The following is a 45,910-nucleotide window of genomic DNA, read 5'->3' as shown; positions in this document are numbered from 1 at the left end:
GTATTCAGTTTTGAAGGAACAAGAAGAAAAGCTGTATTCCCGATTACTTTTGCGAGTAATGGAGAATGCAGCTTTTTTTGTATGAGAAAACAGGTTACTCGTCATCGTTATCAAACGCACTGCCTTGCCAGAATGAAGAGTTATTTTGCCTAATCTGTTTCATAATAAATGTGGGATAAGCCGACTGATGATGTTCCAGAAAAAACTCAATGAGAAAACGTTCTGCCAGACCGTGTGACAAGACAAGCTCTCCCCACCACTCTGTTTCATATCTGCAAAGCATGCTCAACAAATACAGAAGCAGGTAATGGCTGGCCCAGTCAGGAAGAGGCAAAGAATCCGGAGAGCTATTCCAGAAGAAAAGACGGTGTTTATGCAAACGGAATAAAGGGTGTCGGTCCAGTTGCAGGAAGCTGGATCGAGGAAGGAGCAGCTGCTTGGAGTTCCCGTCTTGCCAGCGGAGTTCCAGTTGGAGATCGCCAGGTGAGACCCTGTTTATGTATTGGATAAAAGTCTGAGGAGAGTATGCCAAAGAGCCGTCTGTGATTTCGGGAAAAGCCACATGGAGCCACTGCTGCCTGTTAGAAGATTGGTTGGAAGCTTGTTTAGAAGGTGGCTCACATTCATGCCATTCCAGTTGCAGCCAGTGTTTTGGCTGTTCGGACAGTGTCGAGTAAGCATCACTGACCACGGGCATGGAAGAAAACAAGTCGTGCACCGAATAGCGATCCTGCATAGGGGAAAGATGAAACAGTTGCGCCAGCAAAGCGAAAAACCCTTCCTTTTGTGGGCGAAGCTCATCTTCCAGTAGCAGGTACGTGTTTCTTTTCAGCTTTCGCGTAGTGACACCGTGCTGGAGCACTCGGCTGTTTTGCGGATACGATGGGTCGCGAGTCAAAAGCATTCCCTTTAACAGATGGGAGCATCCATAAAAGAGCAGCAACGGCTGGATGGACAGGTCTGCTTTTGCAGCAGTCGTATAATATTGCCTGGCTTGTTTCCACAAAAAGAGGAAGCGGGAGCTTTGGTGAAAGGCCAGACGCTCAGCATGCTCGAAGCCCATACCGTCGTAGCAGGCAGTCAAATATTTTCGGGCTGTTGGTTCTGTTTCAAAATAGCGGAACAGGTTCCATTCAGGGTTCATTGCAACCACCTTTCATTAACTTTCGTGATCTGATTATCTGCACTCGTTATTTTTTTGATTTATCTGTCTAATACACTCTATACCCGAACGTTTTACACATTCCTTGACAGTAAATTATGCCGTTTGTTACACTGTCTTAAAATATTTGCCGAGAGGGGCTTTCTACTGTGCGGGAAGATAAATTTGTCAAAGAAGGACTAACATTTGATGACGTGCTGCTTATCCCAGCAAAATCCGAGGTTTTGCCAAGAGATGTCGATCTTCGGGTAAAGCTCAGCGAGACAGTTAGTCTGAACATTCCTTTGATCAGTGCCGGGATGGACACGGTAACAGAATCAGCACTCGCGATCGCGATGGCCCGCCAAGGCGGCATTGGCATCATCCATAAAAACATGACGATTGAGCAGCAGGCGAGCGAGGTAGATCGCGTAAAGCGCTCGGAAAGTGGCGTCATTACCAACCCGTTTTCTTTGAGCCAGGATCATACAGTAGCAGAAGCGGACGCTCTGATGGGCAAATACCGCATTTCCGGCGTGCCGATTGTCGATGAAGAAAAGCATCTTATCGGGATTTTGACCAACCGTGATCTGCGCTTTGTTCATGACTACTCGACACCAATCAAAGAAGTGATGACAAAAGACAATCTCGTGACTGCTTCTGTAGGAACAACGCTCCAGCAAGCAGAAGCGATTCTTCAAAAGCACAAGATTGAAAAGCTGCCACTGGTTGATGAGAACAATATTTTGCGCGGACTTATCACCATTAAAGATATCGAGAAGGCGATTCAATATCCGCAGGCAGCCAAGGACCCACAGGGACGCTTGCTGTGTGGCGCGGCGGTCGGTGTATCTGCTGATACGTTCGAGCGTGCAGCGGCGCTTGTACAGGCAGGTGTGGATGTCCTGGTGGTCGATACAGCACATGGACACTCCAAAGGTGTAATCGAAACCGTAAAAGCCATTCGCAAAGAGTATCCAAACTTGACGATCGTAGCGGGAAATGTTGCGACAGGACAAGCTACCCGCGATCTGATCGAAGCTGGCGCATCTGTTGTAAAAGTCGGTATCGGTCCGGGTTCCATTTGTACTACTCGCGTCGTAGCAGGTATCGGTGTACCGCAAATTACCGCGATTCACGATTGTGCCCAGGTAGCTCGCGAGTACAATATTCCAATTATTGCCGACGGCGGTATTAAATACTCCGGCGATTTGCCAAAAGCGATCGGTGCTGGCGCTTCTGCGATCATGATCGGCAGTCTGTTTGCCGGAACGGAAGAAAGTCCAGGCGAATTTGAGATTTTCCAAGGCCGCCGTTTCAAGGTATACCGCGGCATGGGCTCGATTGGCGCTATGAAAGCAGGAAGTAAAGACCGTTACTTCCAGGAGAACGAACAAAAGCTTGTTCCAGAAGGAATCGAGGGCCGCGTTCCTTACAAAGGGCCGTTGGCAGATGTGACCTACCAACTGATTGGCGGTTTGCGTGCAGGGATGGGTTACTGCGGAGCGAAGACGATCGAGGACTTGATCCAGAACTCCCAGTTTGTCCGGATCACGGGAGCCGGCTTGCGTGAAAGCCATCCACATGACGTGCAAATTACCAAGGAGTCACCGAACTACTCGATTTCTTAGTTTATAAGAAAATCCCCCCTTCTAGAAAGAAAGGGGGGTTATTTAATTTGTAGGCAAAAATTTAAAAACTGGTCGCAGTTAACGTACAGCTATCTTCTATAAATAGCGATTTCTCCGTCAGAGGCAATATTTCCTACTATCTTGAGGCGATAGTTCCCTGGGACGACAGATACTGGGTCGGTATAATCAGTATTGCCTTTTGGCGCAGTTAATCTTCCTAATTTAATTGTTTTCTCTACTTTTCCATTCTCGCTTAATTTTTCGATGTAAACTGTTACATCGCAGTTACTATTTGAAGCATCTAATCCAGCGTTAGCCTTTCCAAAGAGATGGAATGTGTCACGGCCAATATATGTACCTCCCTGTGTTACGCTGAAAGACCTCCAGTCAAGTTCAATGCCCATGGTACTAATATCCTTTTTAGTTTGCTGTTCCACTAGGGAATCGGTGTTCCTTTTTTCGACTGCGGCATGAGCAGAAACTGGATTCATAACAACCAAACCAAGAGCGAGTGAAGCAAAAGTGTATAAAACCTTATTCACGAGATAAGCCTCCTTAAATATTGAATATATTACCATATATACCGTAATATAATTTAATTTCAATTATATTTTATATATCCAATCAATTACCTACTAATGAGTCTATCTGGACTTCAATGAGATCGTAATGGTATGTTAAACTTACACTTGGTGCTCAATTACCGTATGAATTTATGACAGAATTGGAGAGTGAGAAGAAACTATGAAGCGAACAACATGGAAAAAGCGACTGACAGGTCTGATCCTTTCTCTCGCAGTGTTTGCAACCGCAATGGGAGGAGCGGCGACGAAGGCCGATGCAGCACCTGCAGCCGATCTACAACTGGCAGCGAAATCTGCCATTCTATTAGAGGCATCAACAGGAAAAATATTGTACAGTATGAATCCAGATGCCTCACTGCCACCTGCCAGCATGAGTAAGATGATGGCGGAATACCTGGTGCAAGAAGCAATCAAGGAGAAGAAAATCAGCTGGGATGAGAAGGTGCCCGTAAGTGAGTATGCCTTCTATGTGGCAAGAATCTCCGATACGTCTGGCGTATACCTAAATCTAGGTGAGTCCTTCACAGTCAGAGAGCTGTACAATGCGATGGCTGTCGTTTCTGCTAATGACGCAACTGTACTGCTTGCTGAAAAGATTGCGGGCAGTGAAGCAAACTTCGTGCAGATGATGAACAAGAAGGCTGCAGAGTTTGGTATGAAAAACACGTCTTTCGTAACATCTAGCGGTTTGCCAGCCAACGAGTTGGGACCATATTCCGTTAAGACAGATCAAGTGGAAAACCTGATGTCTGCTCGTGATTCGGCCATCCTCGCTAGAAACCTGATTCGTGATTTCCCAGAAGCTTTGGAAGTATCCAAGATCCCACGGTTTACGTTCCGTCCCGGTTCTAAAAATGAGCTGAAAATGGCGAATAACAACTGGATGCTGCCTGATCTCCCGAATTACTATCAAGGTGTAGACGGATTAAAGACTGGTTATACCCAAGCAGCAGGCAATTGTTTTACTGGTACGGCCGTTCGTGATAACATGCGCTTGATTTCTGTTGTCATGGGAACAGACAGCAAAACAAAGCGCTTCGTAGAAACCAAAAAGCTTTACGACTACGGTTTCAGCAATTTCAAATTAACCAAGCAGTTGGACAAGAATGCTTCTGTAAAAGGCTTTGAAACTGCACCTGTAAAGAACGGGGTAGAACTGACAGTACCAGCAGTAACAGGCAGCGAAGTAAACGTACTGACCAAAATTGGCGGGGAAGCAAAATTCACCCCAACAGTTACCTTCCAAGACTTGAACGCGCCAATCAAGCAAGGCCAAGTAATCGGTAAGCTCGTACTGAAAGAAGAAGGGGCAAAAGACACCGATTACCTCCAGCCGGAAGACGCGGCAAAAGCAGGCGTGGATGTAGTGGCAAGCCAAGAGGTGGAAGAGGCGAGCTGGATTCGTTTGTTCTTCCGCAGCATCATTCAATTTTTCAGCAACTTGTTCAGTAGTGGAACAGGAAATTAAATAATAGTTGTTTTCCCCCTCATCTATCGTTTACAATGACGGTAACAAGGAACCATAACAGAGCATAACAGTTACGGTTCTGACTTCATGATGTAGGGGGAATTTTCATATGGTACAAGTAGGAACGTCCCGCGTAAAAAAAGGTATGGCTGAGATGCAAAAAGGCGGCGTTATCATGGACGTCGTAAATGCTGAGCAAGCAAAGATTGCTGAAGCTGCTGGCGCCGTAGCTGTTATGGCGCTGGAACGCGTACCTTCTGATATCCGTGCTGCTGGCGGAGTAGCCCGTATGGCTGATCTGGGCATTGTGGAGGAAGTTCTGAACGCTGTTTCTATCCCTGTTATGGCAAAAGCTCGTATCGGACATTTTGTCGAAGCCCGCGTACTGGAATCAATGGGTGTAGATTACCTGGATGAAAGTGAAGTTTTGACCCCAGCCGATGATTTGTACCACATCAACAAAAAAGACTTCACTGTGCCGTTCGTATGTGGTGCGCGTGATCTGGGCGAAGCGCTTCGCCGCATCGGAGAAGGAGCTTCCATGATCCGCACAAAAGGTGAGCCAGGGACCGGGAACATCGTAGAGGCAGTTCGCCATATGCGCACGATGATGGCTCAAATCCGCAAAGTGCAGGCGATGTCTTACGATGAGCTGATGGCAGAAGCGAAAAATCTCGGTGCTCCATACGAACTGCTGGAACAAGTACATCAAACTGGCAAACTGCCTGTCGTGAACTTCGCGGCTGGTGGCGTAGCTACCCCGGCAGATGCGGCACTGATGATGCAATTGGGCTCTGACGGCGTATTCGTCGGCTCAGGTATTTTCAAATCGGAAAATCCGGAAAAATTCGCGCGGGCAATTGTCGAGGCAACTACCCACTACACAGATTACGAGCTGATCGCACGCGTATCAAAAGGCTTGGGCAGTGCGATGACGGGAATCGAGATTTCCAAAATCCGCGAAGCTGATCGCATGCAAGAGCGCGGCTGGTAAGGTGAGTCAAATGAAAATCGGTGTACTCGCGCTGCAAGGGGCTGTGGCAGAACACTTGCGCATGCTGGAGGAAGCAGGGGCGACAGCCGTTCCTGTCAAAAAAGCAGAGGAACTCGCAGACCTCGACGGATTGGTTCTCCCAGGCGGAGAGAGCACGACGATCAGCAAGCTGATGCATAAGTACGGATTCATGGATGCGCTTCGTGAGTTCGGAAGCGCCGGAAAGCCAATCTTCGGCACTTGCGCGGGAGCGATTCTCTTGGCTAAGCAGATTCAGGGGCAGGATGAATGCCATCTGGGGCTGATGGATATCAAGGTGGAGCGGAACGCGTTTGGTCGGCAAAAGGAAAGCTTCGAGGTGACAATGCCTGTAGCTGGTGTCGGTGCAGATTACCCGGCAGTGTTTATCCGCGCTCCTTACATCGTAGAAGTCGGAGAAAATGCTGAGGTGCTTGCCAAGTACGATGAAAAGATCGTCGTTGCCCGAAACGGTCACTACCTGGCGGCTGCTTTTCACCCGGAATTGACCGAAGATGCACGGCTGCACAAATATTTCCTCGAAATGGTCAAAGAGTACAGAAGCTAAAGCCCACCAATAAACATCCTCGAAAGAAGATCGGCATGAACAAGATGCCGGTCTTTTTTTGTATGAAGATCATCGCGGAGTAGCCTTTACATACGTATAGAACCTGTAGTACAGTTAACAATAGAAGTATGCATGAATGAGAATGCGATGATGAGAACAAGTACCTCATGAAGAATCTGGTGCAGAGAGTCGGTGGTGGGTGCAAACCGATCCGGTCTGTGGGGGAATCCATCTCGGAGTGGCAAAGGAATGAACTTTGTCCGGAACCGTCCCGTTACGACGGATTGAGTGGATACATGTGCAGTCTTGGCGTGTATCAACGAGGGTGGCAACGCGGGTATACAACACTCGTCCCTTATGGGGACGGGTGTTTTTTGCATTTTATTATCGATTCGGAGGGATTCGAACATGTTGGACGTAAAAGTATTGCGTCAGGATTTGGAAGAAGTAAAACGCCGTTTGGCGCATCGCAACGAAGATATTTCCGCTCTGGATCAGTTTGCAGAAGTGGACGAAAAACGCCGTCAAGTCATTCAGGAAGCGGAAGCTCTGAAAAATAAACGCAACACGGTATCTGAGCAAGTAGCCGTCATGAAACGGAACAAAGAGAACGCCGACCATTTGATCGCGGAAATGAAAGAAGTAAACGAGCGCATCAAAGCGTTGGATGAGGAACTGCGTGGGCTGGATGAACAGCAAGAACTGATTTTGCTGAGCTTGCCTAACCTGCCACATGAAAGCACACCAATTGGTACTTCGGAAGATGACAACGTGGTGGCTTGGACGTGGGGCGAGCCTCGCAACTTTGGTTTTGAGGCGAAACCACACTGGGAAGTAGCCAGCAAGGCAGGGATTCTCGATTTTGAAACGGCAGCGAAGGTAACCGGAAGCCGCTTTGTCTTTTACAAAGGACTGGGAGCGCGTCTGGAGCGGGCGTTGATGAACTTCATGATGGATCTCCATTCCAATGAACACGGATATGAAGAAGTCATCCCGCCATTCATCGTGAACCGCGCGAGCATGACCGGAACCGGACAATTGCCTAAGTTTGAAGAAGATGCTTTTAAACTGGAAGGTCCGGATTACTTCCTGATTCCTACCGCAGAGGTGCCAGTGACGAACATGCACCGCGACGAAATCATGGATGGAGCAGACTTGCCGAAATACTATACGGCGTTCAGTGCTTGTTTCCGTTCGGAAGCAGGTTCGGCAGGGCGCGACACGCGCGGTCTGATTCGTCAGCACCAATTCAACAAAGTCGAGCTGGTGAAGTTCGTCAAACCGGAAGATTCCTACGATGAGCTGGATAAACTGGTGAAAAATGCGGAGAAGGTGTTGCAGCTGCTTGGACTGCCATACCGCGTGCTGAGCATGTGTACCGGAGATCTCGGATTTACTGCGGCGAAGAAATTCGACTTGGAAGTTTGGATTCCAAGCTACAATACGTACCGGGAAATCTCGTCGTGCTCGAACTTCGAGGACTTCCAGGCTCGCCGTGCCAATATCCGTTTCCGCCGCGATACAAAATCGAAGCCGGAATTTGTGCACACTTTGAACGGATCGGGTCTTGCGATCGGCCGTACAGTAGCAGCCATTTTGGAGAACTACCAGGAACAAGACGGTTCCATCACCATTCCGGAAGTTTTGCGTCCGTATATGGGTGGAGTAGAAAAAATCTCCCCGAAATAAGCGAGCAAAGAAACGCATAAAAGCATATGGAAAAGCAAAGCAGCCTTCTGATTCTGACGGGTCAGGGGCTGCTTTGTTTTTGCCAAAAAGAGCTGTAAATCAAGGACAAGGGCATGTTTTGATAAAATGTGTTCTAATACAGTGTGATTTTTTTGAAAATTGTGTTGCGCTGTATTAGTGTCTGTTATATAATAAAAACAAATTTAAAGAATATTGTTTTAATACAGATATGGAGGGAAAGAAAATGGACTGCTATCGGTGTGAAGGAAACGGCGAACAAAATTGCCCAAGATGTGGAGGCGTTGGTCACGATGACAACGGAGCGGCTTGCCATCATTGTTTGGGAGATGGGCATGTGAGTTGCAGTCATTGCAGCGGCAGCGGATATCAGGATTAGATCATTTTTTTTGCACCCACTGTACTATAATAACTTTTCGAAAACGAATCTGTACCATAATAATTCGGACGTTATCAAGGATGGTGACCAGTTTTGACTACGATTCCAACTAATCCATATCCGCTGGAGATTCAGATCACTGGCGAGATGCATTCCGGCTATCAGGAAATCCTCACGCCAGAGGCGGTTCAATTTGTGATCAAGCTGGAACAAAAGTTTGGCGACAGACGGCAGCAACTGCTTGCCGATCGCAAGGAACGTCAGCTGAAAATTGATGCGGGACAACTGCCTGACTTTTTGCCGGAAACAGCCGAGATTCGCAACGGAGATTGGACGGTTGCTCCACTGCCGCATGATCTTTTGGATCGAAGAGTGGAGATCACCGGGCCATCTGGCGACCGCAAAATGGTGATCAATGCGCTGAACTCAGGCGCTCGCATGTTCATGGCCGATTTTGAAGATGCCAATTCGCCTACATGGGAAAACTCGATCCAGGGACAGATCAACATGAAGGACGCGGTTCGCCGCAACATATCATACACCAGCCCGGAAGGAAAACAGTACACCCTGAATGAGAAGACGGCTGTATTGATCGTACGGCCGCGTGGCTGGCACCTCGATGAAAAACACATACTCCTTGACCAACAGCCGATTTCCGGCAGCCTGCTCGACTTTGGGCTTTATTTTTACCACAACGTCGATGCTTTGATCGCGAACAAGACGGCCCCGTATTTTTACTTGCCGAAGCTGGAAAGCCATCTGGAAGCGCGCCTCTGGAACGATGTGTTTGTTTTCGCCCAGGAAGAACTGAATATTCCGCGGGGGACGATTCGTGCGACGGTGCTGATCGAAACGATTCTCGCTGCTTTTGAAATGGATGAAATTTTGTATGAGCTGCGCGAGCACAGTGCGGGATTGAACTGCGGGCGTTGGGATTACATTTTCAGCTACATTAAAAAGCTGCGCAATAGCCCGGATGTCATTACGCCTGACCGGGCACAAGTGACGATGACGGTTCCGTTCATGAAAGCCTACACCACTTTGGCGGTGAAGACTTGCCACAAACGCCAGGCACCTTGCATTGGCGGAATGGCAGCGCAAATTCCGGTGAAAAACGACCCGGTCAAAAATGAAGAAGCGATTGCCAAAGTACGTGCCGACAAAGAGCGGGAAGCATACGACGGGCACGATGGTACATGGGTAGCTCATCCGGCATTGGTGCCAGTTGCCATGGAGGTTTTCAATCGTTTGATGAGAGAACCGAACCAGATCTGGTATAAGCGCGAGGACGTGCAGGTGCAGGCAAGCGACCTTCTGGCTGTACCCGAAGGCACGATCACAGAGGAAGGCGTTCGTACCAACATCAGTGTCGGGTTGCAATATATCGAGGCATGGCTTCGTGGCTTTGGGGCTGTTCCGATCCACAATCTGATGGAGGATGCGGCGACGGCAGAAATCTCCCGTGCACAAGTATGGCACTGGATTCGTCATCGACATGGCGTTCTTCAGGATGGCAGAAAGATCACGGAAGGCTTGGTGAAACAGTGGCTGAGCGAAGAATTGCAAGCGTTGAAACAAGCGATTGGCCAGGAGCGTTATGAAAACAGCAAATTCCAGGTCGCGGGCGAGCTTTTCTTGCGGCTGGTGACGGAAGACGATTTTGAAGATTTTCTGACTGTGCCGGGCTATCGCTATCTCTAAATAAAACAATAAAAATGGGTGGGGGAAACGAAAATGAGCAAACAAACAAAACAGGAAGCTATTCAACAGATCGAGCAAAGCTGGCAGGGCGAGCGTTTTCAAGGGATTACCCGGACGTACACGGCGGAAGACGTTTTCCGGCTGCGTGGTTCGGTTCAAATCGAGCACACACTGGCTCGTCTCGGAGCGGAGCGGCTGTGGAACTTGCTGAATACAGAGCATCATATCAAGGCGCTGGGGGCATTGACCGGGAATCAGGCGATTCAACAGGTAAAGGCCGGCTTGAAAGCCATTTACCTGAGCGGCTGGCAAGTAGCGGCTGACGCGAACCTTTCCGGACAAATGTATCCTGACCAAAGCCTTTACCCGGCGAATAGCGTTCCTCATGTTGTGAAAAGAATTAACCAGGCATTGCAGCGTGCTGACCAGATTGATCAGTCCGAAGGCGGCACAGATACGTATTGGTTTGCTCCGATTGTCGCTGACGCCGAAGCGGGCTTTGGTGGACCGCTGAACGTGTTTGAATTGATGAAAAGCATGATTGAAGCGGGGGCAGCAGGTGTGCATTTTGAAGATCAGCTGGCTTCCGAGAAAAAATGCGGACATATGGGCGGAAAAGTTTTGATCCCGACGCAGGCTGCTGTCCGCAATCTGATTTCGGCCCGTTTGGCAGCAGATGTCATGGGAGTGCCGACTATCATTGTAGCTCGTACAGACGCTAACGGCGCATTCCTGATCACGAGCGACGTTGACCAGCAAGACCAGCCGTTTTTGACAGGCGAACGGACGCCAGAAGGATTTTTCCGTCTGCGTGGCGGGTTGGATGCAGCGATTGCCCGTGGACTCGCCTATGCACCTTATGCCGATCTGATCTGGTGCGAAACGTCCGAACCAAATCTGGACGAAGCACGCCGATTTGCCGAAGCGATTCATGCCCAGTACCCAGGCAAGCTGCTCGCTTACAACTGCTCGCCTTCGTTCAACTGGAAGAAAAAACTCGACGAGGAATCGATTGCACGCTTCCAGGAAGAGCTGGGCGAGATGGGCTACAAGTTCCAATTCGTGACGCTTGCGGGCTTCCATGCGTTGAACTACGGCATGTTCGAGCTGGCACGCGGCTACCGCGATCGTGGAATGGCTGCTTACTCCGAATTGCAGCAAGCTGAATTTGCCACAGAGGTGAACGGTTATACAGCTACTCGTCATCAGCGTGAAGTTGGTACCGGCTATTTCGATGAGATTGCACAAGTGATTGCCGGCGGAACTTCCTCGACCACAGCACTGACTGGTTCGACAGAAGAAGAGCAGTTTGCGCACCAGTAATCAATGAAACAAAAACGGACTAGGGGGCATGCCTCCTAGTCCTTCATTTTTTGCCGATAGGTTTGTGTGCCTCCCCATTTTATTTTAGGGTAAGCTCGATTTGCTGGCTGTCTTGGCCGCTACGCGACGAACTGCTTTGCCGCACGGACATTCCCCCTCCAGAGGATGGATTGGAGACTTCCAGTGCGATCCGGCTAGTTGTTTCGTTGAGGTCGATTTGCAGTGCTTCTACGCTACCCGCTGGAATGAGCACTGTCTGATCGATGGGAATGCCGTTTGTGTATGCGATGAGTGGTTCTTTTGTATCTGCGTCTTCCACCCTCAGGTTAAGGCTGCGATCGTTAGCGCCCCGGTTGTTAATCATGATGGTCAAAGAGGAATCGGTCCCTCTTCGCGACAGAACGAAGCGCGTTGTCGAGTAGTTGGAGGAATGGTTCGTCGATGCCATGTTTTGTCCCTCTCCTTCCTTATACGGCTTCAATTGTTGGAATGATTGTTTTGCTGCAAAAGATTGAGGATGGTTTCGCGATTTTGCGTTTCTTTCTCCAGCAATTTCTGAAGCAAAGATTCGAATGAGCTGCCCCCTTCGATACAACCACAAGGAGAAGCGCTGCTTCCGCCTCCCTGGTTGGGTGGGCAAAAGCATTTGACTAACTGTAGCAATAACAGGAGCAGAACGGTGTTGTCGCTGAAGTTAATCAAAGTGCTGTTTCCTACCGTGAAGGAATTTCCGTTCGATATCGTATTGGCGGAGTTGTTGGCAGAGCTGGCGATCCCGTTTGCTGTGCTGGTCAGAGCGCTGTCGTGATTAAAAGTATTATTGGAAGTGCTCAGGTTCGCCGAATCATTGCGGGCGCAGCTGGTAGAATCAAGGGTACTGTTGGCGTTGCTGTTGTTGTCATTTGTGGAAGAGTTATCTGCCGAACTGGTATTGGTCGTTGTGTTGTCGCCTGTAGTGGCTGTGGCGTCGGTATCGGATGTATTGTCCGAGTCACTGGTGCTTGTAGATGAATTGTCGCCCGTAGTGGAAGTGCTTGGCCCGGCGGAAGAGGTTGCATCGGTATCGGAAGAGTTGGTGGCATCGCTGTTGCTGGTGGACGAATTGTCGCCCGTAGTGGAGGTGCTTGGCCCGGCAGACGAGGTCGCATCGGTATCGGAAGAGTTGGTAGCGTCGCTGTTGCTGGTGGACGAATTGTCACCCGTAGTGGAGGTGCTTGGCCCGGAGGATGAGGTCGCATCTGTATCCGAGTTGTTGGCGGAGTTGCTGTTGCTGGTTGAAGTTTCGTTGGCAGTAGAGCCGCTGTCGGTGTCGGAATTGTTGGTAGAGTTGCTGTTGCTGGTCGAAGTTTCGTTGGCAGTAGAGCCGCTGTCGGTGTCGGAGTTGTTGGTAGAGTTGCTGTTGCTGGTTGAAGTTTCGTTGGCAGTAGAGCCACTGTCGGTGTCGGAGTTGTTGGTAGAGTTGCTGTTGCTGGTGGAGGTTTCGGTAGCAGTAGAGCCGCTGTCGGTATCGGAGTTGTTGGTAGAGTTGCTGTTGCTGGTTGAAGTCTCATTTGCTGTGGCTTCGCTGTCCGTATCAGAGTTGACAGTGGCATCACTGGAGCTGACCGATTTGTCGATGGATTTGGCAATGATACAGCGGAAACGCCGCCTCCTGGAACGACATTTACGCCGCCGTCGCCTTTTGCAGCGATATCGCGATTTCAAACATTTAACCCTTCTTTTATGACACTTGCACTTCCTGCGACATCGTCTTCTTCGTTTGATTCGGCACCGTTTGGAAAGCTTTCTTTTCGCCAATGGTTGTCTCACCTCACATGGCAAAAGTATGGTTATACGAGTAGTATAGGTTGGCAAGGCAAAATGGGAACGGCGTTTGTCCTACTAGAAACGCACACATTTGATGGACATCAAAAATGTGGGTACGGATTGTAGCGCGTTGCCGAGAACACAAAGCAAAACGCATGGCACTGATCAAGCTGAAAAAAGTCAGCGACTGTTTTGCGAAAGAGTACGACCTAATTACAACTCTTGTTTTTATGCGGTTCTCTAGCAGTCAGAGAGCCGCTTTTTGCGTTCCCTTCGCTTTTTCACACAGTCTTAATAGCTTCTTAACAACCCATTTATATCAGTTTCATTTTGGTTGTTTACGATTAAAAGCGAAAAAACCAAAAGATCAAACACAAATAAAAACGAAAAGGGGCCTTAAAGATGAGAGGGAACCAGTTGAGCTGGAAACGAACCGTTGTTGTCATGACATCCTTTTTTCTGCTTGCCGGATGCGCCGCCGAGACGAAATCAGACACTGCTCTGGATGCGTCGCAATTGACCCTGGATCAAATCGTAGAAAAAGCGAAGAAGGAGGGCGAAGTCAACTCTGTAGGGATGCCGGACACGTGGGCAAACTGGGGGGAGACTTGGGGCAATCTCCAGAAGGAATACGGCTTGAAGCATATGGATACCGACATGTCGAGCGCAGAAGAATTGGCCAAGTTTGAAGCAGAAAAAGATAATGCCACAGCAGACATCGGCGATGTGGGCATCGCTTTTGGACCGTTAGCCAAGCAAAAAGGGCTGACGCTGCCTTACAAAACCTCTTACTGGAACGACATTCCCGCCTGGGCAAAAGATGACGAAGGGCATTGGGTGCTAGGCTATACCGGAACGCTGGCTTTTCTCACCGACAAGACAAAAGTGCAAAATCCTCCGAAATCCTGGGCTGATTTGAAAAGTGGAAACTACAAGATCGCGATCGGCGATGTCATGAAGGCGAATCAAGCGCAGTTTGCCGTGCTGGCTGCTGCTTATGCCAACGGGGGAGACGAGAAAAATATCCAACCAGGCGTCGACTTTTTCGCTGAACTTGCCAAAAACAAGCGACTCAGCACGAGCGACCCTAGCCTGGCCAACCTGGAGAAGGGCGAAGTCGAAGTCGCTATCTTGTGGGACTTCAACGCACTCGGGTATCGGGACAAAATCGACAAAAACCGTTTTGATGTCCTCATTCCGGAAGAAGCATCGGTCAGCAGCGGGTACGCTACTTTGATCAATAAATACTCCAAGCATCCGCACGCTGCCATGCTTGCTCGTGAATACATCCTCTCCGACGCAGGCCAGTCCAATTTGGCTCGTGGCTACGCTCGACCTATCCGCGCGAACGCCAAGCTCGATGAATCTGCCAAAGCGAAACTGCTCCCGGAAGATATGTACAAAAATGCCCGTCCTGTGGGCGATCTGACTGCGTGGGAAGCGACGGCCAAAAAACTGCCGCAGCTTTGGCAAGAGCAGGTGTTGATCCATGTCCGCTAACAACAAGCTGGCCATGATTGTGCTGGACGGACTGAGATTCGACACAGCTGTCTCGCACATGGGGTATATGCATCATCTGGTCGAGTACGGCATCGCGGCCCGCTTTCAGGTACGCTCGGAATTGCCGAGTCTCTCTCGTCCTTTGTACGAAGTTCTGTTGACGGGAACCCCTGCGTGGAAAAACGGAATTTCCAGCAATCAGGCGGCGCGGCTTTCGCACCAGGAGAGCCTTTTTCACCTGACGCGGAAAAACGGGATGTCCAACGCGGCTGCCGCTTATGGCTGGGTAAGCGAGCTGTACAACAAAGCGCCGTTCAGTCCGTTTCACGACCGAATCCAGCTGAACACGGAAAGTCCGATCCAAAACGGGATGTTTTACTGGGAAGATCATTACCCGGATACACACTTGTTTGCTGACGCCAACTTTTTGCTGAATGGATACCGTCCGGATTTTCTCTACGTCCACTCCATGAATATCGATGATGACGGTCACAAGTATACGGCTGATTCTGCGCAATATCGTAACCGCGTTCTGGCGGCAGATTCCATCCTGGCAAATGTGCTTCCTGCGTGGATGGATGCGGGTTATCAAATCATCGTGACAGCCGATCACGGGATGACAGCGGATGGGAATCACGGCGGCACCTCCAGCGCTGACCGGGACGTCCCTCTGTTTGTCATCAGCAACCAAGTATCTCCCGGCATTCGCGAGGAGGTTATCCCGCAATTGCAGGTGGCTCCGCTTGCCTGCCAGTTGCTAGGCATCTCCCCTTCGGAAGCGATGCAGCCATTGACCGTATGCGGGCAGAGTAGTAAGACGTCTCCCTGAGGGGGCGTCTTTTCCTCTCAGAAAGGAGCTTTTGCGATGAAACGATTTGCCAGCATGCTTTTGGTCACGACAATTCCGTTCTTTGCGATGATCGCTCTGTTTCTGCTCGTCCCGTTGCTTTCCATGATCGAGGGGAGCTTTCAGGCCGAGGGGGGCGGCGGTTTTACGATCAGTCACTATCAAGAGATTTTTTCCAATCCATATTACTTGCAGGCTTTTGAAAACAGTGTGCTCATCTCGTTCCTGTCGTCTCTTATCGGAATCATCGCTGCTGTTTTCGCTGCCTATGCGATTACCCGTTTCCCGCAGTCTCTGCAACAGCGAGTGCTTGTCATTACCAATCTAACCTCGAACTTTGCGGGGATTCCGCTCGCTTTTGCCTTTATTGTTCTGTTGGGGAATAGTGGTCTGTTTGTATTGCTTGCGAAGCAGCTGGGGATTGATTTTGGCCAGTCCTTTACTCTGTATTCGTGGAGCGGTTTGACGCTTGTTTATGTTTATTTTCAACTGCCTTTGGCAGTGATGCTTTTGTATCCCTTGTATCACGCCATTCAGAAGCAATGGATGGAAGCGGCCGAGCTGCTCGGGGCAAGTCCCTGGCATTTTTGGCTGCGAATCGGTTTCCCGGTACTGTTTCCGGGCATCGTCGGCACATTCAGCATTTTGTTTGCCAACGCAATGGGTGCCTATGCTTCGGCCTACGCGCTCACGGGCAGCAACTACAACCTTGTGCCGATTCGGATTGGCGCGCTTGTCTCCGGCGACATTTTTGCCAGACCGGAGCTGGGTAGCGCTCTCGCCGTACTGCTCGGCCTGACGCTTGCCGCCGCCCTGGTCGTGAACGAGTGGCTGACGCGGAAGATTCGGAGGGATTTGTCTTGAAGCGAATTGGTTTGCCATCCTTGTCGTTTGCGTTGGTCATGCTGTATTTGTTTTTGCCTGTAGCGGCTACCGTACTTTATTCGCTGGCAACCGAGTGGAACAGCACGGTTTTGCCGGAAGGGCTCACGCTAAAATGGTTCGCGGAGCTGTATGGCGATCCCCGATTTTTGCAGGCATTCGGGCGCTCTTTTGTGCTGAGCTTTTTGACGACAGTTGTTGCTGTCGTGATTATCGTCCCGGCCGTTTTCTCCATTGTTGTATACGCTCCCCGGATGGAGAAACTGGTTCAGCTTTTTGTGATGCTGACCTACGCTGTACCTGGCGTCATTATGGCGGTCGGCTTGATTCGTACTTATTCAGGCAACGGGATTCCGATGATCGTTATTACAGCCGGGGCGTATCTGGTCGGTCTGCTTCCGTATCTTTATCAAGGAACGCGAAACAGCCTGCTTGCCCTGCACGCCCGTTCATTGATGGAGGCGGCCGAGCTGTTGGGTGCGAGTCGCTGGCAGGCGTTCGTCCGGATTATCGTGCCGAATATTATGTCTGGAATTTTCGTATCGGCGCTCCTGTCGTTCTCCATCCTGTTCGGTGAATTTGTCCTGATCAACATTCTCGTGGGAGGAAGATACGAGACTCTGCAACTGTATTTGTACAACAAGCTATCGGCAAGCGGGCATGTCGCCAGCGCGATTACTGTCACTTATTTTGTCCTGATGGCGATCATCACCAGCCTGATTGTCAGATTCACACGCCGAAGCTTCGCACGCAAGGAGGTCTCCTGATGAGCTACGTCCAAATCGAACACATGTCCAAAACTTTTCACGGCCAGCACGTGTTAAAGCAACTCGACCTTGCGATTGAAAAAGGCGAGCTGGTTACGTTGCTTGGCCCTAGCGGGTGCGGCAAAAGTACGCTGTTGCGCATCCTCAGCGGTCTGACTGCCCCTGACACGGGCAAGATTTACATTGACGGCAAAGATGTGACTGACGTGTCGCCAAAAGACAGGGAGATCGGCATGGTGTTCCAATCGTATGCGCTTTTTCCCAATCTTACGGTCAGTCAAAACATTGCCTTTGGCCTGGAAATGAACAAAGTCCCGAAAGCGGATATTCGGCTGCGTGTCCAGGAAATGATCGAGCTGGTCGGGCTTGCGGGAAAAGAGCAAAACTATCCGCGCGAACTGTCTGGCGGCCAGCAGCAGCGTGTAGCCCTCGCCCGTTCGCTGGTTACCCGGCCAAAAGTGCTTTTGCTCGATGAGCCGCTCAGTGCCCTGGATGCCCAGATTCGCAAAAACTTGCAAAAACAGCTGCGCACCATCCAACGCGAGCTGAACATGACGACTGTGCTGGTTACGCACGATCAAGAAGAGGCCATGGCTGTCAGTGACCGCATCTACATCATGAACGGCGGCCGTATCGTGCAGCACGGCAGTCCTCATGAGATTTACACCCAGCCACACTCTGAATTTGTCGCTCGCTTCATTGGAAATTACAACGTGCTGACCGCCGAGCAGCTGAACCGAATCGCGCCCGATCTGTCCATTCGGGAGGCAGCCGAGCGGTTCGCCATCCGCCCCGAGACATTTCGTGAACAGCCTGTAACTGCGGAAGACATCCGCTTGACCGGGAAGATTGCTCATGTATCCATGCTCGGCAATGTTACCCGTTACGAACTGAACATTGGCGATGTTTCTGTACTGGTGGACACGCTGCACATGTCCTTCGAGTCCGAGCAGACAGGCACAACCAAAACATTGTATTTATGTCCCAAGGATGTGATTCCGCTCTATGACACTATTGCCTGAAGAACGACAGCAAGTGATTCTGGACGAACTGAACCGACACGGTAAAATTCAGGTGATGAATCTGGCAAAAAGCCTGGCAGTAACACCAGAGACCATTCGACGCGATCTGGACCAGTTGGAACAGCAACGCATGCTAAAACGGGTGTACGGCGGAGCGATCCCTTATCATTTGCCAAAACGAGAGCCGCATTTTGAAAAGAAACAAGCGATCCAACAGGCGGCAAAAACGAAAATCGGCCAAATCGCGGCAGAGCTTTTGTCTGACGGAGACACGATCGCGCTCGATGTCGGAACGACAACACTGGAGCTGGCACGTGCCATCAAGGGCCTCAACCAACTGACGATCGTCACCAATTCGCTCCCTGCTGCCGCTTTGTTGAACGAGTTGCTGGAAGCAAATCAATTCAACGGCCAGGTGATTATGCTGGGGGGTCTGACCCATCCGGCTCAACAATCGGTTGCCGGGGCGTTTACTTGCGAGCTGCTCTCGCGCTTTCATTTTGACAAAGCTTTTATTTCCTGCGGAGGAATCACCGCTGATGGCTTCACCGACTACGACATGGAAGAAACTTTGTGTTCGACCATGATGGTACAGCGCTCGGAGCAAGTTTATGTTTTGGCAGACACATCGAAAATCGGCCAAACGCAATTTTCCCGTATATGCGGCTGGCCGGATGTCAGCGCGGTCGTTTGTGACCAGCCGATGCCGGATGAATGGCTTTCGTCAGGCATTCAAACTACCTGGATAAGCGAACATCCGCTAAGGAGAGACTTCACATGCTGATTGACTATCATCTTCATCTGGAAGAAGGGCCCTATTCACTGCGCTGGCTTGACCGCACCAATGCGGCCCTCGATCACTTTCATCCATTAACCCAACCTCGACATACCCGCGCCTGGCTGCTGGACAGCATGGCGCGATTAAATAACCGCTTGTCTCGCGGGGCATACGACCCGGCCTGGATCGATCTGTATTTGCGTGAGGCACTGAACAAAGGCTTGAAAGAAGTAGGGATTGTCGATCATTTATACCGTTTCCGCGAAGCGCGCCCTTACTTTGAACGGTACATGGAGCTGGGCGATACCGATTTGGGTCGCTTGCAGCGCACTTGGCTTGATCAGGTATGCACGGAGAGCCTCAGCGACTTTTGCGCGGCGATTGAGGCAGCAAAGCCGCATTGGTCGGCAAGCGGCGTGGAGTTGCGGCTGGGGATCGAAGCGGATTATTTTATCGGCGGGGAAAAAGAGTTGGAAAGCTTGCTGACTGGCGCTTCGTGGGATTATGTGATCGGCTCTGTCCACTTTTTGCACGGGTGGGGCTTTGATAATCCCGAGACTCGCCAGTTGTTTGAGCAGCATGACCTGAAACAGCTGTACGCGGACTTTTTCCACACGGTTGAATGTATGATCAGGAGTGAGCTGTTTGATTTTGTCGCCCATCTGGACAATTTGAAAGTGTTCTCCTATCGGCCTGTGGAAGCGGAGCTTGTGCCCCATTACAACAGGATCGCGACTGCTTTGAAAGAAACGAATACAGCGACCGAAATCAATGCGGGCTTGTATTACCGCTATCCCGTTCAGGAAATGTGCCCCAGCCCGGCTTTTCTGGACGTTCTGGTGGCGCATGACGTGCCGCTGACGCTCTCGTCCGATGCGCATTTTCCCGACGATATTGGAAAGTATGTGGCAGCGAATTTGGATACGATTCGTTCGCTGGGGGTGGCGGAGGTTGCTACTTTTTCTGGGCGTCGACGGATTATGAAGGCGATTAGGTAAGTGGCAGGTATTGCAGGCTGCAGGTGAGAGTTGCTTGTAGGAGTTGGAATGGGACAGATGGGATAGGTTGGTGTTTTGGGTTTGGGGTGGTCGCTGGTCGTATATATTGTCTGGATATGACTGGCGGCATGTTTTGATCAGGATCATTTTCGGGATGCGAAAAAACCTTGGAAAGCCAAGGTTTTTTTGCATGGAATTTGCCAAAAGATGTGTACCTGCATATAATAAGAAGGTAGGTGAGGCGTCAGAAGAAGGCTCTTTGCCGCTTTTTGAAACAGTCCATACTTGTCCCCGTAGCTCAGCAGGATAGAGCAACGGTTTCCTAAACTGTAGGTCGGAGGTTCGAATCCTCTCGGGGACGCCATGCAGATGAAAAGCCTTGATTTCTCAAGGCTTTTTCTTATTGAACATGCTATGCCGGTTAAATGCTCACTTCAACTCCTGTAAAACCTACCGCCTAACCTGCCTTCCCCGCCCCCAAACAACCAACACAAGAAGCCCAACCGTCACCATCAAAAAAACATAAGGCACCCCGGCCTCAATCGTCCCGTCAACAACGCCCATGAAATCCATCCACATCTCCTTGTTCAACGTACCAGTAAACATAATCAGCAAATAAAACGCCTCAAATGCCTTATTACTGCGAGTCCAGACACCCATTGCAAGAGCAAGCGAGGGAATAAACAACGCACCAATCCCCCAGGCCAACAACCCGCTCGCATCGCCTTCCACCATATACCGCACGGCAAGACCGCTGCCTGTCAAAACAGCAACGATCAACCCCGCCAGCCACGAAACAGGGATTTGCCTTTGCAGAGGGGCTGGGCTGGAAAAAATGATATCCCTCGTGTTGTAGCGTATCTCTCTAACCCCCATGTTCGACCAAAGCAACACGGGCCAAAGCCAAGCGAGGGGAGCGATGATTCCTTTTGCCAATGGAAGCGGTGCAAACAGCGTAAGAACAATGAACAAAAAGGCAATGGCATACCACCACAGCGGTTGGCCTTTGAGCATGAGCTTTAACTCTACCTTCAACATATCCCATGCATGAAACCGCATCGTTACCTTGCTTAAAGCAGCCGCACGACGATTTGACGATTCAACCCATTTATTTTTGTCATTTTCCGTATCGCTGCTGACTTCCTTGCGAGAGAAAAAGCCAAGCTGCCATTTGCCCGATTTTCTTATTGGTTTATCGAAGCCACGAAATGCCACAGCAGCCAGCAGGAGCAACGGAATGGCGATGATGATCCAAAAAATCCGGCTGATAAAAATATCCCAACTCCAGTTCACGCCGCTCCAGAGGAATGTTTGTAGCGGTTCCTCTACTAAAACCACGCCGTCTGACAGAACTCCTGGCGCTTGGGGAAACAAGTGCTTATAAGATTCACTGATGCTGTCTTTAAAAATTTCTCTTCCGGTAAAGCTGCTGACAGGGAGGCCGAAAATATCAAAGGTGGGGATGCTGATCAGCACAGTAGGAGCCCAGATGCAGAAGAAAAACAAGATGTTCCCAAAGCCGGTTCGAAGCACGGGGAGTGTTTCGAAAAGTACGGCAAGTGCGGATAAAGCAAACATGCCAGGCAAAATGATAATGACCATCGGCAAAACAAACGAGCCAAGGTCGATAGTCAGGTCTTCCTGACGCAGCAGCTGCATGACGATGGCCATCGTAAACGTCAAAATGACAATGATCGTCAGTATCGCAAAGTTGCTCAGAAACTTGCCAGCCATATAGTCAAGCTTGCGGAGCGTTGTCGTTGAAATGATTTGCCCGACTCTAGTTTGCCGATCGCGCTCGATCGTATTTTTTATCAAAAAGAAGCCAAACATCGTCAAAAAGCTCATGACGGAAATGGAAACGGCTGCTCCGATCCAGGCAGAATTAAGGACACCGCGATATTGGTCTATTAACAACACGGCGTATGTCGCCTGACTGTTGGGAACGAACAGAAAGGCGCCGATGATGGAAAGAAACAAGGTAACCAAAAATCCATAGCCGCGGGTGCGCTCCAACAGGTCAGCTCGTGCGATATGATAAACTTTGCGAATCCTGCTCATTGCCGCACCTTCCCGTGGTTGGAAATGCAGTGCAGATAGGCGTCCTCCATACCGGGCGAAACTAACTGGGCGTCATTCGACGGCGACTCGTCCGAGACAATGCGGAGCAAAACACCGCCACCAGAGCGAACCGTACTGCTGATCATCCATTTTTTGCGCAGCTCCTGAACTTCGGACGAGCTAACGTTCCATTCCCATACCTTTCCTTGCACAGTCTCCAGCAGCTCATCCGGCGAGGAATGATGCAGGAGGTGTCCTTTTGACAAAATCGCTATGGATTCGGCAGTAGCCTCCACATCGGACACAATATGCGTGGAGAAAATGACGATGCGATCACCCGAGAGGTCCGACAACAAGTTTCTGAAACGTACCCTTTCTACGGGATCAAGCCCGACAGTCGGCTCGTCTACGATTAAAATTTTCGGATCATTGAGCAGCGCCTGGGCAATTCCGATACGCTGCCGCATTCCTCCCGAATAGCCCCCGATTGCCCGTTTGCGCACATCGTACAAGTTAACGACGTGCAGCAATTCCTCAATCCTAGTCTTGGCTTCTTTCCTGTGGACCCCTTTGATCGCTGCCATGTATTCGAGAAATTCCACGGCATTGAGGTGAGGATACACGCCGAAATCTTGCGGTAAATACCCGAGATTTTCACGAATTGCATCAGGATTTTGAAAAATATCGACGCCGTTCCATAAAATCGTGCCGGTCGTTGCACTCGTAATCGTCGAGATGATGCGCATCAAAGTGGACTTCCCCGCACCGTTTTCACCAAGCAGCCCGAGCACGCCTGGTTTCAACTGCAAACTGAAATCTTTAAGTGCCCAAAAATCTTGGGAATACTGCTTGCCGACACAATTCAATTCCAGTTTCAAGCTCCGATCCCTTCTCTCTGTATACTCTCCACTCCAAAAGACATTTGATCGATAAAAAAAGTATTCAGGGTTGTTTTTAATGATATAGCAAAGCTGTTATGCAAGCAATTGAAAGCTGAAAGGGCGTTGCTTTTGTTTGTCATGGTAGAGGAAAACACAATTATGCAAGTTTTGTAAAAATATGTAGTATTACGTCGGAGGGGGATGGTAATATCTTCTTGTTCTAATATGAATGACAAGTTCTGGTCTGGAAAGGCAGGCATTACATGCGAAAACAGATGATAGTAATGTTGGCGGGAGCACTTGTGGGTCAATTAGTCATCGCGGACGGGTACGCGGCAGCAGGGTCGTCTTCTTCTAGCAGAGGTTCCAGCTCCTCGGGCAGCAGCACCTCCAGCAAAAATTCCGGCTCTTCAAGCGTCAAATCATCGAGCAACAGCAAAAGCTCGTCCTCGAAAAGCACAAAAAGCTCAAAAAGCACCTCTAAATCGAGCAAAGTAAAATCCAAAACATCGAAGAGCGCAACTCCTTACTACGTGGATCACGACGACGATGATGATGACGACGATAATTACTACGAATACAACGCGGAGGAAGATACAGGGGAAGCAGAATGGAGCAGCGAAGAGGAGAGCGAAGCCGATGCTAATGCCGACGCCAATGCTGCTTCCGAAGAAAGCAGCTCCGCCTCCAATAGCCAACCAGCACCTCCTGAGGAAGCGGTCAGGAAGGATCTGATCCAGTTACTGCCTGCGAATCCCCCTTTTTCTATAGACCTGCAGGCAAATATTTTGGCTGACATGAAAAAGCATCAGTTGCTGCCGAACCAGATTTACCGTATCTGGATTGACGGGCAACACCGTTACTTTTTGCTGCAAAAGAACGGGAAGGTCGAAGAAGTGAGTGGAAACCAACTGCAAAAGCGCCAGCTTCCGGTATACGATTTGGCACTTTTGTCTGCGTCATTGCTCGATTATTACAGGGACAAGTTCACCAGCCACAACCTCCCGACCAACCAAATTTACACAGTGGAAGAGGATGGCGGGCTAAAAGCCCATCTGTTCCTGCAATCGAACGGAGCGCTGGCATTCTTTCCTGCGTATGAAGCTGTCAAAAAGAAAGTTCCGATCGTGGAGGCGTCTTCGCTGCTCGTTTCCGATGAAATCCTTTATTCGTACATCAAGGAGATGAGGGAAAATCAATTCCCGCTCAACATGGCTTACCGCAAAAAGATCGGCTCCATCGAAAGATACATCTACCTCGACGAAAATGAAAACGCCAAGCTGATCAGCACCACAGAAGCGAAAAAGTACCAGGTAGCAGACTACGAGCAGATGCTGATTCCCCAAGCAGCCATAGAGAGCAGCAAGCTTGCCATTATGCAGTCAGGAGTCCCGGTGCAAAAAGTTTATGCCATGCAAGTGAACGGCTTGCCCAAGCTGTTTCATTATAAGGACAACCAGACGGTAGAGTTGATCACCAGAAGTAACGCAAGCAAGTATGAAACTATACCATTCGATCAGGCCGTCCAGACGGTTCAGGAAGAAGAAGAGAAACAGCTCTTCTTTGAGAGCGTAAAAAAATGGTCGATGCTTGGTCTTTTTGTCCTTCTTCTTGCACTTATCGGGCTTGTGCTTTTCTTGAACAAAAAAGGAATCGTTGCGCGCAAGAAATAAACGCGATGAAGCAGCGCTTCCCAGTAAAAAAATGGGACTTCGTTCATCTCTGTGCTGGTAACGGAACAAGCATTTACAGCGTCTTACTTTACATAGGATCATCGCGATTTCTTGGGTCGTAGCCCTCGTCGATCGAGTGATTTTTGTCCTTGTCGATGAGCAAGGTTTGTTTCTTCCTTTTTGCACGCCAGTCAATCAACACTCCAACCAGCAAGATAGCCACACAAATGATTGTGAACAGCAGCCAGAAACGCATTGGTATCACCTCAATTTTTTATGTGAAGGAATACAGGAGGAATGGCAGTTGAAACGATTTATTTATGTGGCGATTGCAGCGAGTATGTTGGTAATCGGCTGTTCGCCCGGGGCAAGCGAGCCTGTCGCATCGAAAGACACACCGCCAGCAGGGAAGCAAGAGCAACAGCCGAATCCGGCCCCTCAAGATGAAGGGACAAAACCGGAGCAGGGATCAGAAGAAGCAAAAGAAGGAAATGAAACAACAACAGATGACGCACCGAATGGCTCCAAAATCATTATCGACGGCAACTTTTTGAAGCAGCTCGCCAGTAACGAAATCAACGGTTTCGACATAGCGATCGGGATGACCAAGCAAGAGGTCATCGAGCTTTACGGGCGTGTAATCAAAGAGGATTATTACGATGGCGGACGTTATCAAGCTTTTGAAAATCTTTCCGGCGGCATTGTTTATTTTGATGGGAAAAACCGCGTCTATGCGATCGATCTGGCCGGGGAACACTTGAATCAGACTAACCTCAATGTGATTCGCCAGCAGCTGGGAACGCCCGTTGCCCAAGGCCAAAGCATGGTAGACGAAAAATTTGACCTGTACTATGAAGCGGGGGAAAACTCCGTATTTATCAGTGCGAAGGACGAACACTCGCCTGTAGAGAAAATCAGGATCATCAACAAAAAAATGCTCGATGAGTCTCCACAGGATTAGGATAGCAAAAAAAGCAAAGCCAGCAGGAAGCAGTTCTTCCGCTGGCTTTTTCATTATTCTACAGATCGTTTTCCAAACAGAATGTGATCGAGCCCAAACTTCGAGCTGCCGCTAATGCTAAGCGCAATCAAAATCGCAAAGAGAGCCAGCTCCAGCTCATAGCCAGCGCCACTTTCTCCGCCCATGAAGCCGGCCGCCAGCTTGGCTTTGGCAATGGCACCGATCATGACAACAGCCAAGGCGGCAGAGAAGATACGTGTGCCAAGTCCCGCAATCAGGGCAATCCCGCCGACGACTTCAAGGAACGCAACCAAGTAAGCGATAAAGGCAGGCAGACCGAGGCTGCCAAAGAATCCGGCGACATTGTCCAAGCCCATTTGGAACTTGGCAATCCCGTGGATAGCAAAAGTAAGACCTACCACAATTCGTAAAATCAAAGCGCTCCACTCAAAACGATTTTCCATGTATAATGACCTCCGATTTAGTTTATATCAGTAACGTAGTTACTTTTCGTTAGTAAGTATACATTAATTATTATTTATGTCAATACGATCTGGAAAATTTACAAACGTTGGAAAGTGCAGATTGTTAGGTACAAAGTAATCATTCATTTTGATGGAATGCAGAAAGAGCGGTATACTGAAAGGAGAATGAGGTGATACCAATGAAACAGTCTTCCCTCTGTCCTAAGTTTGAAAAAGGGATGCAGCTGCTGGGGAAACGGTGGACAGGGCTAATCTTATACCAGCTGCTTTCTGGACCACAGCGCTTCTGTGCGTTGGAAGGGGCCTTGCCCGTAAGCGGAAGGCTACTTTCTGAACGGCTGAAGGACTTGGAGAAGGAAGGTCTTGTACATCGGCAAGTGTTTACGGACTCAGCTCCGGTGCGGGTAGAATATTCGTTGACGGAGATGGGGAAGGCTCTGGAGCCAGTGATCAAAGGGATCGAATCGTGGGCCCAGAGCTGGATCGAGCTTGATGCCGCAGATATGGCAGATCACAGCGTAGAGTAGAGCAGAATATACACAGTTGCAAAGCAAGACCTTGTCCAAGCTGTTGACGGGGTTCAGGTTGCACTTACCGAGATACATGCAAAAAACCCCTGAATCCAGGGGTTTTCTTCTTATGTGCGTCTAGTTGTCTTCTTGTGTCTCACTTTGTCTTGACTTCCACTTTATAAATTCGATGTGCCGTTTGATCTCAACAAGCTCCTCTTCCGTTAGCCCGTCAATATCCAGAAAAGGGACGGGCGTCTCCCGAACGGATGCTTGCCGCCAGAATGGCGTCGGGTTATCTGTTCTTCCATGAAGGTAATCGGTCGAGACATCAAACAGGTCAGCGACTTTGGAAATCAAGTGAAAATCTACGCCTTTCTTTTCGCCCGATTCAATTCGCGACAAAACTGTGTTATGGATGCCGAGCTTTTCAGCCAATTGAATTTGTGACCATTGCCTTTGCTCGCGCAGCCACTTTATGCGTTGACCGACTATGGACATCGTGAAACCACCTTTTTGTTTTTGGCAATTTCATTCTAACAATTTTCCATAACGGAAAAAACAATATTGCTAAAATGACAAATAATGTGTTGACTTTGCTGAAATTGAAACGATATCATGTAACTATAAATATTTGCCATTTCTGCAAAGAAGGAGGGAAGCTGGATATGGAGCGTCTGAACCTCCCCTTTATCGCAAAACGACGAAGTGAGTGTAAGCTTACGCTACAAGAAATGGCGGAATCACTTGGTTTTCGCAATGCTTCCACGTATTTGAAATACGAAAAAGGCGAATACGACTTCAAGGCGAACCATCTGCCTATTTTGGCAAAGAAACTCAAGTGTGGCTTGCACGAGTTGTTCATGATTATCTTTTTGTTGTTTTAGCAAAGATACATTAGATAAGGGGTGGGTAGATTGGAAGCGCGGGAGGCGAACAAGAGGCAGCTGGAAGTATGGAAAAAAACGCTGGAGTACGAAATAGAGATGATGGCACCTTACAGCAAGTCGGCGTGCACAGCGTTTATGGATCGGTTGGTACGATTTGAGTTGGAGCTGGAGCAACAAGCGATGTTCCCCCCAGAGAAAGTGCTCGTTAGCTCCAATGTCCCACATTATTAAAAAAGATGTGCCTCTTGTGTCGGGTTCATAAGGCAGGACTTATCAGACTTCATCATTCATACGAGGAGGCTTCATGCCCATAATAAAAAGCCCGGTACGGCAGATGCCAGCCCCGGGCCTATTTTATTGGTTCGACGTTACAGTTTCTTGATTTCGTCCTTCAACAGCTCGGACTGTGTTCCGAATACGACTTGCACGCTGCCTTGACCCAGCTTCATTACGCCTGCTGCGCCAATATCTCTCAGCCCTTTTTCATTGACGATCTTATCGTCCTTCAGCACGAGACGCAGGCGGGTAATGCACGCGTCAACACTGATGACGTTTTCTTTTCCGCCGATCAGAGCGAGTACCCTTTGTGCCTTGTCTTGCGTCGAATTGCTGCTGGCAGTTGTAGTTTCAACGGCGTCATCGTCTTCTCGTCCCGGCGTTTTGATGTTGAACTTGACGATCAGGATGCGGAACAGGAAGTAGTAGACGACGGCGAACGCCAAGCCGATCGGGATGATCGACCAAGCATTGGTGGAGAGCGGGAAGTTCAACCCGTAGTCAATCAGACCAGCGGAGAAGCCAAATCCGTGCTTGATTCCCATTGCCGTTACGATATACCCGGAAACCCCGGTCAAAATCGCGTGAAGCACGTACAGCGCTGGAGCAGCGAACATAAATGCAAATTCAAGCGGCTCGGTAATCCCTGTCAGGAACGAAGCGAGCGCGGTACCGATGAAAACAGAAGCGATTGCTTGGCGCTTTTCCGGCTTGGCAGAATGAATGATGGCAAGCGCGGCTGCTGGCAATGCGAACATCATGATCGGGAAGAAGCCTGTCATGAACATGCCGGCAGATTTGTCTCCGGCGAAGAAGCGATGCAAGTCGCCATGTACGACTTTGCCAGTTGCATCGGTAAAATCACCGATTTGGAACCAGGCAATGGCGTTGAGTACGTGGTGCAGACCGAATGGAATAAGCAAACGGTTAAAGAAGCCGAACAGACCTGCTCCAAGAGCGCCAAGGCTCACAATCCAGTTACCCATACTGTTGAGCGCGTCCTGAATCGGCCCCCAGATGATCCCGAAAACAAGACCGATGACGACCATGCTAAGCGAAGTGACAATTGGTACAAAGCGTTTGCCGCCAAAGAATCCGAGCCATTCCGGCAGCTTGATGTTATGGTAGCGGTTGTAGCAATAGGAAGCGACTCCGCCCGCCAAAATACCGCCAATGACACCCATGTTCAGCTTGACGTCGTCTGCGATGAACGGCATGGCTGCAGGAACTTTGGAAAGTACGGTGGTCAACACCATGTAGGCGATCACAGCAGCCAGGGCGGCTACGGCATCCCCAGCGAGTCCGATCGCAACACCGACAGCGAAGATCAGCGGCAAGTTGTCAAAAATCGCAGATCCGCCTGCAAACAAAAATGGCGCGATATACTGGTTCAAAAACCCACCAACCGATTCTCCGAGATGAAACTCGGTCACGTAGTTGATGGCGCCGAAGCGGAGCAAAAGCGCCGCAGCAGGCAGTGTGGCGACTGGAAGCATGAGTGCTTTCCCAATCCGTTGCAAAAAGGCGAGCATAGGAAAAACCTCCTTAGAATGAGATGTCTATCAAAAAGCTGCTCTCCGGATGAATGCAAGAGATGAGGGCACGAGAATTGGCCGGAGAGAAGCTGTTCTGATCAAGAAAATGAATTTGAAATCGCTTTCAAATAGGCAGGGACAAAACCGTTTATTCGGTTTTGTCTTGCAAAAGCGCCACAACCTCTTCCACAGTCGCAAGAGCAAGAACTTGCTCCGCCAGCTGCTGCGCTTTTTCCATATTGGTGTTGCGAATGCGCTCTTTGACCTTCGGCATAACCGAAGCGGCGCCACTGAACTCGTCGAGGCCCATGCCAAGCAACAGCTCGGTAGCGAGCGGGTCGCCAGCCATCTCTCCACATAGCCCCGTCCAGATTCCTGCCCGGTGGGAAGCGGCGATGACGTTGGAGATAAGCCGCAGTACCGCAGGGTGGTAGTAGCTGTAGAGATCGGCAACGTTCGCGTTCATTCTGTCGACCGCAAGCGTGTATTGCACGAGATCGTTGGTGCCAATGCTGAAGAAATCGACTTCTTTGGCAAAAGCGTCAGCTTGCAGGCAGGCACCGGGAATTTCCATCATCATGCCGACTGAGATTTGCTCGTCAAAGGCGACGCCTTTTTCCCGCAGCTCGGCTTTTGCCTGTTCAAGCAAACGTTTGGCTTCCCGCAGTTGCCCCAGGTGGGAAATCATCGGGAACATGATCAGCAGCCGTCCAAAAGCACTGGCGCGCAATAGCGCTCGTAGTTGAACCAGAAACAGTTCCGGGCGGGCCAAGGAAATGCGCATCGCTCTGAAACCGAGAAACGGATTGTCTTCCTGGGGAAGCTCAAGCGCTGGCAAATGCTTGTCGCCGCCAACATCGAGGGTACGAATAATGACCGGCTTGTCGCCAAAGGCTACAGCAACTTGCTTGTAGGCGGCAAACTGCTCTTCCTCGTCGGGCAAAGTGCTGCGATCCATGAACAAAAACTCGGAGCGGAACAGGCCGATGCCTTCTACGCCAGATGCGGCAAGCGCGTCTGCTTCTTCGGGAACCGCCATGTTGGCCATCAAGTGAACGCGGTGTCCGTCAGTCGTTTCCGCAGGCAAATCCTTCAATGCCGCGTAGGCAGCGCGTTCAGCTGCTTCCTTGGCGGCCTTTTCCTCGTAGCGCGCCAACGTTTCCGTGTCAGGCGAAACAATCAGGTCGCCTGTGGCACCATCGAGGATCAGCAAGCTTCCGGCAGAGACTTTTTCCATCAACTGTTCTCCGGCTCCCATGACCGCCGGAATCCCCAAAGAACGAGCCAGGATAGCCGCGTGCGAGGTCGCGCCCCCTTTTACCGTGACGATGCCTCGTACAGATGCGAGCGGGAGTTGAAGCGTCTCCGAAGGGGTGACATCCCACGCCGCCAAAATAAACGGTTCCTCCGGGAAAACTGCCTCCTCGTCTGTGCCTGAGAGGTTGCGGATCAAGCGGCGGCTTACATCGCGGATATCGTCTGCCCGTTCTTTCATATAGGCGTCATCCATGCTTTCGAACAGGCCGACGAACTGGTCAGATACTTGCTGCACAGCAGCGGTGGCAGCCAACTGTTTGTTTTCGATCAGCGAGGACATTTCCCCGACAAAAGCCGGGTCTTCCAGAAAAGCCATATGCGCGGAAAGAATCGCTGCTTTTTCTGCGCCTAATTGCTCTTCTGTTTGTTCTCTCAGCTTTTCCAGCTGCTCGCGCGCTTGCTCGACGCTTCTGGCGAGCAGCTCCAGCTCTTTGCTCGTGTCTGCTGGCGCAGTTTGCGCGGGAGCGGACGGGGCAGCGTGTGCCAAAATGACGACTGGGGCGATCGAGATGCCGGAAGAAACCGGGATTCCTTTTAACATGTTTGCTTCACCTTCTTTCGCTGCGAATTAGCTCTGAAAAGATTGCTCAAACAATTGCTGAATGGAAGCTGCCACCGTTTCCTCGTCAGCGCCGTCCACGGATACGAGCAGCTTGTCGCCCTGGGTTGCGCCCAAGGTCATGATCCCCAAAATGCTGCGGCCATCCACTTGTTTCTCCCCTTTGTTCAGGGTGATTTTTGACTGGGTTTGCGCCGAGCGATTGACCAAAAGAGCGGCGGGACGAGCGTGAAGCCCGCCCTCTACCGTGACTGTTACTTCAAACTGAATCATGTGTACCTCCCCCAAACAGATGCTTCTTTGTCCAATCCGGTTATTTCAGGACGACTGTCATCAGCGGCTGCTGGCCAGCTGCGACATTTCCTTGCGCCACGACGTTCTTTTCCGCAACGACATCGCCGTTGGTAATGACAATCGGGGTAACGATCGGGCATCCGGACTCTTGCAATACGGCGATATCAAATTGAATCAGCTTGTCGCCCGCTTTTACCTGGTCGCCGACAGAGACGAAGGGGGTAAAGCCTTTGCCCTGCAATTTCACGGTATCGATCCCGATATGCATAAGCAGCTCCAGACCGCTGTCGGTCGACAAGCCAATCGCATGATGGGTAGGGAAGAGATGGGTGACTTTTGCGTCAACCGGAGCGTACAAGACGCCCTCAGTAGGCAAAATCGCTGCGCCATCGCCTACGACTCTCCCGGCAAATACGGGATCGGGTACTTCCGACAAAGGGACAACACTTCCGGTCAAAGGAGCCAGAAAGGTGATTTCTTGTTGTTGTTTTTTACGGGAAAACAGATTGCGTAGCATAAGTTCCTCCTTTTGCGTCTGAACGAAAATAGGCATGAGACGGTCTGAGCATACGACGACATACTTACTATGTCCGTATGATCTCACCGCTCATGCCTAGTCGAGCTAGTAACACGCAGGATTATCATCGATTTTGAGTTGTTGATTCAAGGCTGTTGCTGCAACAACCGATAAACATGCAAGGCCATGTAGCCGACTTCGTCTTCCGGGACTATGACTTCCAGCCGGTTCGAGATATAGGCAGCCAACTCGGACGCCAGTTCGTATGCTTCCGGAATCGTGGTTTGGACCCGGTCCAGCAAGGGGTTGTGAATGGTCTTTTGCTGGCGAATGCGCTCTACAGCAAAACGCAGATGAGTAATGAGACGGACGTAATCGACCGTGCTTCGCTCGATGGTTCTGTCTGTCCGCTGCTCGATCATGCTGACCAGTTCGCTGATCACATTCGTGAACTGAACGGCCTTTTTCACTGGCAGGTAGCTGATCGCCGAATGAATGTGCAAGGCGAGAAAACCGATTTCGCTATCTGGAATATCCAGGTCGAATGCCTTCTTGATCATGTCCGCAGCCCGTTTTGCCAGCGTGTACTCTTTGGTGTAGAGCGTCTGGATTTCAAACAGGAACGGGTTCACGATCTCCATGCCATTCCGCAGGCGGTAAATGGCGAACTGGATGTGGTCGGGCAGGGCGACGTGGACGTGTTCGTTAAGTTGCGGGGTAATTTCACTGGCGATAAGCGCGATAATCTCTTCGGCTATTCCTACCACGGCAGGATCGACCTGACTGAGTATCGTTTGGTACTGTTTCTGATGGTTTTCATTTTCCAGCCTGAAGCGCTTCTCCACACGCGGGTCATGGGCGGGGATGGTGTTCCCAGGCTTTGCGCCAAATCCGATTCCTTTTCCGAACAGCACAATTTCCAGCTTGGTGCCGGGTTCTTCCACAAGTACGACATTATGGTTCAACACACGCGTAATCGCATATGTTTTTTCCTGTTCACGGGACAAGCCATTCCACCACCTTTAAACAAAAAAGAGCCGAAAAAACCTTTTTAACAATTAAAAAGATCTTCTCGGCTCATGCCTGCATTACCAGTAACACGCCTTGTGAAAACGCTTCAATTAATGCTTATAATAGCTCAGCTTCACAAGCGTTGTCAATCACCCTGTTTGCATCGGAAAGTTATGGTTGAGTATAGAAGAGAGTATATGTATTTTCGCTGATTCTGGCAGCAGGATTTCCCCCTGCTTGTCCAGAAGTACGTGAACCGCCTATGGAAAAGAACTCAAACAAAGCGGGCGGATGCGTCAGAAGCAGTCCGCCTGCACGCTTTGTTCAAGGAAGAATCAAGATCTTCACTACTTGGTAAACTTGTCGGCAATCGTGGAAGCACAGAAAGAATTTGGCTTGATTTCCGCCCGGAAGTGATTGGTTTCAGCCAAACTCAGCAACGCCTGGATAAACTTGCGGGTAGGCCCGTTGGCACCGATGTCAAAGTGCAGACGTATCGGAGTATCGAGTTGATGATCGCGCAAATATTGGCGGACTTCAGTTGCCAAGCCTACCGCGTACATGGCTTCCTGGAAAATGCGCTGCTGCAAGGATGAATAACGGCGTTCCTGAAACTTGTGATAAAAGAAGGTCCCACCGTGTCCGGGTCGAATAACCGTGATGACCAGGGCGAAAAAGGTTCCGCGACTTTTCAGCTGGGAATCGGCACCCACAATAATCTCGAATGGACCTGCCATCGACGAGATGGTTTGTTCAATGTGGGAAAATACGTCTTCTTTTGCCAGCTGTCCTCTCGTCGGACTGTGAAAACGATCAAACAACGTGCTTGCAGAGGTTAAGCCCACTCGCATCCCTCCAGATAGAGGCTATCTGTGAATTACAAACATCTTCCGTACATCATTAATGTATGTAATCTGGCAGAGAGTATGTGAACAGGTATGGACAAAAACTTCGCGAATCAACATTTTGATCGGCACGCGTCTGTTTTTATGCGGCGAATGTCTGGCGAATGGAATCGCGCTTGTGGCGCCTTGCCTGCGAGCAAGCTGAGAATTGACCGGGAAAAAGAAAGCGGCTATTATGTGTGACTGCAATCGGAAAACGTCTGTAAAGGAGTTTTTACAATCGTGATGGAATCAGGTAAACACGAAGAATATATGAAAGCGGCGATGGAAGAAGCACAAAAAGCAGCGGCGATCGGAGAAGTGCCAATCGGGGCAGTCATCGTCCGCAACGGGGAAATCGTCGGCCGCGGCTACAATTTGCGGGAAACGCAAAAAGACCCGACTTTGCACGCGGAAATGATCGCGATCCGCGAAGCGAGCGAGCGACTGGGGGGCTGGCGGCTGATCGGCTGCACCTTGTATGTCACGCTGGAGCCTTGCCCCATGTGTGCGGGTGCCATCGTGCAGAGCCGCATCGAGCAGGTCGTGTACGGTGCAGGCGATCCCAAGGCAGGATGTGCCGGGACATTGATGAACTTGCTTGCTGAGCCGCGCTTCAATCATCAGGTTCCGGTGGTGGAAGGAGTCCTGGCAGACGAGTGCGCCCAGATGCTCAAAGATTTTTTCCGCGGCTTGCGCAAAAAAAGACAGTCAGATCAAAAGTGATCCAACTGTCTTTCGGGCATCGCCCGGTACTGTTTCTTCCGTAACATGCCGGGCAGACGTATTATTTGTTTACATTTTGCAGCAGGTTCAGTTCTTCTTCGGTCAGCTCGCGGTATTCGCCGGGAGCGAGTGCCGGGTCGAGATGGAGCGGGCCCATGCGAATGCGTTGCAGATAGGCGACATGCAGACCGAAGGCGGCAAACATCCGTTTGACCTGATGAAATTTTCCTTCCATAATGGTGACGCGAATCTCGGAGACTTCCCCGGACGAGAGAATTTCCAGCTTGGCAGGCAAGGTAGTGAAATCCTCCAACTCAACGCCTTTGGCAAATTCCCGGACGTGTTGCTCGGTAACGATGCCATCAATGCGGGCAAAATACTCCTTGTCCACTTTTTTCTTCGGGGAGAGCAGGCTGTGGGAGAGCTGTCCGTCATTGGTCAAAAGCAAAAGGCCCTCTGTGTCGATGTCCAGTCTGCCTACCGGGTGAACCTTGACCGCCCACTCGTAGGGAAGCAGGTCGACTACAGTTTGATGCACGTTATCTTCAGTAGCGGAAACTACCCCAGGGGGTTTGTTCAGCAGGACGTACACCCAGCGCTTGAAATTGATCGGCTCTCCGTCCACGGTAATTTCCTGCTCTTCGGCTACGACGTGCATGCCAGGATCGGTTGCGACTACGCCGTCCACAACAACCAGCCCTTGCTTCACCAGCGCTTTCACTTCCTTGCGCGTGCCAAACGCCATATTCGCCAGCACCTTGTCCAAACGTTCTCGTTTCATGTATGTTCCTCACTTTTCCTCTGGTCAAAAAAACCTGACTCGTGTTGTTAATAGTTTGGCCTAATGCGGCGAGCAAATCAAGGGGAAGCGTACAAGTTGAGTCTTGCACTTTTCGCGCAGATTTGCTATAGTTAATAATGTTTCTGACAAACCATTCATGGAGAGATACCCAAGTGGTCATAAGGGGACGCACTCGAAATGCGTTAGGCGTCGTGAGGCGTGCGTGGGTTCGAATCCCACTCTCTCCGCTTACAAGTGGCTCAACGGATAATTCCGTTGGAAAAATTAAACCATGAGTTTGCCTGATTGGCAGATTTGTGGTTTATTTTTTATAAAATCTGATTCTTGAAGAATATCTTTTCTTGTTATAATGCCTCATTTACGTAGAGAAGTAGACTTTCTCAAAGGTTTAATAGCATGAATATTTATCGAAAAAATCTGAATTTTATGTAATTAAACCGGTGCATTTTTTCAAAGGTGAACTGTTTGACCGTAAGCAAGAGATGATTGAATTGGAAAAAATATACATGAAGGGATCTCAGCTAGTGAGACAAGGCTAATATGATCTCTACTCTACAAATCTAACCTGTTATGTATGCAATGAAGTATAGAAAGAAACAAAAATCGTTATTTATATACAAATTCCAGATGCCCATAATTTTTACTGAATTGAATTACCATATATTGATATATAATAAAAATTATGGTATTGTTTATATGTAAAATAATTCAAAGGAAGTGTATTTAATGAAAAAAGCAATGTTTTTAGCAAGTAGTAGTTTATTATTATCCTTTTTGGTAATTTCTCCTGCATTTGCTATTAATAAGTCAGAAACAACTGATAAAGCAACTGATACGACAATTACAACCACACATAAGAATGGCTATACTACTAAGTCTTATAGTGGTGGGAAGGAAAAGATTACTCCAAATGTTGAAAAGAAAGTTTCGGCGTTATCTACTAGTAGTTTTTCAATGAAAAGAGGGAAATATGCAGATTTTTATGATGAGTCTTTGAAATCTTATAGTGATGGAAAATTAAAAACTTTTTCTAGTATAGATGTCGACTATACCGATACGAGCATTTCGACAGATTATATTTCTATCAAGGGATACACAAAGGCACATTGGAGTGGAGGTAATCCATATAATGCCGATAGAATTACTGTTCTTCCTGCTCAAACCATAAGCGCTTCTGGTGCTGCTACAGCATATAGTTATCCAGCTGCAGTATCAGTTAATTCTACATCTGGAGCACTGCAATTTTCGTGGCCATCCGAATATGATGATAATAGCTACGGTTTTGAATATGATTGGGATAAAATTACATCAAGAGTTAAAGGTAGCGGGAAGTTTACAGGAGTAATCGTAAATGACGTTTCAAATTTTAAATTCGGTTCAAAAACAACTTCTGTTTTAAATACGTTAGATATTTCTATTAACTAGATTATTAAAGGTAAGTGGAAGGTGATTTCTTTCACTTACCTTATTCATTCAGGAGTAGAACATGAATAAACAAATTTTTAAGCTATTACTATGCTCATTAGTGTTTATTTTGATGGCTTGTAGTATAAAAAATGAACAGGAACAGATAGCGTCAGAATGGGATAAGAATACGATAAATATGATTATGGAAGCAAAAAATGATGACGGTGGCTATACTATTTTGAATAGTGAAAGACCCTATTCCATATATGAAACGCGATATGCAGTAGAAATATTTAAGAAAGCTAACCAACCAATTCCCAGAAATAAAGAACTTGCAGGCTATGTGCATTCTTTTTTAAAATCGGAGAAAATCCAACTTAGGGATGAAAACGATTTAATAACTTTAAAATATGTTACGGATATTTCAAAAATGTTAAGTCTATCCTTAGATCAACAAGTGAAAAACCGTATAGTTAACAAGATTTCTGAATTAAAAGGAGAAAATGGATATTACTATTTTCCTTCCATGAATAAATTACTCGATAAAATAACGACATCAGAATTAGTCACAGATATATATGACAACTTGAATGTAAAATTTGAAAATCAAGATCTAGAGAAAAGTATACTTAACTGCCTTGAAAACAATGAAATAGAAGGAATAAACAGTAATTACAAGTACTCAATTTATAATAGTGCTATAAATATTTTACAAAAAGCAGGTTTCAATAAGCTTGAAAGTCTGGGTAGTATTAAAAAACTTGCAAGTGAAATTGAATCAGCTGGTTTTCCTACACCCAATGATCCCCTTGATCTTTATAATGTTGTCGCTAAAGTGAACATACTACAATCGCTTGGAAAACAACCAGTAATTTCTGCAGATTTTATTCATTACTTGGATTCTATAAAACTCAAGGATGATGGATTTAATTTTATTGATAATCAAGTGTCTGATCTTCAAGCAACTGTAGATATATTAAATTTTTATCACGATGCAGTGAATTTGCATCAACTAACCATAAATTTGAAGAAATATCAGAAAAGTACAGGTGTATTTGTCGTAAGGACTCCAATAAAAAAATCTAATATAACTACAACCATAATGGCTAACGCCGTATTAATGCATTTTGGGTATAATTCACTTAATGAGACAAGTACCTTTTTACAAAGGTTTAAAACTGATATGTCTGATCAGGATATGTTTTATTTGTCCGAGACTAACGAAGAGTTATTTAACACTATCAAAACGAATAATGACAAAATAATTATGAACGATGAGTATTACAAATTAGCTTTTTCAAGAACGAATATTGAGGAAAAAAGAAGAATAATAAATCAACTAAATGATAGGTTTTGGTTGGATATGAGTCTAAGAAATGTATATCTAGTTACTAAATCAATCAATTGTAAAGATTTATCTATTAAATTTGATTTCGATGTGTTTAAGTTATGGCTAAAATCCAATCAAAAACCGGATGGAGGGTATGCAATAAAAGGTGATGAATCAGATTTGATTGACACTTATGATACATTGTTACTGATGAAGGAATTAGATATGTCGCCTATAGATATACAAGGTATTACTAATTATGTTGATAATTTGAAAATTCCTGGCGGTGGATATGCATTTTTTGAGGGTGGAGAGCCGACGATGCTAGCAACTTTCTATGCTTTAGAATGTAAGAAATTAGTTACTCTTTTAGATAATCACTGAATAGTTTAATAAAGAAGGGAAGTTATTGTATGTTGGACTTTGGATCAGATTACCTGAGTTTTATTTATCCGTTTTTTCCGTTATTTTATTTCCTTTTTGTAGTATACGTTGCCCTAAAGATCCTGACTTATATGAAGAAGAAGGAGCAAGTTAGTCGAGAAATAAATGAACAATTAAAGGAAATTCTACTTTTGTTAAAATCTCGTAATAATAGTTAGATTCTCTTAATAATTAATAAAAAAATTGGTATTATTACTTAAATAAGAAGAGCGCCCCTCACTTAAATTAATAGTGGGGGATTTTTTTGGGCTTTATGTAAATATGGAAATTAAAAATATAACTTTTTATTTCCGGTGATAAGTTATCAAATGAAAAGATGTGTCTGAATCCCTCCAGCAAACGTTCTCGGTTCTGAGACTGAAAAGCCCGGAAGTAAAACATATGCTATGAGCGATTAGGGAACGAGATATGGTAAGATAATAGTTCTCCCTAGATATTTAAGCGGTGCTTCATGGCTGATCTAGGTTTGGTCTCCAAGGGCTTTACCGCAACATCATATGTTTCTAATAACTGATGTTTTCGTTGAGGAAATAAACTATTTTAAAAGTTTTATTATCCTGTAAACAATCGCATTGTAGGGTTCTTTGTGATCTGGAAATAAGGTGGGCCCCAGCTTATCAGAAAAATGAAAACGATATACGAAGAGATGCAGCTGTGGTACGCAGGCAAAATAGTGCTACGTATGGTCTTAAACTTTGAAGTAGCCTACCGTTACAAAAACAAATTCGTTCAAATAACGCCTGTTTATCATGGAGATAGACCTGTAATGTTTTTAGAGAAGGGATGTTTGCAACAAGATTAATTGCTGCTATCAAGAAGTTGAAAATCTTGTTGACAAGGAAACTTTCGATGCATAACATAATACATATAGGGGTATGCGTATAAAACAAAACTGGCAATTATACCACTTTTAATCATCCCAAATCTTTAGGAGGGAACACAACATGTCTGCGACACAACCGAGCTTTTCCGTTGATAAAATGTTGGACTGCAAAGGCTTGGCTTGCCCGATGCCTGTCGTTCGCACCAAAAAGGCGATGGAGCAACTCGCTCCCGGCCAGGTTCTGGAGGTGCAAGCGACTGACAAAGGCTCGCTGGCTGACATGAAAGGCTGGGCAAACAGCACAGGGCATCAGTATTTGGGCACCGTTCAGGAGGGAGAAGTCTTGAAGCATTTCCTTAGAAAAGCAAGCCAGCAGGAGACGAAGGCCGAGACGAAATATCCGCATACGATCACGAACGAAGAACTTCAAGCGAAGCTACAATCCGGCGAGCCGTTTACGCTTATCGATGTGCGGGAGCCTGCCGAATATGCCTTCGAGCGTATTTCTGTGGCCAAATCGATACCTATGGGGGTATTGGAGCAGCGATTGGCTGAGTTGCCGACCGATCGGGACATTTTTGTCATCTGCCGTTCCGGCAATCGCAGCGATCTCGCTTGCCGGCTGCTTGCCGACAAAGGCTTTTCACGAGTAAAAAACGTCGTGCCGGGTATGGCCCGCTGGGTTGGCCCGGTAGAAAAACAGTGAGGAGGAGATAAGCAATGAGCAACCAACAAGGAAAGGCACAAAAAATGTCGGCGCATGATTTGACTGAATTGCTGTTTGCCCAGGAGGAGCTGTTTATTCTTGATGTGCGCAACCAGGAGGATTACCAAGACTGGCGCATCGAAGGCCATCGGGTAGACTCCATCAATGTGCCGTACTTCGAGCTGATCGATGGAGTCGAGGCTGTCGTCGGGAAGCTTCCTGCCAGCCAAAAAATACTGGTCGTTTGCGCCAAGGAAGGCTCCTCGATTTTTGTAGCGGAGCAACTGGCGGATGCCGGACTTCATGACGTGTACTACCTCGAAGGCGGGATGAAGCAGTGGAGCGAGCATCTCGCGCCTGTCAAAGTGGGGGATTTGCGCGACGGCGGGGAAATTTATCAATTCGTCCGGATAGGCAAAGGCTGCTTGTCCTACATGATCGTCTCCGGTCAGGAAGCTGCTGTCGTTGACTCGGTACGCATGACAGACGTGTACGAAGCTTTTGCCAAAGAGCGTGGCTTGTCCATCAAACATACGATCGACACCCATTTGCATGCCGACCATATTTCCGGTGGCAGAAAGCTCGCCGAAAGCACAGGAGCTACTTACTGGCTGCCGGAAAAGGACGCGGAAGAAGTCGTTTTTGCCTACGAAAAGCTGGAGGAAGGAAAAAGCATTCAAGTCGGCAGCACGAGCATCTCCATTTTGCCGCTCTATTCCCCGGGACATACGATCGGGAGTACGTCGTTGATTGTAGATGACACCTACTTTTTGACAGGCGACATTTTGTTTGTGGCATCGATCGGGCGGCCGGATTTGGCTGGCAAAGCGCAAGATTGGGTGGGAGACCTGCGTGACACCCTGTATAATCGTTATCAGGAGCTGTCAAAAGATCTCCTGGTACTGCCCGCGCATTTTGGCAGCTATGTGGAGCTGGGAACAAACGGCGTTGTCTCAGCACGTTTGGGCGATCTGTACCGCAACAATCCGGGGTTGAACATCGCCGATGAAGGCGACTTCAGACGCACGGTTACCGAGGAGCTGCCGCCGCAGCCAAACGCCTATCAGGAAATTCGTCAAGTAAACATGGGCAGATTGAAGCCTGATGAAGAAGAACAGCGCGAGATGGAAACGGGACCGAACCGTTGCGCGGTTCACGATAAATAAAATCAACAAGGGGGAAAACGACATGGCAGATGTTGTTGTGGATACAAAAGGTCTTGCTTGCCCGATGCCGATTGTCAAAGCGAAGAAAGCGCTGGATACGTTGCAGCCAGGACAGACCATGGAAGTGCTCTCTACCGATAAAGGGTCGCTCCATGATTTTACGGCATGGGTGAAGCAGTCGAAAAACGAACTGGTGTCTCATGAGTTGGAGAACGGCGTATACAAGTTCCTGGTGAAAAAGCTGTAAGAAAAAGACTAAGCGGGCACGATGCAGAAGTGTTCGCTTAGTCCTTATTTTCATATACAATGCGAACGCCGAGGTCGGGGTAGGTTTCTTCGCGAAAATGGCCGTTCGGGCAAATCTTTTCACAAAGCAAGTGGCTTCGCACAGAACGCAGAGGTTCTTTGCAGACAGGGCAGCGATGTTGAAAAATGGCTTTTAAATAACGAACCATTTAAATCACCTTAATCATAGTTATTTACTTGGTTTTTATTGTACCTGAAAAATGCGCATTTGAAAAGTGGCTACGGCATTCTTGTGCGATTTGGGCGGAGAATGCGGGGAGGGCATATGGACGTCTTGCTGTATTTACTCATGATTTCTCTAGGATTTGTCGGTTCCTTTTTCTCCGGGATGCTGGGGATTGGCGGAGCGATTATCAATTATCCATTGCTGCTGTTTGTTCCGGCGGGCCTTGGATTGGCTCATTTCTCCGCTCAGGAGGTGTCGTCGATCTCGATGTTCCAGGTCTTTTTTGCCTCGCTGTCAGGGGTAATCGCTTTTCGCAAGCGAAATGGCAAAGGGTCGCCCCTGGTGCATAAAGGACTCGTCAGAGATATGGGAATCGGCATCCTGGCAGGAAGTTTGTTGGGTGGCCTGGCTTCCAAATACATGTCTGGTGACAGCATCAACCTCGTTTACGGTATATTGGCTGTCGTAGCGGTCATTTTGATGCTGAAAAAGAACAAAGGGACTCAGGAACAGGCAGCAGAGATCGTCTACAATCGGTTCGTCGCCATCCCGATCGCTTTTGTGGTAGGCGTTGTCTCCGGAATTGTCGGAGCGGGGGGTGCCTTCATCCTGATTCCGATCATGCTGACGATCCTCAAGATTCCTACGCGTGTCACGATTGCCTCGTCACTCGCTATCGTATTCATTTCCGCCATCGGTGGTGTCGCAGGCAAATTGTACGCGGGACATATTCCGCTGGTTCCGGTCCTGTTTACGGTCATTGGCAGTGTCCTGGGTGCGCCTTTGGGCAGTGTGGTCAGCGCCAAGATCGATGTCAAATATTTGCGGTACGGTCTGATTGTGCTGATCTGCGCTACGGCGATCAAAGTGTGGAGCGATATTTTGTAAGTGAGAAAAGAAGCATGGAGAGTCGAGAGCGGCTTCTTTTCGCTCATTTTTATACCTATAGGAGTAACAGTATTTAACGGGAGGGCTTAACGATGGAAAATCAGAAAGAGAAAACGACGATTGTTCTTTTCAGCGGCGATTTGGATAAAGCGATCGCGGCTTTTATCATAGCGAACGGGGCTGCTGCCTACGATCACGACGTCACGATCTTTTTTACCTTTTGGGGCTTGAATACGATGCGCAAGGACGAGATCGTCAAAGTCAAAAAAGGCTGGCTGGAGAAAATGTTTGGCTGGATGATGCCGAGAGGGGCGCAGCAGCTGGGGTTGTCCAAAATGAATATGCTGGGGATGGGCCCGGAAATGATCAAGCATGTCATGAAAAAGCACAATGCCCTGACGCTGCCCCAACTGATCGAGCTGGCGCAGGAGCAAGGAGTCAAGCTGGTTGCCTGCACGATGACGATGGATTTGCTGGGCTTGCAGCAGGAAGAATTGCTGGACGGAATGGAGTACGCGGGCGTGGCAGCCTACTTGGGCGATGCGACACAGGCGAAGGTGAACCTCTTTATTTAAGAGGTGAAAAGCAGACAGGCTTGCTTGACAAAGCCTGTCTTTTGCATAATATACCTGTATACGTATCCGCGATCCTAAAAACGGGAGGACTTCACATGGATTACAACTACGGTGACGATATTAAAAGACGTTTGCGAAAAATTGAAGGACAAATCCGTGGCGTGTTGAGAATGATGGACGAGCAAAAAAGCTGCAAAGAAGTAGTCGCCCAGCTATCTGCTGTCCGCAACGCGTCTGACAAGGCAATCGCGCAGATCGTAGCGGAGAATTTGCAGCGCTGTCTGTTGGAGGAGCAGGCACTCGGAGGCGACACAAGCAAGATGGTAAAAGAAGCGGTAGAGCTGTTGGTGAAAAGTCGCTAATTCACTAGGAAGGATGTTCAAATGGACTTCACGACGATTTTGCTTATTATTGTGTATGCATTGACAACTTGGTATTTGATTTCCCGCTTCATGCCTGTAAAAGGGCTGGAAAACCTGCGAGCCGAGCAATTCAAGGAGCGGGTGAATCAAAAAAGCAGAGTGATGCTGATTGACGTGCGCGAGCCACACGAGTTCAAGAAGGGTCACATTCCTACAGCCGTCAACATCCCTCTGTCCCAGTTGAACAGCCGGGTGAAGGAAGTTTCCCCGAAAAACGATATTTTGTTGTACTGCCGCAGCGGGATGCGCAGCAAGCAAGCGGCGAAAATCCTGAAAAAACACGGCTTTACGCAAATGGCGCACCTTCAGGGTGGACTGGTCACCTGGCAAGGACCGACCAAACAAAAGTAACGAAAAAAGAAACGAGCATCTGCGAAAGCGGGTGCTTTTTCATTTGCACAAAAAATACATGCTTGACAGATGATTTGGTTGTAACTAAAATGATTACAACAAGATAAGCAAGCCCAGGCCATTATTTTTTGCAACTGATGTAACTTGTTTAGTTACAACTAAAATGGCGGCCTATCATTCATAACCCGAGTTTTGGTGACTCAATCTAAATACATGGAGGGAATAGAACAATGAAAATCGCAATCGTAGGCGCAAGCGGCAAAGCAGGAAAATGGATCATGAAGGAAGCGTTGGATCGCGGCCATCAGGTGACAGCGGTTGTTCGTGACGCATCCAAAATCGACGAACCGAAAGCAGCTGTTCTGGAAAAAGACGTGTTCGCTCTGACAGCAGCCGATTTGAAAGACTTTGATGCAGTAGTCAATGCATTTGGCGCTCCTGCCGGAAAAGAACACCTGCACGTCGAGGCTGGCAACGTATTGATCGAAGCGATGAAGGGAGCACCTTCGACTCGTCTGCTTGTGGTAGGGGGAGCAGGGAGCTTGTTCGTAGACGAAGCGAAGACGACTCGTGTCATGGAAACTCCTGATTTTCCGGGAATCTACCTGGCAACAGCGCAAAACCAGGGAGAAAACTTGCGCATTTTGCAAGAAACGACGGGGATTCAATGGACCTTTATCAGTCCATCCGCTTTCTTTGATCCAGAAGGAGCCAGAACAGGCACTTATCAGCTTGGCAAAGATCATTTGCTCGTCAATGCAAGCGGACAAAGCTATGTCAGCTACGCGGACTACGCCATTGCCGTTCTTGATGAAATCGAAAATCCGCAACACCTCAACCAACGATTCACCGTTGGGTCCAACTAACAAAATAGAGTCAGGCATGCAGAAAAGACCAGCCATCCCGGATTGGTCAAGACCCCATTTAGTTTTCGTTGTGCTCTTTTCTCGTTATAAAAGAGAATAAATTCTTCTATTCGCCTTTGTGCTTCCTCTATACTTGGGATATCGTAGGGATAGAGTGCTTCGACTTTCAGATGGGAAAAGAAGCTCTCCATAGAGGCATTGTCATAACAATTTCCTCGGCGTGACATGCTGATTTGGGCTCCAACCTTTGGCAGCATGTCGTGGTAAGCATGGGACGTGTACTGGTACCCTTGATCGCTATGAACGATCAACCCAGCCACGTCTTTTTGCTTTTCAAATGCTTTCCTGAAGGTTTCTAACACAAGTGGATTATCGTTACGCTGGCTTAGATGATAAGCGACAATCTCATTGTTCCATAGATCTTTAATAGCAGATAAGTAAATCCGATCGTCAAATACCTGAAATGGTGTGACATCCGTTACCCACTTTTGATTAGGCCCTTCCGCAGTGAAATTCCGTTGCAGCAAATTTTCCGTGATTCTGCCATCCGACACAGCCGTACCCTCCCGATTCAAGATGTGTCACCCTTTTTTTAAGACCTCTACCTCCAGTTGTAGACGCCGAATCTGCCGATCCTGCTCCGTTTCAATCCGATGAGGATTTCCACGCCCGTCCTTGAATGATGCTTCTCCATTTTCACGATACTTTCTCATCCACGTTCTGACGCGGTATTTATCCTGGACCCCTAGGTGTTCTGCAATCTTTCTGTAACTCCATCCTTCTTCCACGTGCAAGCGAACCGCTTCTACGTCGAATGATTCTGGATAATGTTTACATTTGTATCCTTTCACTGCCATGACGAAAAGCACCCCCCTAGAATTACATCGGATTAACCTAGGGGTTTTTCCAATGTCTATTCTAAGGGGGGGTACTTCAAAGCATTGAAGTGCCCCCTGTCAAGTAGA

At 48.5% G+C, this 45,910-nt stretch carries 49 protein-coding genes, 2 tRNA genes and 1 other annotated feature; of the genes, 33 read left to right on the top strand and 18 right to left on the bottom strand.

The features are described from left to right. Positions 1-94: 94 nt before the first annotated feature. On the bottom strand, positions 95-1,144 hold the full coding sequence (locus tag DEP07_RS21115) for a YaaC family protein (RefSeq protein WP_287102983.1): 1,050 nt from the start codon (positions 1,142-1,144) through the stop codon (positions 95-97). 167 nt (positions 1,145-1,311) lie between these two features. Here DEP07_RS21115 and guaB point away from each other — a divergent pair, with 167 nt between their 5' ends. Next, positions 1,312-2,772: an IMP dehydrogenase gene (gene guaB / locus DEP07_RS21110; RefSeq protein ID WP_173599961.1), complete on the top strand. Its 1,461-nt coding sequence runs from the start codon at positions 1,312-1,314 to the stop codon at positions 2,770-2,772. A gap of 89 nt (positions 2,773-2,861) precedes the next feature. Here guaB and DEP07_RS21105 read toward each other — a convergent pair whose 3' ends face one another. Further along, positions 2,862-3,314, bottom strand: coding sequence for a hypothetical protein (locus tag DEP07_RS21105; RefSeq protein WP_287102982.1), 453 nt, complete (start codon positions 3,312-3,314; stop codon positions 2,862-2,864). A gap of 202 nt (positions 3,315-3,516) precedes the next feature. Between DEP07_RS21105 and DEP07_RS21100 the strand changes: the two genes are divergently transcribed. The 6 genes from DEP07_RS21100 (at position 3,517) to aceA (ending at position 11,514) form a co-directional block, all read left to right on the top strand. Then, entirely contained in the window at positions 3,517-4,824 is a 1,308-nt protein-coding gene (locus DEP07_RS21100) for a D-alanyl-D-alanine carboxypeptidase family protein (RefSeq protein WP_173598240.1), read from the top strand. 109 nt (positions 4,825-4,933) lie between these two features. Continuing rightward, positions 4,934-5,818, top strand: a complete 885-nt coding sequence (pdxS, locus tag DEP07_RS21095) for a pyridoxal 5'-phosphate synthase lyase subunit PdxS (protein ID WP_122966893.1) — start codon at positions 4,934-4,936, stop codon at positions 5,816-5,818. A 10-nt stretch (positions 5,819-5,828) separates the two neighbouring features. Then, positions 5,829-6,404 (top strand): pyridoxal 5'-phosphate synthase glutaminase subunit PdxT, encoded by a 576-nt coding sequence (gene pdxT / locus DEP07_RS21090; RefSeq protein ID WP_122966892.1) that lies wholly within the window; start codon positions 5,829-5,831, stop codon positions 6,402-6,404. 138 nt (positions 6,405-6,542) lie between these two features. After that, positions 6,543-6,763: a binding site (T-box leader), on the top strand. A 49-nt stretch (positions 6,764-6,812) separates the two neighbouring features. Then, on the top strand, positions 6,813-8,093 hold the full coding sequence (gene serS / locus DEP07_RS21085; protein WP_281869112.1) for a serine--tRNA ligase: 1,281 nt from the start codon (positions 6,813-6,815) through the stop codon (positions 8,091-8,093). A 490-nt stretch (positions 8,094-8,583) separates the two neighbouring features. After that, on the top strand, positions 8,584-10,191 hold the full coding sequence (gene aceB / locus DEP07_RS21080; RefSeq protein ID WP_281869113.1) for a malate synthase A: 1,608 nt from the start codon (positions 8,584-8,586) through the stop codon (positions 10,189-10,191). A gap of 33 nt (positions 10,192-10,224) precedes the next feature. Beyond that, positions 10,225-11,514 carry an isocitrate lyase gene (aceA, locus tag DEP07_RS21075; RefSeq protein ID WP_173599959.1) on the top strand — a complete coding sequence of 430 codons (1,290 nt, stop codon included), beginning with the start codon at positions 10,225-10,227 and terminating at the stop codon, positions 11,512-11,514. 79 nt (positions 11,515-11,593) lie between these two features. On the opposite strand, the gene DEP07_RS21070 is transcribed toward aceA, so the two are convergent. Beyond that, a complete protein-coding gene (locus tag DEP07_RS21070; RefSeq protein ID WP_287102981.1) occupies positions 11,594-11,962 on the bottom strand; it encodes a hypothetical protein in 369 nt (122 codons plus the stop codon). Positions 11,963-12,196: 234 nt separating this feature from the next. On the opposite strand from DEP07_RS21070, the gene DEP07_RS21065 reads away from it, so the two are divergent. From DEP07_RS21065 to DEP07_RS21020, 10 genes are all read left to right on the top strand, one after another. Beyond that, complete coding sequence (locus tag DEP07_RS21065; protein WP_255679195.1) at positions 12,197-12,322, top strand: hypothetical protein; 126 nt, start codon at positions 12,197-12,199, stop codon at positions 12,320-12,322. An 18-nt stretch (positions 12,323-12,340) separates the two neighbouring features. After that, positions 12,341-13,240, top strand: coding sequence for a hypothetical protein (locus tag DEP07_RS21060; protein WP_287102980.1), 900 nt, complete (start codon positions 12,341-12,343; stop codon positions 13,238-13,240). A 482-nt stretch (positions 13,241-13,722) separates the two neighbouring features. Then, positions 13,723-14,820 (top strand): ABC transporter substrate-binding protein, encoded by a 1,098-nt coding sequence (locus DEP07_RS21055; RefSeq protein WP_287102979.1) that lies wholly within the window; start codon positions 13,723-13,725, stop codon positions 14,818-14,820. Further along, the gene (locus DEP07_RS21050) at positions 14,810-15,649 is read left to right on the top strand and encodes an alkaline phosphatase family protein (RefSeq protein WP_173598247.1); all 840 of its coding nucleotides are present in this window, start codon (positions 14,810-14,812) and stop codon (positions 15,647-15,649) included. Before DEP07_RS21055 ends, DEP07_RS21050 begins: the two co-directional genes overlap by 11 nt. A gap of 36 nt (positions 15,650-15,685) precedes the next feature. Beyond that, positions 15,686-16,531 (top strand): ABC transporter permease, encoded by an 846-nt coding sequence (locus DEP07_RS21045; RefSeq protein WP_173598248.1) that lies wholly within the window; start codon positions 15,686-15,688, stop codon positions 16,529-16,531. Next, positions 16,528-17,316 (top strand): ABC transporter permease, encoded by a 789-nt coding sequence (locus tag DEP07_RS21040; protein WP_063230261.1) that lies wholly within the window; start codon positions 16,528-16,530, stop codon positions 17,314-17,316. Before DEP07_RS21045 ends, DEP07_RS21040 begins: the two co-directional genes overlap by 4 nt. Further along, a complete protein-coding gene (locus DEP07_RS21035; protein ID WP_287102978.1) occupies positions 17,316-18,338 on the top strand; it encodes an ABC transporter ATP-binding protein in 1,023 nt (340 codons plus the stop codon). Before DEP07_RS21040 ends, DEP07_RS21035 begins: the two co-directional genes overlap by 1 nt. After that, positions 18,322-19,122: a DeoR/GlpR family DNA-binding transcription regulator gene (locus tag DEP07_RS21030; RefSeq protein ID WP_173598250.1), complete on the top strand. Its 801-nt coding sequence runs from the start codon at positions 18,322-18,324 to the stop codon at positions 19,120-19,122. The genes DEP07_RS21035 and DEP07_RS21030 overlap by 17 nt, the downstream gene beginning before the upstream one ends. Then, entirely contained in the window at positions 19,116-20,114 is a 999-nt protein-coding gene (locus DEP07_RS21025) for a histidinol phosphate phosphatase domain-containing protein (RefSeq protein WP_122966074.1), read from the top strand. Before DEP07_RS21030 ends, DEP07_RS21025 begins: the two co-directional genes overlap by 7 nt. Positions 20,115-20,401: 287 nt before the next feature. Further along, positions 20,402-20,478 (top strand) — tRNA-Arg (locus DEP07_RS21020). Between the two features lie 86 nt (positions 20,479-20,564). On the opposite strand, the gene DEP07_RS21015 is transcribed toward DEP07_RS21020, so the two are convergent. The 3 genes from DEP07_RS21015 to DEP07_RS21005 form a co-directional block, all read right to left on the bottom strand. Beyond that, complete coding sequence (locus DEP07_RS21015) at positions 20,565-21,947, bottom strand: ABC transporter permease (RefSeq protein WP_287102977.1); 1,383 nt, start codon at positions 21,945-21,947, stop codon at positions 20,565-20,567. 224 nt (positions 21,948-22,171) lie between these two features. After that, the gene (locus DEP07_RS21010; RefSeq protein ID WP_173599953.1) at positions 22,172-23,053 is read right to left on the bottom strand and encodes an ABC transporter ATP-binding protein; all 882 of its coding nucleotides are present in this window, start codon (positions 23,051-23,053) and stop codon (positions 22,172-22,174) included. Positions 23,054-23,363: 310 nt separating this feature from the next. After that, complete coding sequence (locus DEP07_RS21005) at positions 23,364-23,549, bottom strand: hypothetical protein (RefSeq protein ID WP_287102976.1); 186 nt, start codon at positions 23,547-23,549, stop codon at positions 23,364-23,366. A 40-nt stretch (positions 23,550-23,589) separates the two neighbouring features. Here DEP07_RS21005 and DEP07_RS21000 point away from each other — a divergent pair, with 40 nt between their 5' ends. Then, on the top strand, positions 23,590-24,729 hold the full coding sequence (locus DEP07_RS21000) for a hypothetical protein (RefSeq protein WP_287102975.1): 1,140 nt from the start codon (positions 23,590-23,592) through the stop codon (positions 24,727-24,729). 88 nt (positions 24,730-24,817) lie between these two features. Here DEP07_RS21000 and DEP07_RS20995 read toward each other — a convergent pair whose 3' ends face one another. Continuing rightward, positions 24,818-24,985, bottom strand: coding sequence for a hypothetical protein (locus tag DEP07_RS20995; protein ID WP_167470366.1), 168 nt, complete (start codon positions 24,983-24,985; stop codon positions 24,818-24,820). Positions 24,986-25,033: 48 nt separating this feature from the next. Here DEP07_RS20995 and DEP07_RS20990 point away from each other — a divergent pair, with 48 nt between their 5' ends. After that, on the top strand, positions 25,034-25,690 hold the full coding sequence (locus DEP07_RS20990) for a hypothetical protein (protein ID WP_173597999.1): 657 nt from the start codon (positions 25,034-25,036) through the stop codon (positions 25,688-25,690). Positions 25,691-25,743: 53 nt separating this feature from the next. On the opposite strand, the gene DEP07_RS20985 is transcribed toward DEP07_RS20990, so the two are convergent. Next, positions 25,744-26,154, bottom strand: a complete 411-nt coding sequence (locus DEP07_RS20985) for a DoxX family protein (protein ID WP_122966069.1) — start codon at positions 26,152-26,154, stop codon at positions 25,744-25,746. A 200-nt stretch (positions 26,155-26,354) separates the two neighbouring features. Here DEP07_RS20985 and DEP07_RS20980 point away from each other — a divergent pair, with 200 nt between their 5' ends. After that, entirely contained in the window at positions 26,355-26,702 is a 348-nt protein-coding gene (locus tag DEP07_RS20980; RefSeq protein ID WP_122966068.1) for a winged helix-turn-helix transcriptional regulator, read from the top strand. A gap of 120 nt (positions 26,703-26,822) precedes the next feature. Here DEP07_RS20980 and DEP07_RS20975 read toward each other — a convergent pair whose 3' ends face one another. Then, positions 26,823-27,185: a helix-turn-helix domain-containing protein gene (locus DEP07_RS20975; RefSeq protein ID WP_122966067.1), complete on the bottom strand. Its 363-nt coding sequence runs from the start codon at positions 27,183-27,185 to the stop codon at positions 26,823-26,825. A gap of 167 nt (positions 27,186-27,352) precedes the next feature. Between DEP07_RS20975 and DEP07_RS20970 the strand changes: the two genes are divergently transcribed. Further along, on the top strand, positions 27,353-27,571 hold the full coding sequence (locus tag DEP07_RS20970; RefSeq protein ID WP_122966066.1) for a helix-turn-helix domain-containing protein: 219 nt from the start codon (positions 27,353-27,355) through the stop codon (positions 27,569-27,571). 371 nt (positions 27,572-27,942) lie between these two features. On the opposite strand, the gene nagE is transcribed toward DEP07_RS20970, so the two are convergent. From nagE to DEP07_RS20940, 6 genes are all read right to left on the bottom strand, one after another. Further along, a complete protein-coding gene (gene nagE / locus DEP07_RS20965; RefSeq protein ID WP_173598000.1) occupies positions 27,943-29,382 on the bottom strand; it encodes an N-acetylglucosamine-specific PTS transporter subunit IIBC in 1,440 nt (479 codons plus the stop codon). A gap of 151 nt (positions 29,383-29,533) precedes the next feature. After that, positions 29,534-31,243: a phosphoenolpyruvate--protein phosphotransferase gene (ptsP, locus tag DEP07_RS20960; protein ID WP_287102974.1), complete on the bottom strand. Its 1,710-nt coding sequence runs from the start codon at positions 31,241-31,243 to the stop codon at positions 29,534-29,536. A 27-nt stretch (positions 31,244-31,270) separates the two neighbouring features. Beyond that, positions 31,271-31,534 (bottom strand): HPr family phosphocarrier protein, encoded by a 264-nt coding sequence (locus DEP07_RS20955; RefSeq protein ID WP_063230279.1) that lies wholly within the window; start codon positions 31,532-31,534, stop codon positions 31,271-31,273. Between the two features lie 40 nt (positions 31,535-31,574). Further along, positions 31,575-32,072: a PTS sugar transporter subunit IIA gene (locus DEP07_RS20950; RefSeq protein WP_242773344.1), complete on the bottom strand. Its 498-nt coding sequence runs from the start codon at positions 32,070-32,072 to the stop codon at positions 31,575-31,577. Between the two features lie 146 nt (positions 32,073-32,218). Beyond that, positions 32,219-33,079 (bottom strand): glucose PTS transporter transcription antiterminator GlcT, encoded by an 861-nt coding sequence (gene glcT / locus DEP07_RS20945; RefSeq protein ID WP_122966062.1) that lies wholly within the window; start codon positions 33,077-33,079, stop codon positions 32,219-32,221. A gap of 351 nt (positions 33,080-33,430) precedes the next feature. Continuing rightward, complete coding sequence (locus DEP07_RS20940) at positions 33,431-33,934, bottom strand: ribonuclease H-like YkuK family protein (RefSeq protein WP_217365347.1); 504 nt, start codon at positions 33,932-33,934, stop codon at positions 33,431-33,433. Positions 33,935-34,213: 279 nt separating this feature from the next. Here DEP07_RS20940 and tadA point away from each other — a divergent pair, with 279 nt between their 5' ends. Next, the gene (tadA, locus tag DEP07_RS20935) at positions 34,214-34,693 is read left to right on the top strand and encodes a tRNA adenosine(34) deaminase TadA (RefSeq protein WP_217365353.1); all 480 of its coding nucleotides are present in this window, start codon (positions 34,214-34,216) and stop codon (positions 34,691-34,693) included. A gap of 61 nt (positions 34,694-34,754) precedes the next feature. Here tadA and DEP07_RS20930 read toward each other — a convergent pair whose 3' ends face one another. Continuing rightward, complete coding sequence (locus DEP07_RS20930) at positions 34,755-35,474, bottom strand: pseudouridine synthase (protein ID WP_122966061.1); 720 nt, start codon at positions 35,472-35,474, stop codon at positions 34,755-34,757. A gap of 159 nt (positions 35,475-35,633) precedes the next feature. On the opposite strand from DEP07_RS20930, the gene DEP07_RS20925 reads away from it, so the two are divergent. The 11 genes from DEP07_RS20925 (at position 35,634) to DEP07_RS20875 (ending at position 44,945) form a co-directional block, all read left to right on the top strand. Next, a tRNA-Ser gene (locus DEP07_RS20925) sits at positions 35,634-35,722 on the top strand. Positions 35,723-36,221: 499 nt separating this feature from the next. Then, the gene (locus tag DEP07_RS20920; RefSeq protein WP_122966060.1) at positions 36,222-36,920 is read left to right on the top strand and encodes a hypothetical protein; all 699 of its coding nucleotides are present in this window, start codon (positions 36,222-36,224) and stop codon (positions 36,918-36,920) included. A gap of 61 nt (positions 36,921-36,981) precedes the next feature. Beyond that, the gene (locus tag DEP07_RS20915; protein ID WP_122966059.1) at positions 36,982-38,616 is read left to right on the top strand and encodes a prenyltransferase/squalene oxidase repeat-containing protein; all 1,635 of its coding nucleotides are present in this window, start codon (positions 36,982-36,984) and stop codon (positions 38,614-38,616) included. Between the two features lie 1,004 nt (positions 38,617-39,620). Further along, positions 39,621-40,205 carry a sulfurtransferase TusA family protein gene (locus DEP07_RS20910; RefSeq protein WP_173598005.1) on the top strand — a complete coding sequence of 195 codons (585 nt, stop codon included), beginning with the start codon at positions 39,621-39,623 and terminating at the stop codon, positions 40,203-40,205. A gap of 14 nt (positions 40,206-40,219) precedes the next feature. Continuing rightward, positions 40,220-41,371, top strand: a complete 1,152-nt coding sequence (locus tag DEP07_RS20905; RefSeq protein ID WP_287102973.1) for an MBL fold metallo-hydrolase — start codon at positions 40,220-40,222, stop codon at positions 41,369-41,371. 22 nt (positions 41,372-41,393) lie between these two features. Beyond that, entirely contained in the window at positions 41,394-41,618 is a 225-nt protein-coding gene (locus tag DEP07_RS20900; RefSeq protein ID WP_122966055.1) for a sulfurtransferase TusA family protein, read from the top strand. Positions 41,619-41,942: 324 nt separating this feature from the next. After that, a complete protein-coding gene (locus DEP07_RS20895) occupies positions 41,943-42,731 on the top strand; it encodes a sulfite exporter TauE/SafE family protein (RefSeq protein WP_122966054.1) in 789 nt (262 codons plus the stop codon). A 92-nt stretch (positions 42,732-42,823) separates the two neighbouring features. Next, entirely contained in the window at positions 42,824-43,306 is a 483-nt protein-coding gene (locus DEP07_RS20890) for a DsrE/DsrF/DrsH-like family protein (protein ID WP_287102972.1), read from the top strand. 95 nt (positions 43,307-43,401) lie between these two features. Further along, positions 43,402-43,668 (top strand): metal-sensitive transcriptional regulator, encoded by a 267-nt coding sequence (locus DEP07_RS20885; RefSeq protein WP_063230289.1) that lies wholly within the window; start codon positions 43,402-43,404, stop codon positions 43,666-43,668. Positions 43,669-43,689: 21 nt separating this feature from the next. Beyond that, positions 43,690-44,079, top strand: coding sequence for a rhodanese-like domain-containing protein (locus DEP07_RS20880; protein WP_063230290.1), 390 nt, complete (start codon positions 43,690-43,692; stop codon positions 44,077-44,079). A gap of 230 nt (positions 44,080-44,309) precedes the next feature. Then, on the top strand, positions 44,310-44,945 hold the full coding sequence (locus DEP07_RS20875) for an NAD(P)-dependent oxidoreductase (protein WP_122966052.1): 636 nt from the start codon (positions 44,310-44,312) through the stop codon (positions 44,943-44,945). Here the strand turns inward: DEP07_RS20875 and DEP07_RS20870 are convergent. Beyond that, the gene (locus DEP07_RS20870; RefSeq protein WP_229049784.1) at positions 44,942-45,499 is read right to left on the bottom strand and encodes an IS3 family transposase; all 558 of its coding nucleotides are present in this window, start codon (positions 45,497-45,499) and stop codon (positions 44,942-44,944) included. The two genes, DEP07_RS20875 and DEP07_RS20870, sit on opposite strands and share 4 nt — an antisense overlap. A gap of 27 nt (positions 45,500-45,526) precedes the next feature. Next, on the bottom strand, positions 45,527-45,802 hold the full coding sequence (locus tag DEP07_RS20865) for a helix-turn-helix domain-containing protein (protein WP_173599945.1): 276 nt from the start codon (positions 45,800-45,802) through the stop codon (positions 45,527-45,529). Between the last annotated feature and the right edge of the window lie 108 nt (positions 45,803-45,910).

The sequence above is a fragment of the Brevibacillus sp. genome (assembly GCF_003521185.1).
Taxonomy (GTDB): domain Bacteria; phylum Bacillota; class Bacilli; order Brevibacillales; family Brevibacillaceae; genus Brevibacillus; species Brevibacillus parabrevis.
This window is presented reverse-complemented; position numbering and strand designations above follow the sequence as displayed.

Excerpts from the sequence above, each read along its gene's own strand:
- aceA (WP_173599959.1), top strand. The coding sequence starts at position 10,225 with ATGAGCAAACAAACAAAACAGGAAGCTATTCAACAGATCGAGCAAAGC.
- ptsP (WP_287102974.1), bottom strand. The coding sequence starts at position 31,243 with ATGTTAAAAGGAATCCCGGTTTCTTCCGGCATCTCGATCGCCCCAGTC.
- nagE (WP_173598000.1), bottom strand. The coding sequence starts at position 29,382 with ATGCTCGCCTTTTTGCAACGGATTGGGAAAGCACTCATGCTTCCAGTC.
- DEP07_RS20890 (WP_287102972.1), top strand. The coding sequence starts at position 42,824 with ATGGAAAATCAGAAAGAGAAAACGACGATTGTTCTTTTCAGCGGCGAT.
- DEP07_RS20940 (WP_217365347.1), bottom strand. The coding sequence starts at position 33,934 with ATGCGAGTGGGCTTAACCTCTGCAAGCACGTTGTTTGATCGTTTTCAC.
- DEP07_RS20995 (WP_167470366.1), bottom strand. The coding sequence starts at position 24,985 with ATGCGTTTCTGGCTGCTGTTCACAATCATTTGTGTGGCTATCTTGCTG.
- tadA (WP_217365353.1), top strand. The coding sequence starts at position 34,214 with ATGGAATCAGGTAAACACGAAGAATATATGAAAGCGGCGATGGAAGAA.
- DEP07_RS20975 (WP_122966067.1), bottom strand. The coding sequence starts at position 27,185 with ATGTCCATAGTCGGTCAACGCATAAAGTGGCTGCGCGAGCAAAGGCAA.
- DEP07_RS21055 (WP_287102979.1), top strand. The coding sequence starts at position 13,723 with ATGAGAGGGAACCAGTTGAGCTGGAAACGAACCGTTGTTGTCATGACA.
- DEP07_RS20955 (WP_063230279.1), bottom strand. The coding sequence starts at position 31,534 with ATGATTCAGTTTGAAGTAACAGTCACGGTAGAGGGCGGGCTTCACGCT.
- serS (WP_281869112.1), top strand. The coding sequence starts at position 6,813 with ATGTTGGACGTAAAAGTATTGCGTCAGGATTTGGAAGAAGTAAAACGC.
- DEP07_RS20970 (WP_122966066.1), top strand. The coding sequence starts at position 27,353 with ATGGAGCGTCTGAACCTCCCCTTTATCGCAAAACGACGAAGTGAGTGT.
- DEP07_RS20900 (WP_122966055.1), top strand. The coding sequence starts at position 41,394 with ATGGCAGATGTTGTTGTGGATACAAAAGGTCTTGCTTGCCCGATGCCG.
- DEP07_RS21100 (WP_173598240.1), top strand. The coding sequence starts at position 3,517 with ATGAAGCGAACAACATGGAAAAAGCGACTGACAGGTCTGATCCTTTCT.
- DEP07_RS20930 (WP_122966061.1), bottom strand. The coding sequence starts at position 35,474 with ATGAAACGAGAACGTTTGGACAAGGTGCTGGCGAATATGGCGTTTGGC.
- DEP07_RS20985 (WP_122966069.1), bottom strand. The coding sequence starts at position 26,154 with ATGGAAAATCGTTTTGAGTGGAGCGCTTTGATTTTACGAATTGTGGTA.
- DEP07_RS20905 (WP_287102973.1), top strand. The coding sequence starts at position 40,220 with ATGAGCAACCAACAAGGAAAGGCACAAAAAATGTCGGCGCATGATTTG.
- DEP07_RS21050 (WP_173598247.1), top strand. The coding sequence starts at position 14,810 with ATGTCCGCTAACAACAAGCTGGCCATGATTGTGCTGGACGGACTGAGA.
- DEP07_RS20885 (WP_063230289.1), top strand. The coding sequence starts at position 43,402 with ATGGATTACAACTACGGTGACGATATTAAAAGACGTTTGCGAAAAATT.
- pdxS (WP_122966893.1), top strand. The coding sequence starts at position 4,934 with ATGGTACAAGTAGGAACGTCCCGCGTAAAAAAAGGTATGGCTGAGATG.
- DEP07_RS20915 (WP_122966059.1), top strand. The coding sequence starts at position 36,982 with ATGAATAAACAAATTTTTAAGCTATTACTATGCTCATTAGTGTTTATT.
- DEP07_RS20880 (WP_063230290.1), top strand. The coding sequence starts at position 43,690 with ATGGACTTCACGACGATTTTGCTTATTATTGTGTATGCATTGACAACT.
- DEP07_RS20865 (WP_173599945.1), bottom strand. The coding sequence starts at position 45,802 with ATGGCAGTGAAAGGATACAAATGTAAACATTATCCAGAATCATTCGAC.
- DEP07_RS20980 (WP_122966068.1), top strand. The coding sequence starts at position 26,355 with ATGAAACAGTCTTCCCTCTGTCCTAAGTTTGAAAAAGGGATGCAGCTG.
- DEP07_RS21045 (WP_173598248.1), top strand. The coding sequence starts at position 15,686 with ATGAAACGATTTGCCAGCATGCTTTTGGTCACGACAATTCCGTTCTTT.
- DEP07_RS20875 (WP_122966052.1), top strand. The coding sequence starts at position 44,310 with ATGAAAATCGCAATCGTAGGCGCAAGCGGCAAAGCAGGAAAATGGATC.
- DEP07_RS20950 (WP_242773344.1), bottom strand. The coding sequence starts at position 32,072 with ATGCTACGCAATCTGTTTTCCCGTAAAAAACAACAACAAGAAATCACC.
- DEP07_RS21015 (WP_287102977.1), bottom strand. The coding sequence starts at position 21,947 with ATGTTTGGCTTCTTTTTGATAAAAAATACGATCGAGCGCGATCGGCAA.
- pdxT (WP_122966892.1), top strand. The coding sequence starts at position 5,829 with ATGAAAATCGGTGTACTCGCGCTGCAAGGGGCTGTGGCAGAACACTTG.
- DEP07_RS21035 (WP_287102978.1), top strand. The coding sequence starts at position 17,316 with ATGAGCTACGTCCAAATCGAACACATGTCCAAAACTTTTCACGGCCAG.
- DEP07_RS21070 (WP_287102981.1), bottom strand. The coding sequence starts at position 11,962 with ATGGCATCGACGAACCATTCCTCCAACTACTCGACAACGCGCTTCGTT.
- DEP07_RS20920 (WP_122966060.1), top strand. The coding sequence starts at position 36,222 with ATGAAAAAAGCAATGTTTTTAGCAAGTAGTAGTTTATTATTATCCTTT.
- DEP07_RS20895 (WP_122966054.1), top strand. The coding sequence starts at position 41,943 with ATGGACGTCTTGCTGTATTTACTCATGATTTCTCTAGGATTTGTCGGT.
- DEP07_RS21115 (WP_287102983.1), bottom strand. The coding sequence starts at position 1,144 with ATGAACCCTGAATGGAACCTGTTCCGCTATTTTGAAACAGAACCAACA.
- DEP07_RS20910 (WP_173598005.1), top strand. The coding sequence starts at position 39,621 with ATGTCTGCGACACAACCGAGCTTTTCCGTTGATAAAATGTTGGACTGC.
- DEP07_RS21030 (WP_173598250.1), top strand. The coding sequence starts at position 18,322 with ATGACACTATTGCCTGAAGAACGACAGCAAGTGATTCTGGACGAACTG.
- DEP07_RS21025 (WP_122966074.1), top strand. The coding sequence starts at position 19,116 with ATGCTGATTGACTATCATCTTCATCTGGAAGAAGGGCCCTATTCACTG.